Source organism: Bacillus sp. MD-5 (assembly GCF_002201875.1).
In the GTDB taxonomy this organism is placed as follows: Bacteria; Bacillota; Bacilli; order Bacillales; family Bacillaceae; genus Bacillus; species Bacillus stercoris.
The window spans coordinates 1,494,044-1,551,714 of sequence record NZ_CP021911.1; the positions used below are offsets into that span (position 1 = coordinate 1,494,044).

Below are 57,671 nucleotides of genomic sequence, written 5' to 3' on the forward strand. Positions count from 1 at the left end.
GAAAACTGCTTGATGATATGTACGACACCATGCTTGAAATGGATGGAGTCGGACTGGCAGCGCCGCAAATCGGCATCTTAAAAAGAGTGGCTGTCGTAGATATCGGGGATGACAGAGGCAGAATTGATCTCGTTAATCCTGAAATTTTAGAGAAAAGCGGTGAGCAAACCGGAATTGAAGGATGCCTGAGCTTTCCTGGCGTCTATGGTGATGTCACACGTGCTGATTATGTCAAAGTGCGTGCGTTTAACCGTCAGGGAAAACCGTTCATTCTGGAAGCGCGAGGCTTTTTGGCGAGAGCTGTGCAGCACGAGATGGACCACTTAGACGGTGTGCTGTTTACATCTAAAATCAGTAAATACTATACAGAAGATGAACTAGCGGATATGGAAGGATGATTTGATGACGAGAATCGTATTTATGGGGACGCCGGATTTTTCAGTTCCTGTTTTAAAAACCTTGATTGAGGACGGATATGAAGTAGTGGGGGTCGTCACACAGCCGGACCGTCCGAAAGGCAGAAAAAAAGTGATGACACCTCCTCCGGTCAAGGAAGAGGCATTGCGTCACGGCATCCCGGTTCTTCAGCCGGAAAAAGTCAGATTGAAAGAAGAAATTGAAAAAGTGCTGGCATTAAAGCCTGACCTTATTGTAACGGCGGCATTCGGACAAATTTTGCCTAAGGAGCTTCTCGACAGTCCGAAATACGGCTGCATTAACGTTCACGCGTCTCTTTTGCCGGAACTGCGCGGCGGGGCTCCGATCCATTACTCTATTTTGCAGGGAAAGAAGAAAACCGGGGTTACCATTATGTATATGGTAGAAAAATTGGATGCCGGAGACATGATCTCAAAAGTGGAAGTGGACATTGAAGAAACCGATAATGTCGGAACGCTGCACGATAAATTAAGCGTTGCTGGCGCGAAGCTATTGTCTGAAACGGTTCCAAACGTCATTGCCGGCAGCATATCACCCGAAAAGCAGGATGAAGAGCAAGCGACGTACGCGCCTAATATCAAAAGAGAGCAAGAACTGCTCGACTGGTCCAGAACGGGCGAAGAGCTTTACAACCAGATCCGCGGATTAAATCCATGGCCTGTTGCTTATACAACTCTAAACGGACAAAACTTGAAAGTGTGGGCGTCGAAAAAAACACCAGCACCAACAACAGCTGAGCCCGGCACAGTCGTTGCAGTTGAAAAGGAAGGGATTATCGTTTCCACAGGTAATGATACGGCCCTGTTATTAACTGAACTTCAGCCGGCCGGCAAAAAACGCATGAAAGGCGAGGACTTTGTGCGGGGCGCTCATGTTGAAGCCGGAGATGTGTTAGGAGTAAATAATGAAAAAAACTAGTGTTCGTGACATCGCCCTTGAAGCGCTGATCAAATTAGAACAAAACCAGGCATACAGCAACCTGCTGCTGAAATCGGTCATTAAATCAAATGAACTGAGTGATCAGGACAGAGGGCTTTTGACTGAACTTGTCTATGGTACATTACAAAACAAAATCGCGCTTGATTATATGCTTAAACCGTTTATCAATAAGCCTCAAAAAGTAAAGCCGTGGGTGATTCAGCTTCTTCGCCTATCCTTATATCAAATGGAATATTTGGAGAAGATTCCAGATAGGGCAGCCATCCATGAAGCGGTTGAGATTGCTAAAATCCGCGGACACAAAGGCATTGCTTCTTTTGTCAATGGCGTGCTTCGTTCTATCCAGCGCGAAGGTGTTCCATCCTTTGACGCCATCGAAGATCCTGTACGCCGGCTGGCGATAGAAACAAGCCATCCGGAATGGCTTGTGAAAGAGTGGGCGGATGCGTATGGGTTTGACGCGGCCGAAAAGATTTGCCGTATCCACCTCATACCGCCGAAGCAAACGCTGCGTGTCAATCAAATGAAAGCAGACAGAGCTGAACTGCTTGATCAAATGGCTGCTGAGGGAATCGAAGTTGAAAAAGGCGATCTCGCTGAGGATGCTGTGAAGCTCTTAAAGGGATCAATTGCCGGAACTCATTTCTTCCAAAACGGCGAAGTATCCATCCAGGATGAGAGCTCCATGCTCGTCGCCCGCGCCCTTGATCCTAAGCCTGATGAAACAGTGCTTGACGCGTGTGCGGCGCCTGGCGGCAAATCGGCTCATATCGCAGAATTAATGAAAAACAAGGGGAGCGTTACGTCGCTTGATCTTCACAAACATAAAGTGAAGCTGATCAAAGAAGCGGCAGACCGTCTTGGCCTGACAATCATTCATGCGGAGACAATGGATGCAAGAAAAGCAGGGGAAACGTTTGAAAACGAAAAGTTTGACCGGATATTGGTTGATGCCCCGTGCTCTGGTTTCGGCGTTATCAGAAGAAAGCCGGACATGAAATACACAAAAAAGCCTGATGACAGCGCGCGTCTAGCTGAAATCCAGCTGTCGATCCTGAGGGAAATCGCACCATTAGTAAAAAAAGGTGGCACTCTTGTCTACAGTACGTGTACAATGGACCGGACAGAAAATGATGAAGTAATACATGCGTTTATACAAGAACATCCTGATTTTGAACCCGATTTGTCTCTTGAAAAGCGGCTGCCCGAAAAGGCGAGACCCTTTGTTCGGGATGGAAGGCTGCAAATCCTTCCTCATTATTTCGGAACAGATGGTTTCTTTATTTGCAGCATGAGAAAGAAGGGATAAGCAATGGCAGAACTTAATAAAACAAAAGTAAGAAAAGAGTTGCGGACAGAGCGTCCGTCTATTTATTCTTTTGAATTAGATGAAATCAAACAATGGCTGACAGACAACGGAGAGAAACCGTTCCGGGCGGCCCAGATCTTTGAATGGCTATATGAAAAACGCGTATCTTCTTTTGAAGAAATGACAAACCTGTCAAAGGATCTGCGTGAGAAATTAAACACTCATTTTGTGTTAACAACGCTGAAAACGGCTGTTAAACAAACCTCTCAAGACGGTACGATGAAGTTTTTGTTTGAGCTTCATGACGGTTATACCATCGAAACCGTTTTAATGAGACACGAGTATGGCAATTCTGTATGTGTAACGACACAAGTCGGCTGCCGTATTGGCTGCACATTCTGCGCGTCAACGCTTGGAGGCTTAAAACGAAACCTTGAAGCAGGTGAAATTGTCGCTCAAGTAGTTAAAGTGCAAAAAGCTCTTGATGAAACGGATGAACGCGTCAGCTCTGTCGTGATCATGGGAATCGGTGAACCTTTTGATAACTTTAACGAAATGCTCGCTTTCTTGAAAATCATTAACCATGACAAGGGCCTGAATATCGGTGCTCGCCATATTACGGTCTCTACGAGCGGAATCATCCCGAAAATTTACGAATTTGCTGATCAGAAAATGCAGATTAACTTTGCAATTTCCCTGCACGCGCCGAACACAGAAATCAGAAGCCGTTTGATGCCGATTAACAGAGCCTATAAACTGCCTGATCTCATGGAAGCCGTTAAATATTATATTAATAAAACGGGACGGCGCATCAGCTTTGAATACGGTCTGTTTGGAGGCGTAAACGACCAGGTGGAACACGCCGAAGAGCTTGCCGACTTGCTGGAAGGAGTCAAATGCCACGTGAACTTGATTCCGGTAAACTACGTGCCTGAACGGGATTATGTGCGCACACCGCGTGATCAGATTTTCGCTTTTGAAAAAACATTGAAATCCCGTGGAGTAAATGTCACAATCCGAAGAGAGCAAGGACATGATATTGACGCAGCCTGCGGTCAGCTTCGCGCGAAGGAGCGTCAAGACGAGACGAGGTGATGAGGGTTGTTAACAGCCTTAAAAACAGATACAGGAAAAATCCGCCAACATAATGAAGATGATGCGGGGATATTCAAGGGGAAAGATGAATTTGTATTAGCGGTTGTCGCTGATGGCATGGGCGGCCATCTTGCTGGAGATGTTGCGAGCAAGATGGCTGTGAAAGCCATGGGGGAGAAATGGAATAAAGCAGAGACAATTCCACAAGCGCCCTCGGAATGTGAAAAATGGCTCATTGAACAGATTCTTTCAGTAAACAGCAAAATATACGATCACGCTCAAGCCCACGAAGAATGCCAAGGCATGGGGACGACGATTGTATGTGCGCTATTTACGGGGAAAACGGTTTCTGTTGCCCATATCGGTGACAGCAGATGCTATTTGCTTCAGGACGAGGATTTCATTCAAGTGACAGAAGACCATTCGCTTGTAAATGAACTGGTTCGTACTGGAGAGATTTCCAGAGAAGACGCTGAACATCATCCGCGAAAAAATGTGTTGACGAAGGCGCTTGGAACAGACCAGTCAGTCAGCATCGACACACGTTCCTTTGACATCGAACCCGGAGACAAACTGCTTTTGTGTTCTGACGGACTGACGAATAAAGTGGAAGGCACTGAGTTAAAAGACATCCTGCAAAGCGATTCAGCTCCTCAGGAAAAAGTAAACCTGCTTGTGGACAAAGCCAATCAGAATGGCGGAGAAGACAACATTACAGCAGTTTTGCTTGAGCTTGCTTTACATGTTGAAGAGGGTGAAGATCAGTGCTAATCGGCAAGCGGATCAGCGGACGTTACCAAATTCTCCGCGTCATAGGCGGCGGGGGAATGGCCAACGTGTATTTAGCTGAGGATATTATTCTAGACCGTGAAGTCGCGATCAAAATCCTGCGGTTTGACTATGCAAATGACAATGAATTTATCAGGCGCTTCCGCAGAGAAGCCCAATCCGCATCGAGCCTCGATCACCCAAATATTGTCAGTATTTACGACTTGGGCGAGGAAGATGATATTTATTATATTGTCATGGAATACGTCGAAGGCATGACGCTTAAAGAATACATAACATCAAATGGGCCGCTTCACCCTAAAGAAGCGCTGAACATTATGGAGCAAATTGTCTCAGCCATCGCTCATGCCCATCAAAACCAGATTGTTCACAGAGATATCAAGCCGCATAACATTTTGATTGACCACATGGGGAATATCAAAGTAACGGATTTTGGAATTGCGACGGCATTAAGTTCGACCACAATCACCCATACCAATTCTGTCCTGGGCTCAGTCCACTACTTATCACCTGAACAGGCCCGGGGCGGCTTAGCGACAAAAAAATCGGATATTTATGCCCTTGGAATCGTTCTATTTGAGCTTTTAACGGGCCGTATTCCGTTTGACGGAGAGTCAGCAGTCAGCATCGCCTTGAAGCATCTTCAAGCGGAAACTCCTTCGACTAGAAGGTGGAACCCGTCAGTCCCCCAAAGCGTTGAAAACATCATACTAAAGGCAACGGCCAAAGACCCTTTTCATCGCTACGAAACGGCTGAAGACATGGAAGCTGACATAAAAACCGCTTTTGATGCTGACAGACTCAATGAAAAGAGATTTACGATTCAAGAAGATGAAGAGATGACAAAAGCGATACCGATCATTAAAGATGAAGAACTCGCTAAAGCTGCTGGCGAAAAAGAAGCTGATTTGACAACCGCACAAGAAAACAAAACAAAGAAAAACGGCAAAAGAAAAAAGTGGCCGTGGGTTTTGCTCACGATATGCCTCGTTTTTATCACGGCTGGAATTCTTGCTGTCACTGTTTTTCCGTCGCTTTTTATGCCTAAGGATGTCAAAATACCTGATGTCTCCGGAATGGAATACGAAAAAGCCGCAGGCCTCTTGGAAAAAGAAGGTTTACAAGTTGATTCCGAGGTGTTGGAAATCTCAGATGAAAAAATTGAAGAGGGCCTGATGGTAAAAACGGATCCCAAAGCGGAAACCACAGTCAAAGAAGGCGCCACGGTCACCCTTTATAAGAGCACCGGAAAAGCAAAAACGGAGATCGGTGATGTGACAGGCCAAACGGTCGACCAGGCAAAAAAAGCGCTGAAGGACCAAGGGTTTAAACATGTAACGGTAAATGAAGTGAATGATGAGAAAAACGCGGGCACTGTCATTGACCAAAATCCTTCAGCAGGGACTGAGCTTGTCCCGAGTGAAGATCAAGTCAAACTCACAGTCAGTATCGGACCCGAAGACATTACGCTTAGAGATTTGAAAACCTACAGTAAAGAAGCGGCGTCTGGATATCTGGAAGACAACGGCTTGAAGCTTGTAGAAAAAGAAGCATACTCAGATGATGTTCCAGAAGGACAGGTTGTCAAACAAAAACCAGCAGCAGGTACGGCAGTAAAGCCGGGAAATGAAGTGGAAGTGACATTCTCTCTAGGACCCGAGAAAAAACCTGCGAAAACAGTGAAAGAAAAGGTCGAGATCCCTTATGAACCAGAAAATGAAGGGGACGAACTTCAAGTGCAAATCGCGGTTGACGATGCGGATCACAGCATCTCTGACACTTACGAAGAATTTAAGATAAAAGAGCCGACTGAACGAACGATCGAACTAAAGATTGAACCCGGCCAAAAAGGGTACTATCAAGTAATGGTAAACAATAAAGTTGTCAGCTACAAAACCATTGAGTATCCAAAAGATGAATAACAAGGAGGGAAAATATGCCTGAGGGCAAAATTATTAAGGCGCTAAGCGGCTTTTACTATGTACTGGATGAATCAGAGGATTCAGATAAAGTAATACAATGCAGAGGGAGAGGCATTTTCAGAAAGAACAAAATTACTCCTCTCGTCGGTGATTACGTTGTGTATCAGGCTGAAAATGACAAAGAAGGATATTTGATGGAAATCAAAGAAAGAACCAATGAGCTTATCAGGCCGCCAATTTGCAATGTTGATCAAGCGGTCCTTGTTTTCTCAGCGGTTCAGCCTTCTTTCAGCACGGCGTTGCTCGACCGCTTCCTGGTTCTCGTCGAAGCCAATGATATTCAGCCGATCATATGCATTACTAAAATGGATCTGATTGATGATCAAGATACAGAAGATACGATACAAGCCTACGCAGAAGATTATCGGAATATTGGTTATAACGTGTATCTTACCTCCTCTAAGGACCAAGACAGTTTAGCGGACATCATCCCGCATTTTCAGGATAAAACAACGGTATTTGCCGGTCAATCCGGTGTGGGAAAATCCTCGCTTCTCAACGCGATCAGTCCCGAGCTCGGATTAAGAACAAACGAGATTTCCGAGCATTTGGGCCGCGGGAAACACACAACCCGCCACGTGGAGCTGATACACACGTCCGGAGGCTTGGTTGCGGATACGCCAGGATTCAGCTCGCTTGAATTTACAGACATTGAGGAAGAAGAACTGGGCTATACCTTCCCAGATATAAGAGAAAAAAGCTCTTCCTGCAAATTTAGAGGCTGTTTACATCTAAAAGAGCCGAAATGTGCGGTGAAACAAGCTGTTGAAGACGGGGAAATAAAGCAGTACCGCTATGACCATTATGTTGAATTTATGACGGAGATTAAAGACAGAAAGCCGAGGTATTAGCATAATGATAAAGGTTGCACCATCTATTCTTTCCGCTGATTTTGCTTCTTTAGGCAATGAGATTAAAGATGTAGAAAAAGGCGGAGCTGATTATATTCATATTGATGTTATGGACGGCCATTTTGTCCCGAATATCACAATCGGTCCGCTGATTGTAGAAGCAGTCCGGCCGGTAACGGATCTGCCGCTCGATGTTCATTTAATGATAGAAGCGCCCGATCGCTATATCCCGGCTTTTGCGAAAGCCGGCGCAGATATCCTGTCTGTGCATGCTGAGGCATGTCCGCACCTGCACCGTACCATCCAGCTTATTAAAGAGCAAGGAGTGAAGGCCGGTGTTGTTCTAAACCCGCATACTCCTGTACAAGTCATCGAGCATGTTTTCGATGATCTCGACCTTGTTCTATTAATGACGGTGAACCCAGGGTTCGGCGGACAGAAATTTATTCATTCAGTCCTTCCTAAAATAAAAGAGGTTAAGCGAATGGCGGATGAAAAAGGAAAAAAAGATCTCTTAATTGAAGTAGACGGCGGCGTCAACAAAGAAACCGCTCCGCTAGTCATTGAAGCGGGCGCGAATTTACTCGTAGCCGGTTCAGCTGTTTATGGCCAGTCTGATCGCAAAAAAGCAATTTCTGAAATCAGAGGAAAATAAATAAACAGCTTTAGAAAAGAGCTGGGCATACAATAGCCTAAGCTCTTTTTCCTGTATGCAGAGAAAGGAATCAGAGATGAAAACAATTAATATCGTTGCGGGAGGCCCGAATAATCTCATTCCCGATCTAACCGGCTACTCGGATGAACACGCGCTTTGGATCGGTGTTGACAAAGGCACCGTCACTCTTCTAGATGCCGGGATCATTCCTGTTGAAGCCTTCGGAGATTTTGACAGCATAACAGAGCAAGAACGCCGGCGGATAGAACAAGCCGCTCCCGCCCTTCATGTGTATCAAGCAGAAAAAGATCAAACAGATTTAGACCTCGCCCTTGATTGGGCGCTGGAAAAGCATCCGGATATCATTCAGATTTTCGGCATTACAGGCGGCAGAGCTGATCATTTTTTAGGAAACATTCAGCTTCTGTTTAGAGGTGTAAAAACGAACATAAAAATTAGGCTGATAGACAAACAAAATCATATTCAAATGTTCCCTCCTGGTGAATATGATATTGAGAAGGATGAAAATAAGCGATATATCTCCTTCATACCGTTTTCCGAAGAAATACATGAGCTGACTCTGACTGGTTTTAAATATCCTCTAAATAATTGTCATATTACGCTCGGTTCAACACTATGTATTAGTAACGAACTCATTCATTCACGAGGTACTTTTTCGTTTACAAAAGGCATATTAATAATGATAAGAAGCACGGATTAAGCATGTGCTTTCATTCATTTGCTGAAAACAATGAACAAGGTGGTTACGGGACGTTATAGGAGGGGACAAAAAATGAAATTTTACACCATTAAATTGCCGAAGTTTTTAGGAGGAATTGTCCGGGCGATGCTGGGCTCATTTAGAAAAGATTAATGCCCAGGGGTTCAAAGCCCTCTTTCACCACATAAAAACGCCTGCCACATATTGAGGCAGGCGTTCATTTTTGTTATACACGCTCAACTTTACCGGATTTCAAAGCTCGAGCAGATACATATACTTTTTTAGGTTTTCCGTTCACAAGGATACGAACCTTTTGAAGATTCGCGCCCCAAGTGCGCTTAGAAGCGTTCATTGCGTGAGAACGGTTATTCCCAGCTGTTGTTTTTTTACCTGTGATAACGCATTTACGTGCCATTTGTTTCCCTCCTCACTTGCACAAAACATCTACTTTTTAACATTCATATGATCTTAGATGCTTTCGATATGGATACTTTAAATAATTTACCACAGCTAAAAAACGTTTGCAACTATTGTTTCATCATCTTTCAAGAAAATTCACTTGACATCTTGCGGAAACAGCAGCGCTATAGTATATGTAGAGGTACGGCCAGCAATTATTGCCTGGTCTTTTCATAATGGAAACCATATAGTAGAATAGCTGTAACTCTATGCATTCGAAGGAGGAAATAGTGTGTCCATTGAATTAAGAACGAAGTACGGGCAGATTGATATATCTAATGAAGTCATCGCAATGGTTGCAGGAGGCGCGGCTGTTGATTGCTACGGCATTGTCGGCATGGCTTCTAAAAACCAGATTAAAGACGGACTGACTGAAATCCTTCGGAAAGAGAATTTCAGCAGGGGTGTCCAAGTTCGCCAAGTAGGAGAACAGATACATATCGACATGTATATCATAGTCAGCTACGGCACGAAAATTTCTGAAGTGGCACATAATGTCCAAACAAAAGTAAAGTACACAGTAAATCAAACCATCGGACTCGCAGTGGACTCGGTCAATATTTATGTCCAAGGCGTACGAGTGACGAACCCGTAGTTAGGAGGAGTAGGATTGTCTATTAGAACATTAGACGGCAGAACCTTTGCCGAGATGATTCTTGCGGGAGCGCAGAATCTGTCTCAAAACGCCAGTGCAGTTGATGCGCTGAACGTGTTCCCTGTGCCGGACGGTGATACGGGAACAAATATGAACCTGTCGATGACTTCCGGAGCAAGAGAAGTTGAACAAATGGATACGGATGATATCGGGAAGGTGGGCTCCGCGTTATCTAAAGGACTGCTCATGGGAGCGCGTGGAAATTCAGGAGTCATCCTGTCCCAATTGTTCCGCGGATTCAGCAAAAGCATTGAATCGAAAAAAGAAATTAATTCGCTGGAATTTGCAGCTGCACTGCAAGCAGGTGTAGACATGGCGTATAAAGCTGTCATGAAACCTGTAGAGGGCACCATTTTAACAGTTGCAAAAGACGCTGCGAAAAAAGCGATGGCCTTAGCAGAAAAAGAAACCGATATCACTGCGCTGATGACTGCAGTGACAGAAGAAGCGGAGGCGTCTTTAAACCGCACCCCTGAATTGCTTCCTGTTCTAAAGGAAGTAGGAGTTGTCGACAGCGGGGGCAAAGGCCTGCTTTGTGTGTATGAAGGTTTCCTTGCTTCATTAAAAGGTGAAGCTGTACCTCAGAAAGCAGTTCTTCCGTCACTTGACGACATGGTCAACGCGGAGCATCACAAGAGCGCCCAAAGCATGATGAATACCGAAGATATTGAATTTGGATTCTGTACCGAAGTGATGGTGAGGCTTGATCAGGCAAAAAGAGAATTCGACGAAGGTACGTTCAGGCAAGACCTCAGCCAGTTCGGTGATTCACTGCTCGTGATTGCGGATGAATCGCTGGCGAAGGTTCATATTCATGCTGAAGAGCCTGGGAACGTGTTAAACTACGCCCAGCATTACGGTGAATTGATCAAAATAAAAATAGAAAATATGAGAGAACAGCATACCTCTATCATCAGTCAAGAAAGCAAGCCCGCTGGCAACGAAAAAACGCCGGCAAAACAGCCGTATGGCATTGTAACTGTGGCGATGGGGGAAGGAATTTCAGACCTATTCAAAAGCATCGGCGCTTCTGTTGTGATTGAAGGCGGTCAGACGATGAACCCGAGTACTGAGGATATCGTCGAAGCCGTGAAGTCTGTAAATGCAGAAACGGTGTTTATCCTGCCGAACAACTCTAACATTATTATGGCTGCTAACCAAGCGGCCAGCGTAATGAATGAACAGGTTTTAGTCATTCCGGCCAAAACGGTTCCACAAGGGATGTCAGCACTGCTGGCCTTTAACCCGGATCAAGAAGCTGAAGCGAACGAGACCAATATGCTCAGCGCCATTCAGCAAGTAAAAAGCGGACAGGTGACGTATTCAGTCAGAGATACTCATATTGACGGTAAAGATATTAAAAAAGGCGACTTTATGGGCATTCTGAATGGAACGATTATCGGCACTTCTGAAAATCAACTGTCAGCCGCGAAAATGCTGCTGTCAGAAATGATCGGAGAAGACGATGAAATCGTGACCATTCTATATGGTGAGGATGCGTCTCGGGAAGAAGCCGAGCAGCTTGAAGCATTTCTCAGTGATAAGTACGAGGAGATTGAGGTTGAGATCCACAATGGGAAACAGCCGCTGTATTCGTATATCGTTTCTGCAGAATAGAAGGGCAATTTGCCCTTCTATTCTTATGTCTGCTTTTAAATGCGGCAGCGCTGTAACGCGTCCGCTTGCCATTTTATATCTGATCAATTAGTCTAGAAGCAAAGCGCTAATAAGCTCTGGTTCATAAGGAGGAATAGCATGAAATACAGAAGCGTTTTTGATATTATCGGTCCGGTTATGATCGGTCCGTCCAGCTCTCATACAGCGGGAGCTGCCAGAATCGGGAGAGTGGCCAGAAGTTTATTTGGCAGAGAGCCTGAGCGCATCATCGTATCTTTTTACGGGTCTTTTGCGGAAACGTATAAGGGCCACGGCACAGATGTCGCGATTATCGGCGGATTGCTTGATTTTGATACATTCGACGAACGGATTAAAACCGCTATACAAATTGCAGAAGATAAAGGAATTCATATAGAGTTTCGGGTTGAAGACGCAGTTCCGGTCCATCCGAACACAGCCAAAATCACCATTTCTGATGAAAAGGGAGAGCTTGAGCTGACGGGTATTTCGATTGGCGGAGGAAAGATCGAAATCACAGAATTGAATGGTTTTGAACTCCGGCTGTCAGGAAATCATCCGGCCATATTAGTTGTTCATAATGACAAATTTGGCACCATCGCCGGTGTTGCCAATGTTCTTGCGAAATTTTCAATCAACGTAGGACATATGGAAGTAGCCCGGAAAGATATCGGCCAGCTTGCGCTGATGACAATAGAGGTCGATCAAAATATTGACGACCATATTCTCGACGAGCTGTCAAAGCTGCCGAATATTATTCAAGTGACAAAGATTGCTGACTAGCGAAAGGGTCAGGAGGAGCCAGTTATGTTTCGTAATGTAAAGGAATTAATTGAGATTACTAAAGAAAAACAAATATTGATCTCTGATGTGATGATCGCTCAAGAGATGGAAGTAACAGAAAAAACAAAAGAGGACATTTTTCAGCAGATGGATCATAACCTGTCTGTTATGGAAGCGGCAGTTCAGAAAGGACTCGAGGGAGTGACGAGCCAAACGGGTTTAACGGGCGGAGACGCTGTTAAATTACAGGCTTATATTCGATCAGGAAAAAGCCTGTCTGGCCCGTTGATTTTAGATGCTGTATCGAAAGCCGTTGCAACAAATGAAGTAAATGCAGCTATGGGAACCATCTGTGCGACACCGACTGCAGGTTCTGCCGGTGTGGTGCCCGGCACGTTATTTGCTGTAAAAGAAAAGCTGAATCCAACGAGAGAACAAATGATTCGCTTTTTGTTTACGGCCGGAGCCTTCGGATTTGTCGTCGCCAATAACGCAAGTATTTCCGGTGCTGCCGGAGGATGTCAGGCAGAGGTTGGATCAGCTTCAGGCATGGCGGCTGCGGCCATTGTTGAAATGGCAGGAGGAACACCTGAACAAAGCGCGGAGGCCATGGCCATTACATTAAAAAATATGCTAGGCCTCGTGTGCGACCCTGTAGCGGGGCTTGTTGAGGTGCCCTGCGTGAAACGGAATGCGATGGGCGCGTCAAATGCGATGATCGCCGCTGATATGGCATTGGCGGGCATTACTAGCCGTATTCCATGTGATGAGGTTATCGATGCCATGTATAAAATAGGCCAAACGATGCCAACTGCACTTAGGGAAACAGGCCAGGGCGGTTTAGCGGCCACACCGACTGGAAGAGAGTTAGAGAAAAAAATTTTCGGAGGAGCGCTAGGTTCACGTGAAACAACATCAGCAAACTAGTATAGCTAACATTAAGGGTATTGGGCCGGAAACAGAAAAAACATTACACGAACTCGGAATTTATGACATTTCTGATCTTCTGAATTATTTCCCTCATCGCTATGATGACTATGAGCTGAGGGATTTAGAAGAAGTAGCGCATGATGAAAGAGTGACAGTCGAAGGGAAGGTTCATTCAGAGCCTTCTCTTACCTATTACGGAAAAAAACGAAACAGGCTGACATTTCGGGTTCTTGTCGGCAACTATTTAATCACAGCCGTATGTTTTAACAGGCCTTATTTGAAGAAAAAGCTTTCGCTGGGCTCTGTCGTGACGGTCTCAGGTAAATGGGACAAGCACCGCCAAACGATCTCTGTACAGGAGTTGAAAAACGGGCCGCATCAAGAGGATAAAAGCATTGAACCAGTGTATTCTGTGAAAGAAAATGTTACCGTCAAAATGATGAGGCGCTTTATTCAGCAGGCGCTGACCCAATATGCAGAATCACTTCCTGATCCTCTTCCGGAAAAGCTAAGAAAAAGCTATAAACTGCCTGACTATTATCAGGCGTTAAAAGCAATGCACCAGCCGGAAACAAGGGAAGCATTAAAGCTTGCCAGACGACGGTTTGTTTACGAAGAATTTTTGCTGTTTCAGTTGAAAATGCAGGCGTTCCGAAAGGCGGAAAGAGAGCAGACACAAGGGATACGGCAGGTTTTTTCAAACGAAGAACTCATGAGATTTATCAAAAGCCTCCCGTTTCTCCTCACAAATGCCCAGTCACGCGTTCTTCGCGAAATAACAGCAGACATGTCTTCTCCATACAGAATGAACCGTCTTCTTCAAGGGGACGTTGGATCAGGAAAAACAGCAGTCGCTGCGATTGCGCTGTATGCCGCGATCTTATCCGGATACCAAGGAGCGCTCATGGTGCCGACAGAAATTCTGGCCGAACAGCATGCTGATTCGCTTGTTTCACTATTTGAAAAATGGGATGTCAGCGTGGCTCTTTTGACAAGCTCCGTTAAAGGGAAGCGGCGAAAAGAATTGCTTGAGCGTCTTGCGGCGGGAGAGATTGATATTCTTGTAGGAACCCACGCTTTAATCCAAGATGAGGTGGAGTTTAAGGCGCTGAGTCTTGTTATTACAGATGAACAGCATCGTTTTGGGGTTGAGCAGCGCAAAAAGCTTCGGAACAAAGGGCAGGATCCCGATGTTCTCTTTATGACAGCCACTCCGATTCCAAGAACGTTAGCGATCACAGTGTTCGGTGAAATGGACGTATCAGTTATTGATGAGATGCCGGCTGGACGAAAGCAAATCGAAACCTATTGGGTAAAACATGACATGCTGGATCGCATTTTGGCATTTGTCGAAAAAGAATTAAAGCAAGGCAGACAGGCTTATATCATCTGTCCGCTGATTGAAGAATCAGACAAGCTCGATGTGCAAAACGTCATTGACGTGTACAATATGCTTTCTGATATTTTTAGGGGGAAATGGAACGTCGGCCTTATGCACGGAAAGCTGCATTCAGATGAAAAAGACCAGGTCATGAGAGAATTCAGCGCCAATCATTGTCAAATTCTCGTATCCACCACTGTCGTTGAGGTCGGCGTGAATGTTCCGAATGCAACGATTATGGTGATTTATGACGCCGACCGTTTCGGTCTGTCACAGCTTCACCAGCTGCGCGGCCGAGTCGGACGGGGGAAACATCAATCTTTCTGTATTCTGATGGCTGATCCAAAATCAGAAACAGGGAAAGAACGGATGAGGATCATGTCGGAGACCAATGACGGGTTCGAGCTGTCTGAAAAGGATCTGGAACTGAGGGGTCCCGGTGATTTCTTTGGGAAAAAACAAAGCGGAATGCCGGAATTCAAGGTGGCGGACATGGTTCATGATTACAGAGCGCTTGAAACGGCAAGGCAGGATGCTGCGAATCTTGTGGCTTCCGACGCGTTCTGGAAGGAGCCGGAATACGCTGTGTTAAGAGAGCATTTGCTGAAGAGCGGAGTAATGGACGGGGAAAAATTAAGCTGAGCATCAGAAGTTTTTGGTGTTCAGCCAGAAACAATCGTTGCATTCCAATCTATGAAATTATATACTACTATTAGTACCTAGTCTTAATTGTCCGGATGGTGTTTAGATATGAGAAGAAATAAGAGAGAACGCCAGGAATTACTTCAGCAGACGATTCAAGCAACCCCTTTTATTACAGATGAAGAATTAGCTGGTAAATTCGGGGTGAGCATCCAGACGATACGTTTGGACCGCTTAGAGCTTTCCATACCGGAGCTGAGAGAAAGAATTAAGAACGTGGCAGAGAAAACACTTGAGGACGAAGTAAAGTCCCTGTCACTTGATGAAGTTATCGGAGAAATTATTGACCTTGAGCTGGATGATCAGGCGATATCCATTTTAGAAATAAAACAGGAGCATGTGTTCAGCCGGAATCAGATTGCGAGAGGACACCATTTATTTGCACAGGCGAATTCTTTGGCCGTTGCAGTCATTGATGACGAGCTGGCGCTGACTGCAAGTGCAGACATCCGCTTTACAAGACAGGTAAAGCAGGGAGAACGCGTCGTAGCGAAAGCGAAAGTAACGGCTGTCGAAAAAGAAAAAGGAAGAACGGTTGTCGAAGTGAACAGCTACGTTGGCGAAGAAATTGTTTTTTCTGGACGCTTTGACATGTATCGTTCAAAACATTCATAAAGGTGGAGCATGCATGAGAATAGCTGTAGATGCAATGGGAGGAGACCACGCTCCCAAAGCTGTTATTGACGGAGTTATAAAAGGTATAGAGGCATTTGATGATCTCCATATCACACTTGTCGGTGACAAAGCAACGATAGAATCACATTTAACAACAACATCAGATCGCATCACGGTGCTGCACGCAGATGAAGTGATTGAGCCTACGGATGAACCGGTCCGCGCCGTGCGAAGAAAAAAGAACTCATCAATGGTTCTTATGGCGCTGGAGGTTGCGGAAAACAGAGCTGACGCCTGCATTTCAGCAGGGAATACCGGTGCGTTAATGACAGCCGGTCTCTTTATCGTCGGAAGAATTAAAGGAATTGACCGTCCGGCGCTTGCCCCGACACTTCCGACCGTTTCGGGAGGCGGATTTCTTCTGCTTGATGTCGGCGCCAATGTCGATGCCAAACCGGAGCACCTCGTTCAATACGCCATCATGGGCTCTGTTTATTCTCAGCAAGTGCGCGGTGTCTCTTCACCGAGAGTCGGGCTTTTAAATATCGGAACAGAAGATAAAAAAGGAAACGAACTGACGAAACAAACGTTTCAAATGTTAAAAGAAACAGAGAACATCAATTTTATCGGAAACGTGGAAGCGCGAGACCTATTAGATGATGTGGCGGATGTTGTAGTAACAGACGGCTTTACCGGGAATGTTACACTCAAAACGCTGGAAGGCTCTGCATTGTCTATTTTTAAAATGATGAGAGAAGTAATGACTTCTACTTTCACATCCAAGCTTGCAGCAGCTGTGCTGAAGCCAAAGTTGAAAGAAATGAAAATGAAAATGGAGTACTCGAATTATGGTGGAGCAAGCCTTTTTGGCTTAAAAGCCCCTGTGATCAAGGCGCACGGCTCATCAGATTCTCATGCAGTATTTCATGCGATTCGGCAAGCAAGAGAGATGGTCAGCCAAAATGTGGCTGAACTCATTCAGGAAGAAGTAAAAGAAGAAAAAACAGATGAGTAGTCTGGAGGTTTTTACATCATGAGTAAGATTGCATTTTTATTCCCGGGTCAGGGTTCACAATTTATCGGCATGGGAAAAGAGCTTTATGAGCAGGTGCCTGCTGCAAAGCGTCTGTTTGATGAAGCCGATGAAACATTAGAAACAAAACTCAGCTCGCTTATTTTTGAGGGTGCTGCTGAAGAATTAACACTTACATACAATGCGCAGCCTGCTTTGCTTACGACAAGCATTGCTGTTCTTGAGAAATTTAAAGAATCTGGCATTACACCTGATTTCACAGCAGGGCACAGCCTTGGTGAATATTCTGCACTGGTTGCGGCTGGCGCCCTGTCCTTCAAAGATGCTGTTTACACCGTCAGAAAACGCGGAGAGTTTATGAATGAAGCGGTACCGGCTGGCGAAGGAGCAATGGCTGCGATTCTCGGCATGGATGCTGAAGCGTTAAAGCAAGTAACTGATAAAGTCACGAAGGAAGGCAACCTTGTGCAGCTTGCGAATCTCAACTGTCCTGGACAAATCGTTATTTCCGGAACAGCTAAAGGGGTTGAGCTTGCATCTGAACTGGCAAAAGAGAATGGTGCAAAACGCGCGATTCCGCTTGAAGTAAGCGGTCCGTTCCATTCCGAACTGATGAAACCGGCAGCTGAAAAGCTGAAAGAGGTATTGGATGCCTGTGACATAAAAGACGCTGACGTTCCGGTCATCTCAAATGTTTCTGCTGACCTGATGACTGAAAAAGCTGAAATCAAACAAAAACTCATTGAGCAGCTTTACTCTCCTGTTCGTTTTGAGGAGAGCATTAACAAGCTGATTGCAGAGGGCGTTACGACTTTTGTTGAAATCGGTCCCGGAAAAGTGCTTTCAGGCCTAGTGAAAAAAGTAAACAGACGATTAAAAACAATTGCTGTATCAGATCCGGAAACGATCGAGCTGGCAATTCAAACGCTTAAGGAGGAGAATGATAATGCTTAATGATAAAACGGCTATTGTCACTGGCGCATCCCGCGGAATTGGCCGCTCAATCGCCCTTGACCTGGCAAAAAGCGGCGCGAATGTTGTCGTGAACTACTCCGGCAATGAAGCGAAAGCAAATGAAGTGGTTGATGAAATCAAATCAATGGGCAGAAAAGCAATTGCTGTCAAAGCGGATGTATCAAATCCCGAAGATGTACAAAACATGATAAAAGAAACGCTTTCTGTTTTTTCTACGATTGATATTCTGGTTAATAATGCGGGAATTACAAGAGACAATCTCATCATGAGAATGAAGGAAGACGAATGGGATGATGTCATTAACATTAACCTGAAGGGTGTTTTCAACTGCACAAAAGCTGTGACAAGACAAATGATGAAACAGCGTTCAGGACGTATTATTAACGTATCGTCTATCGTAGGCGTCAGCGGAAACCCTGGACAAGCCAACTACGTGGCTGCAAAAGCCGGCGTCATCGGTTTAACCAAATCTTCCGCTAAAGAGCTGGCCAGCCGAAATATTACGGTAAATGCGATAGCGCCAGGATTTATCTCAACCGATATGACAGATAAACTTGCAAAAGACGTTCAAGATGAAATGCTGAAACAAATTCCGCTCGCGCGCTTTGGCGAACCCGGCGATGTCAGCAGTGTTGTCACGTTCCTTGCTTCAGAGGGAGCACGTTACATGACAGGCCAAACACTTCATATTGACGGCGGAATGGTGATGTAAGTTTTTTCTCGAAAATTTCATCATAGTTTCTCTAGTTTTTTAAAAACGAATCCACTATAATACTTGAGGGGAGGTGAATTGCTATGGCAGATACATTAGAGCGTGTAACGAAAATCATCGTAGATCGCCTTGGCGTTGATGAAGCAGACGTCAAACTTGAAGCTTCTTTCAAGGAAGACTTAGGTGCTGATTCCCTAGATGTAGTTGAGCTTGTTATGGAACTTGAAGACGAGTTTGATATGGAAATTTCTGACGAAGATGCTGAAAAGATTGCAACAGTCGGCGACGCTGTGAACTACATACAAAACCAGCAATAAGCTGATGCTAAAAGTCCCGCCGAAACGCGGGGCTTTAGCCCTTTATTCGTGCAGTTATTACAGCATGCCGCTTTTACGCGCGCTGTATCCGGTTTAGTCAGGGAAGCGCGGTGAACCTGATGTGCCTATGGAGGTTACTATGTCAAAACACTCACATTATAAAGATAAAAAAAAGTTCTATAAAAAAGTAGAACAATTTAAAGAGTTTCAAGAACGGATTTCGGTTCACTTTCAAAATGAAAAGCTTTTGTATCAAGCATTTACACATTCATCTTATGTGAATGAGCATCGGAAAAAGCCGTATGAAGATAATGAAAGGCTTGAATTTTTAGGTGACGCTGTTTTGGAACTGACGATCTCCAGATTCTTATTTGCCAAATACCCGGCTATGAGTGAAGGAGATTTGACGAAATTGAGAGCCGCAATTGTTTGCGAACCGTCTCTCGTTTCATTGGCTCACGAACTGTCATTCGGCGACCTTGTCCTGTTGGGAAAAGGTGAGGAAATGACAGGCGGAAGAAAGCGTCCTGCTCTATTGGCAGATGTTTTTGAGGCATTTATCGGAGCCTTGTATCTTGACCAAGGATTAGAGCCGGTCGAAAGTTTCTTAAAAGTTTATGTGTTCCCTAAAATTAACGATGGTGCTTTTTCTCATGTGATGGATTTCAAAAGCCAGCTGCAGGAATACGTGCAGCGGGACGGCAAAGGCTCTCTGGAGTATAAAATCTCCAACGAAAAAGGACCTGCGCACAACCGTGAATTTGAAGCCATCGTATCTCTAAAAGGTGAACCACTCGGAGTCGGAAACGGCCGTTCAAAGAAAGAAGCCGAACAGCACGCTGCTCAGGAAGCTTTAGCTAAATTGCAAAAACACCATACGAAACAATAAAATCCCCCTTATAATTCAGGGGGATTTCAGTATGTATGCCGTCTTATTTCACCAATGTTTATGATAGAATTGAAATACTTATTACATAAGGAGGATCGCTATGTTCCTCAAACGTTTAGACGTTATAGGATTTAAATCATTTGCAGAACGGATTTCCGTAGACTTCGTGAAAGGCGTGACAGCGGTTGTCGGCCCGAACGGAAGCGGAAAAAGCAACATCACGGATGCCATTCGCTGGGTTCTCGGCGAACAATCGGCACGCTCTCTTCGCGGCGGAAAAATGGAAGACATTATTTTTGCCGGCAGTGATTCAAGAAAGCGATTAAATCTAGCTGAAGTTACGCTTACTCTTGATAATGACGATCATTTCTTGCCAATTGACTTCCACGAGGTTAGTGTCACAAGACGTGTGTACAGATCAGGCGAAAGTGAGTTTCTGATTAACAATCAGCCATGCCGCTTAAAAGATATTATTGATTTATTTATGGACTCCGGCCTTGGTAAAGAAGCATTTTCTATTATCAGCCAAGGGAAAGTGGAAGAGATTTTAAGCAGCAAAGCAGAGGATCGCCGCAGTATCTTTGAAGAAGCGGCCGGGGTGCTTAAATATAAAACGAGAAAGAAAAAAGCAGAAAATAAACTGTTTGAAACACAGGACAACCTAAATCGGGTAGAAGATATCTTACATGAGCTTGAAGGACAGGTTGAACCTCTTAAAATTCAAGCTTCCATCGCGAAAGATTACCTTGAGAAAAAGAAAGAGCTGGAGCATGTTGAAATTGCGCTGACTGCCTATGATATCGAAGAGCTGCATGGCAAATGGTCAACGCTTAAAGAGAAAGTGCAGCTCGCAAAGGAAGAAGAGCTCGCTGAATCGTCTGCGATTTCTGCGAAAGAAGCGAAAATCGAAGATGCGCGAGATAAAATTCAAGCGCTTGATGAATCAGTAGATGAGCTCCAGCAAGTTTTACTGGTAACAAGTGAAGAGCTGGAAAAGCTTGAAGGCCGTAAAGAAGTCCTGAAAGAACGAAAGAAAAACGCTGTGCAAAACCAAGAACAGCTTGAAGAAGCCATCGTTCAGTTCCAGCAAAAAGAAACGGTGCTGAAAGAAGAGCTTGCGAAGCAGGAAGCTGTCTTCGAAACACTTCAAGCAGAGGTGAAACTTCTAAGGGCTCAAGTAAAAGAAAAACAGCAGGCTCTAAGTCTTCACAACGAAAATGTCGAAGAGAAAATCGAGCAGCTGAAAAGTGATTACTTTGAGCTGTTAAACAGCCAGGCTTCGATTCGCAACGAGCTCCAGCTCCTAGATGATCAGATGTCCCAATCTGCTGTCACATTGCAGAGACTCGCGGACAACAATGAAAAGCATATACAGGAACGGCGTGATATTTCTGCGCGAAAAGCAGCATGTGAAACGGAGTTTGCCCAAATTGAGCAGGAGATTCACAGCCAAGTTGGTGCATATCGTGATATGCAGACAAAATATGAGCAGAAAAAGCGCCAATACGAAAAAAATGAATCCGCTCTGTATCAGGCATACCAATATGTTCAGCAAGCGAGAGCAAAAAAGGACATGCTTGAGACGATGCAGGGGGATTTCTCCGGCTTTTATCAAGGTGTTAAAGAAGTGCTGAAAGCGAAAGAGCGCCTTGGCGGAATTCGCGGAGCGGTCCTTGAGCTGATCTCGACAGAACGGAAGTATGAAACGGCCATTGAAATAGCGCTCGGCGCTTCTGCTCAACACGTCGTGACCGACGATGAACAGTCTGCCCGCAAAGCGATTCAATATTTAAAGCAGAATTCCTTCGGCCGGGCGACGTTTTTGCCTCTTTCTGTTATTAGAGACCGCCAGTTGCAAAGCCGTGACGCGGAAACAGCCGCTCGGCACTCATCATTTCTCGGGGTTGCCAGTGAACTTGTCACATTTGATCCTGCATATCGAAGCGTCATCCAAAACCTTCTTGGGACCGTGCTGATCACAGAGGATTTAAAGGGTGCAAACGAGCTTGCGAAGCTTCTCGGGCACCGGTACCGCATCGTAACCCTTGAGGGAGATGTTGTGAACCCTGGTGGCTCAATGACGGGCGGCGCGGTTAAAAAGAAAAATAACTCCCTTCTCGGAAGAAGCCGGGAGCTAGAAGATGTGACGAAACGGCTCGCTGAAATGGAAGAGAAAACTGCTCTGCTTGAACAAGAGGTCAAAACCCTTAAGCACTCCATTCAGGATATGGAGAAAAAACTGGCTGACTTAAGAGAAACCGGAGAAAGCTTAAGGTTAAAGCAGCAGGATGTGAAGGGCCAGCTGTACGAACTTCAAGTTGCCGAGAAAAATATCAATACCCATTTAGAGCTCTATGATCAAGAAAAATCTGCTCTGTCAGAAAGCGATGAAGAGAAAAAAGCGCGCAAACGCAAGCTTGAAGAAGAGCTCTCAGCCGTATCTGAAAAGATGAAGCTTCTTGAAGAGGACATAGACAGACTGACAAAACAAAAACAATCGCAATCCTCAACGAAAGAGTCTCTCTCCAACGAGCTGACTGAGCTGAAGATCACAGCGGCCAAAAAAGAGCAGGCATGCAAGGGGGAAGAGGACAACCTTGCCAGATTGAAGAAAGAGCTCACAGAAACTGAGTTTGCGTTAAAAGAAGCAAGAGAAGACTTGAGCTTCTTAACGTCAGAGATGTCATCAAGCACCAGCGGTGAAGAAAAGCTGGAAGAAGCCGCAAAACACAAATTGAATGACAAAACGAAAACGATCGAACTGATTGCGTTAAGGCGCGATCAGCGCATCAAGCTTCAGCATGGGCTTGATACGTATGAGCGTGAGCTAAAAGAAATGAAACGCCTGTATAAACAAAAAACAACACTCTTAAAAGACGAGGAAGTCAAACTTGGGCGAATGGAAGTAGAGCTCGATAATTTACTCCAGTACTTGCGGGAGGAATACAGCTTGTCCTTTGAGGGGGCAAAAGAGAAATATCAGCTTGAAACTGATCCAGAGGAAGCCAGAAAGCGCGTGAAGCTGATTAAACTCGCAATTGAAGAGCTTGGTACCGTGAACCTCGGAAGCATAGATGAGTTTGAGAGGGTCAACGAACGGTACAAGTTTCTGTCGGAACAAAAAGAAGATTTAACAGAAGCGAAAAATACCCTGTTCCAAGTGATTGAAGAAATGGATGAAGAAATGACGAAACGCTTTAACGACACATTCGTCCAAATCCGCTCACACTTTGATCAAGTCTTCCGCTCCTTATTCGGAGGGGGGCGAGCTGAATTGAGGCTCACCGATCCTAACGATCTGCTTCACTCAGGAGTTGAGATTATCGCACAGCCGCCGGGGAAAAAGCTGCAAAACTTAAACCTCCTGTCAGGCGGAGAGCGTGCGCTTACGGCTATAGCGCTCTTATTCTCAATTTTAAAGGTACGTCCAGTGCCGTTTTGCGTCCTTGACGAAGTAGAGGCTGCGCTTGACGAAGCGAATGTGTTCCGGTTTGCGCAGTATTTAAAAAGATACAGCAGAGATACCCAGTTTATTGTGATTACCCACAGAAAAGGGACGATGGAGGAAGCGGATGTCCTATACGGCGTAACAATGCAGGAGTCCGGTGTGTCCAAGGTAATCTCAGTTAAGCTGGAAGAAACAAAAGAATTCGTTCAGTAACGAGGAAAGAGGTTAAAAGATGAGCTTTTTTAAAAAATTAAAAGAGAAAATCACAAAACAGACAGATTCCGTATCTGAAAAGTTTAAGGATGGCCTTGAAAAAACAAGAAACTCCTTTCAAAACAAAGTGAATGATCTTGTATCCCGTTACCGTAAAGTGGATGAGGATTTCTTCGAAGAGCTTGAAGAGGTTCTTATCAGCGCGGATGTCGGTTTTACAACCGTTATGGAATTGATAGATGAACTAAAAAAAGAAGTCAAACGCAGAAATATCCAAGATCCGAAGGAAGTCCAGTCAGTCATTTCTGAGAAACTGGTCGAGATTTATAACAGCGGAGATGAGCAAATTTCAGAGCTGAATATCCAGGATGGGCGTTTAAACGTAATCCTTCTGGTAGGTGTAAACGGCGTTGGGAAAACGACAACGATCGGAAAGCTTGCTCATAAAATGAAACAAGAAGGAAAATCTGTCGTGCTTGCTGCCGGAGACACTTTTAGAGCGGGAGCCATTGAACAGCTGGAAGTATGGGGAGAGCGTACAGGAGTGCCTGTCATTAAGCAGACGGCCGGAAGCGATCCGGCGGCTGTCATCTACGATGCTGTTCATGCTGCAAAAGCAAGAAATGCCGATGTATTAATTTGTGATACGGCAGGTCGTCTCCAAAACAAAGTCAATCTCATGAAAGAGCTTGAAAAAGTGAAACGTGTTATCGAAAGAGAGGTTCCTGAAGCGCCGCATGAGGTGCTGCTTGCCCTTGATGCCACAACTGGCCAAAATGCAATGGCCCAGGCAAAAGAGTTCTCTAAAGCGACAAATGTTACCGGCATTGCTTTAACGAAGCTTGATGGTACGGCAAAAGGCGGTATCGTCCTTGCGATTCGCAACGAGCTTCACATCCCGGTTAAACTAGTCGGGTTAGGTGAAAAAGTTGATGACCTCCAGGAATTTGATCCAGAATCGTATGTGTACGGGCTCTTTTCAGATTTAGTGGAAAAAGCCGAGGATTAATGAATAAAAAGCGAGTATAAAATGGACAGTTTTATACTCGTTTTTTTATACGCATTGATATATCGGAATGGAGGGTGCAGATTGTTGGACAAATGGCTGAAAGCTGAATTGGAAAAAAAGATCGGCGCAATAAAACACATGTCGCTGTTGGATGAACAGGGAGGCACTTCAACCGTTCGAAAAATAGTGACAAGCCAAGGCGCATATCTGTTGAAAAGTTCTTCTCACTTGAGGTATCGGGAATGGTTAAGGAGAGAAGCCCTTGTTTTACAAAAGCTTACCGAAACTCATCGTCTGCCTGTCCCTGTTTATTATGGGTTTATCCAGCAACAGCATTCCAGCCATATCGTCATGTCGTTTGAAGATGGAATTACACTGACTTCTGCTTTAAGAAAAGCAAAGGGAGATACTGAAAAGAAAAAGCTGATCAAAAGCTTCGGCCAGTTTCTCAATCGTCTGCATGAAACCGAACTTGTCCCTGATTTACAGCCGGAAATAGATTGGCTCGATTTGCAAATCAAACGAGCCGGTGAATATGTCGAAAAAGGACAAGCTGAAGGCAACGCATGGCTTTTGAAGGAATTGGACCAGCACAGGCCTGTTCCTGTTCAGCAGACAATGATTCATGGTGACTGCACAACTGATAATGTGCTGGTGAAAGACGGAGAGGTTTGTCTGTTTATTGATGCTGCGGGAATATCAGCGGGAGATCCGCGATATGATGAAGCATTAGCGATCAGAAATTTTGCCACAAATGAAGCATTTCTCAATGCTTTTTACGAAGGCTATTGCCGCTATCGAGTATCTAAACAAGAATTCGAGTATTTTAACGGCGGTCTATATGAATTTTTCTGAATGAATTTATTATGCAAAAAGAGCAGCATGCTTTGACAAGATAAAAACTTGACAGTGTCAATAAAACCGTGTAAACTAAGTTATCGTAAAGGGATTTGACTTAACAAAGGGGAGAGCTCAAATGTCACTCGAAAAGACAACGAGAATGAATTATCTGTTTGATTTTTATCAGTCGTTGTTGACGTCAAAACAGAAGAGCTATATGTCGCTTTATTATTTGGACGATTTCTCCCTAGGCGAAATAGCCGAAGAATATGAGGTTTCAAGACAAGCTGTTTATGATAACATCAAACGAACAGAAGCGATGCTTGAACAATATGAAGAAAAGCTGCTCCTTTTGAAAAAGTTTCAGGAGCGTAAAGAGATGTTTAATAAGCTGAAGGAGCTTGCTTCCGGTTCAAAAGAAGAGGAAGAAATTACAGCTCTGATTGAAGCGCTTGAGAAATTAGATTAGGAGGCGGCAAACTATGGCATTTGAAGGATTAGCCGACCGACTGCAGCAGACGATTTCTAAAATCCGCGGAAAAGGGAAAGTCAGCGAACAAGATGTTAAAGATATGATGCGTGAGGTTCGTCTTGCGCTGCTTGAGGCTGACGTTAACTTTAAAGTAGTCAAGGATTTTGTCAAAAAAGTAAGTGAACGCGCTGTAGGCCAAGACGTCATGAAAAGTCTGACGCCCGGCCAGCAGGTCATTAAAGTTGTTCAAGAGGAACTGACTGAGCTGATGGGCGGCGAAGAGAGCAAAATCGCCGTCGCAAAAAGGCCGCCGACTGTTATTATGATGGTCGGTCTCCAAGGTGCCGGTAAAACGACAACAAGCGGTAAGCTTGCGAATCTGCTGCGCAAAAAGCATAATCGCAAACCGATGCTGGTTGCTGCCGATATTTACCGCCCAGCCGCAATTAAGCAGCTGGAAACGCTCGGCAAACAGCTAGATATGCCTGTTTTCTCTCTTGGTGATCAGGTCAGTCCTGTAGAAATAGCGAAACAAGCAATTGAGAAAGCCAAGGAAGAACATTATGACTATGTCATTTTGGATACGGCAGGCCGCCTGCATATCGACCATGAACTGATGGATGAACTGACCAACGTCAAAGAAATCGCCAATCCGGAAGAAATCTTCCTTGTTGTCGATTCAATGACCGGTCAGGACGCTGTGAATGTTGCCAAAAGCTTTAATGAACAGCTCGGTTTAACCGGTGTTGTGTTAACGAAGCTGGATGGAGACACACGCGGCGGGGCTGCGCTTTCTATTCGCGCGGTCACAAACACGCCGATTAAATTCGCGGGTATGGGCGAAAAGCTTGATGCGTTAGAGCCGTTCCATCCTGAACGCATGGCATCAAGGATTCTCGGCATGGGCGACGTGCTGACATTGATTGAAAAAGCACAGGCCAGCGTTGATGAAGACAAAGCCAAAGAGCTCGAACAAAAAATGAGGACGATGAGCTTCACATTGGACGATTTTCTGGAGCAGCTCGGGCAAGTCAGAAACATGGGACCGCTTGATGAACTTCTGCAAATGATGCCGGGTGCAGGTAAAATGAAAGGCCTGAAAAACATCCAAGTTGATGACAAACAGCTGAATCATGTGGAAGCCATCATCAAATCAATGACTGTTCTTGAAAAAGAACAGCCGGATATCATCAATGCCAGCCGGCGAAAGCGGATTGCAAAAGGAAGCGGGACATCCGTACAGGAAGTCAACCGTCTGCTTAAGCAGTTTGACGAAATGAAAAAAATGATGAAGCAGATGACAAATATGTCAAAAGGCAAGAAAAAAGGGTTTAAGCTACCTTTTATGTAATCGGTTATACATGATAAAACCATTGTTAAGAAAAAACACTTTACAAACACTTTTATCATTGTTAATATACTATCTTGTTGAAATATTTTCGGAGGTGCTAGTAAAATGGCAGTAAAAATTCGTTTAAAACGTATGGGAGCAAAAAAATCTCCTTTCTATCGTATTGTTGTAGCAGATTCTCGTTCACCACGTGACGGCCGTTTCATTGAAACAGTCGGAACTTACAACCCGGTTGCAAAACCAGCGGAAGTAAAAATTGACGAAGAGCTTGCTCTTAAATGGCTTCAAACTGGAGCGAAACCATCTGATACAGTTCGCAACTTGTTCTCTAGCCAAGGAATCATGGAAAAATTCCACAACGCTAAACAAGGCAAGTAATGACTGATCAACACTTGGAAGATTTGATTGTCCGAATTGTGACCCCGCTTGTTGATCATCCAGATGACATTCGCGTCACAAGAGAAGAAACCGATCAAAAGATTGCGCTGCGCTTATCTGTCCATAAGTCAGATACCGGTAAAGTTATCGGAAAGCAAGGCCGGACTGCAAAAGCGATTCGAACAGCTGTATTTGCAGCTGGCGCACAGTCTTCTAAGAAAGTTCAATTTGAGATATTTGACTAAAAGGGAGAGGGCCGGCACCTCCCCTTTTTTTACACGCAAAAAAAGGGTAAACTGATAGAAGCTTAGGCAAAATAGAAAAGCCTGAGCGAGAAAAAGTTTTAAAAGCGGGGAGCTTGGTGCGATGCAAATTATTCACCGTGTAGCCGTTATGCAAGTCTTAACCGAGCGCAGCAAAGAACAGCTTTTAGCTTCTTTTGCCGAAAAGAAACAAATGCTTGAACGAGAATGCAGCCAGCTCTATTTTCAGCTTAGAAAACACGAGAAAGAACAACAAAACCCTGATATGATTGAACAATTTAAAAAGGCAATAGAAAAGCGAAAAGATGATATAAAGATCATCGATTTTCAAATTGCTCAAGTACATACATTGCCGCTTGGCAGTGAGTTGAGAGAAAAGGAAGTCGATGCCCTGCTGACGATTGAAGCCGGGGATGACTGGCATGAAAAAACAGCAGCGAACACCATCGTCATAAAAGACGGAAAAGTAATTGAAATTCGCCAGAGGTGATCATATGACAAAGCGATGGTTTAATGTAGGCAAAATCGTGAATACCCACGGAATCAAAGGCGAAGTGCGTGTGATTTCGAAAACGGATTTTGCCGAAGAACGATACAAGCCGGGAAACACGCTGTATTTGTTTATGGACGGCCGTAACGAACCAGTGGAAGTAACGGTAAACACGCATAGACTGCATAAACAATTTCATCTGCTGCAGTTTAAAGAAAGACAAAGCTTAAATGAAGTAGAAGAGCTGAAAAACGCAATCATTAAAGTGCCTGAAGAAGATTTAGGAGAGCTGAATGAGGGTGAATTTTATTTTCACGAAATCATTGGGTGTGAAGTATTTACTGAGGAAGGCGAACTCATTGGAAAGGTCAAAGAAATTTTGACGCCTGGTGCTAATGACGTTTGGGTCATCGAACGAAAAGGAAAAAAAGACGCACTCATTCCTTACATTGAATCAGTGGTCAAACATATTGATGTCAGCGAAAAGAAAATTGAGATTGATCTCATGGAAGGGTTAATAGACGAATGAAAATCGACTTTTTGACGCTGTTTCCAGAAATGTTTGAAGGTGTGCTCGGCTCATCGATTCTTCAAAAAGCCCAGGAAAAAGATGCGGTGCAGTTTCAAGTCGTCAATTTCCGGGAGTACTCTGATAACAAGCACAATACTGTTGATGATTATCCTTATGGCGGCGGTGCAGGTATGGTTCTCAAGCCTCAGCCTGTTTTTGACGCGGTCGAGGACCTGACATCAAAGGCAGCAGCTGCTCCGCGTATTATCCTCGTATGCCCGCAAGGTGAGCGTTTTACCCAAAAAAAAGCCGAACAATTAGCAAAGGAAGAGCATTTGCTATTCATTTGCGGCCACTATGAAGGCTATGATGAACGCATCCGCGAGCATCTGGTAACGGATGAAATATCAATTGGCGACTTTGTACTGACGGGCGGTGAGCTCCCTGCAATGATGATCGCAGACAGCGTGGTCAGACTGCTTCCAGGTGTACTGGGTAAAGAGGCTTCCCATATTGAGGATTCATTCAGCACTGGACTCTTAGAGCACCCGCATTATACAAGACCGGCAGATTACAAAGGTTTAAAAGTGCCTGAAACACTCTTGTCAGGAAACCATGCAAAAATTGAAGAATGGCGGAATAAAGAATCGATCAGAAGGACCTACCTAAGACGTCCGGATCTGTTGAAAGACTACCCGCTTACAGAGCAGCAAAGAAAGTGGATTTCTGAATGGGAAAAAGAATAGATTTTATTGCATAGGATATGAAATTGTGATAAGATACTACTTGTGGCTTAAGCGGGCTTATCCGCTTCAAGCTTGAAAACGATGTTCCGCTGTGCCGTGTTTTGTGGCCAAGAGCATCTGTTGGAAGGAGTTGAAAACGATGCAAAAACTAATTGAAGATATCACAAAAGAACAACTTCGTACTGATCTTCCTGCGTTCCGTCCTGGTGACACTTTACGTGTACACGTTAAAGTTGTTGAGGGTAACCGTGAGCGTATCCAGATCTTTGAAGGTGTTGTGATTAAGCGTCGTGGTGGTGGAATCAGCGAAACGTTCACAGTTCGTAAGATTTCTTACGGTGTTGGCGTTGAACGTACTTTCCCTGTACACACACCAAAAATCGCGAAAATCGAAGTTGTACGTTACGGTAAAGTACGCCGTGCTAAACTTTACTACCTGCGTGAACTTCGCGGAAAAGCGGCTCGTATTAAAGAGATCAGACGATAATGATAACGAACGAAAAGAGCTTGTTACCTGTAACAAGCTCTTTTTTTATACAGAATTTGAAAATGCCGGACAGGCATCGTAAAATACATAAAGAACAACAATGAATCATGCATACTGAAGAGATAAAGGCGGTGTTCGTGTCACATGACAATTCAATGGTTCCCGGGCCATATGGCAAAGGCAAGAAGGGAAGTAACCGAAAAATTAAAATTAATCGATATCGTATATGAATTGGTAGATGCCAGAATTCCAATGTCATCAAGAAACCCAATGATTGAAGATATTCTAAAAAATAAGCCGCGAATTATGCTGTTAAACAAGGCTGACAAAGCAGATGCGGCGGTTACACAGCAATGGAAAGAGCACTTTGAGAACCAGGGGATCCGCTCTCTGTCCATTAATTCTGTAAATGGACAAGGGTTAAATCAAATTGTGCCTGCATCAAAAGAGATCCTCCAAGAAAAATTTGACCGAATGCGGGCGAAAGGTGTGAAGCCGAGAGCGATTCGCGCTTTGATTATCGGTATTCCAAATGTCGGGAAATCGACGCTCATTAACCGCCTTGCAAAGAAAAACATAGCAAAAACGGGAGACAGACCTGGTATTACAACATCTCAACAGTGGGTCAAAGTTGGGAAAGAATTAGAGTTATTAGATACACCGGGGATTTTGTGGCCTAAATTTGAGGACGAGCTTGTCGGCTTGAGACTGGCAGTCACCGGCGCTATTAAGGACTCGATAATCAATTTGCAGGATGTAGCGGTGTTCGGTCTTCGTTTTCTTGAAGAACATTATCCAGAACGACTTAAAGAGCGCTACGGCCTTGATGAGATCCCGGAGGACATTGCCGAGCTGTTTGACGCAATAGGTGAAAAACGCGGCTGTCTCATGAGCGGTGGGCTTATTAACTACGATAAGACGACTGAAGTCATCATTCGCGATATCCGCACTGAAAAGTTCGGCAGGCTGTCATTTGAACAGCCGACGATGTAAAGGCGCGCAGAAATGCGGGTCTTTATTTTTTCTTGGCCGAACCGATACATACAGTAAGGGAGAAGAGAAAGTGAATACATTAACCGTAAAGGACATTAAAGACCGTTTGCAGGAAGTGAAGGATGCACAAGACCCATTTATTGCCCAGTGCGAAAACGACCCGAGAAAAAGCGTTCAAACGCTTGTAGAGCAATGGCTTAAAAAGCAAGCGAAAGAAAAAGCGCTGAAAGAACAATGGGTGAATATGACTTCCTATGAAAGGCTGGCAAGAAACAAAGGATTCCGTTTGATTGCAGGTGTTGACGAGGTCGGACGGGGGCCATTGGCAGGGCCGGTTGTCGCCAGTGCAGTCATCCTGCCAGAGGAATGTGAAATACTTGGGCTGACAGACTCCAAAAAGCTTTCAGAGAAAAAACGCGAGGAATTTTACGAGCTTATTATGAAAGAAGCACTGGCGGTCGGGATAGGAATTGTAGAAGCTGCAGTCATTGACGAAATCAATATATATGAAGCTTCTAAAATGGCAATGGTGAAAGCGATACAGGATTTGTCGGATACACCTGATTATTTGCTTGTTGACGCAATGACACTGCCGCTCGACATGGCTCAGTCGTCAATTATAAAAGGAGATGCCAAAAGTGTGTCTATTGCGGCAGGTGCGTGTATGGCAAAAGTGACGAGAGACCGAATGATGAGCGCTTATGCCGACACGTACCCTATGTACGGGTTTGAAAAAAATAAAGGCTATGGAACAAAAGAACATTTGGAAGCTCTCGCTGCATACGGCCCAACTGAATTGCACCGCAAAACTTTCGCTCCTGTTCAATCTTTCAGCTAAATCAATGGACAAGGAGGCACTTTTTTAAAATGAACATACGAAATGATGTGCAAAAGGCGCTGCAGCACCTTTTTGGGCGTACAGCAGTCCCGCAGGAAACATCAAATGTAAACGAAGCGCTAAACGGGGAGAAACGTCTCCTCTTGGGAAAAGTGCTTCGTTTACTAGGAGATCAGCATGCCCTGATCCAAGTCGGCAATCAAACTGTTCAGGGGAAACTAGAAACCCAGCTTCGTCCTCAGGCATACTATTGGTTTTCCTACGAAAAAACGGCAGAACAGACAGGACGTCTTCAGGTCGTTCAAAGCTTTGAGCAAAATCCTAAAACCATTCAGGATGCAGCTGGCAAGCTTTTAAATGCCATTTCAGTGAAGCCGTCAAACGCAGCTCTCATGATGACAGGAGCGATGCTGAAGAGCAAAACACCCGTGACAGAAAATGATATTAAAACAGCTGTCCGCTGGATGGACACGCTGCCGTCGCAAGACGCCAAAAAAGCGATTGAAACGGTTCTTTTCGCTTTAAAGCGCGATCTTCCCATTCACTCCGAGGTTTTGAATGGTGTTCATGCTGTGAAATCGCCTGTTCCGTTGCATCAGCATATATCCCAGCTGGTTCAGGCAATCGAACAAAACCCTCAGCAGAGCCAAATGATGTCAAAGCTAAAGGAGGCAGTTACAGCGCTTTTAAATAGTGAAATTGATGTCCATGCAGAACGGCTGATCGATAAGCTTATTTCTTTAACGGAGACTGCGAAAACACCCTCTTCTGCCAATACAGCTGGAAACAGGGAACTTAGCACACCAGCAGGCTCCCCCAAAAAGGCCAGCCTGCCGGTTGCAAACCATCTAAAAGAACAGAGAAACATACAAGGAGAGCCTGTTAAAACAGCCTCAGACATTCCAATCAAAGAAGCCCGCCAGCTGCTGGCAAAGCTGACGGAATCTGCTGAAAAAAACAGTCTCCAAATTGTGAAAGAAGCAGCAAATTGGATTAAAGTGGCTGGTTCAACGGGTGATAGTAAGTCACTTGCAGCTTCAGCTCATTTACAGGCGGCACAAATCACTGACCAGGAAGCCGAAGTTTTTTTAAAGGCTGTTCAGCAGACAGCACCTCATTTAGCGGATAAGGCAGATGTTCTTTCCTTCTTATCCAAAGTGAAAACGGCAATTGGCGCAAGGGACGAGCTTGCGTTCATTAAAGCGTTTGAACAAGGAAGCGCAGACACATCTGACGAAATGCAGTCCATCAAGCTGGCTCTTCATGCCATAAGAGCATCGCATGAGGTAGCCGAACCAATCAAGCAAGAAGCCGATCAGCTTTTTCATAAATTAAATGGCCAGCTTTTCATGCAGCAGGACCATCCGTCATACAGCCAAATTGTACTGTCATTTCCGATGTTTTCGAAGTCAGGAATTCAGGACATGACCGTTCTGTTTAAAGGAAAGAAAGAAGCGGATGGCAAGCTTGATCCTTCCCATTGCCGCCTTTTATTTTTGCTGCAGCTTGATACATTAAAAGAAACCGTCGTTGATTGCTTGATACAGCAAAAAGTCATGACCATTACAATAGAGACTGATTTCGAGCTGCAGGCTGCGATAGATCCGATGGTTCCCGCGCTTAAACAGGGGTTAAAAGAAATGGGATACAGCCTTTCAGGGGTAAACGCGAAAAAAAGGGTTCACACCGAAGAAAAGGCTTCAATCGATCAATATATAACAAGTATCAGTGATCAAGAAGTGGATGTGAAAATATGAAAGAGCAGACACCGATCAGAAAAGCTGTGGCTCTTCATTATGACGAACAAAAAGACAAGGCGCCGAGAGTGCTTGCCACAGGAAAGGGCCATTTAGCCGACAACATTATTAAAGAAGCGAAAAAGGCAGGGGTCCCGATTCAAGAAGATCGGACCCTTGTCGAATTAATGCGCCATTTGACGGTAGATGATCAAATCCCTGAGGCTCTTTATGAAACGGTAGCCGAGATTTTTTCATTCATTTACAGATTGGACGAAAGCGTAAAAAACAAAAAATAGCTAAAATATTCCCCATCCTCTGTTTGAAAATTTATGTTTTTAATAAAGTAAAAGTTTGAATGTTTAGAAGGATTAAAAGATTTTGCACCGAAGTGTAGACAATTCTTCCAGTATTATTATAGAATGAAAGCGCAGTCTATTTTAGTTTTGTTACATAAGTTAGGAGGATGGGAAATGAATATCCATGAGTACCAGGGAAAAGAAGTCCTCAGAAAATATGGGGTATCTGTTCCTGAAGGTAAAGTGGCTTTTACAGCAGAAGAAGCAGTTGAGAGTGCAAAGAGCTTATCCAGCTCGGTTTATGTCGTAAAGGCTCAAATTCATGCTGGCGGTCGAGGCAAAGCTGGTGGGGTAAAAATAGCAAAATCATTAGATGAAGTAAAAGCGTATGCCGAAGAACTATTAGGGAAGACCCTAGTTACACATCAGACGGGTCCGGACGGCCAAGTAATAAAACGCTTACTTATTGAAGAAGGCTGCGATATTAAAAAAGAATATTACGTGGGTCTTGTGCTTGACCGCGCTACTTCCAGAATCGTTCTGATGGCTTCTGAAGAAGGCGGAACGGAAATTGAAGAAGTTGCGGAGAAAACACCGGAAAAAATCAAAAAAGCTGTCATTGATCCGGCTGTCGGCCTTCAAGGCTATCAAGCCAGAGAAATTGCATTCGCTATTAATATTCCAAAAGAGCTTGTGGGGAAAGCTGCTAAATTTATGCTTGGACTATATAAAGCGTTTGTTGAAAAAGACTGCTCAATCGCCGAAATCAACCCGCTTGTTGTTACCGGGGACGGAAATGTGATGGCGCTTGATGCAAAATTGAATTTTGACAGCAATGCGTTGTACAGACAAAAGGACATTATGGAATACAGAGATTTGGATGAAGAAGATCCGAAAGAAATCGAAGCGTCCAAATATGACCTAAGCTACATTTCCCTTGATGGAAATATCGGCTGTATGGTAAACGGCGCGGGACTTGCAATGTCCACAATGGATATTATCAAGCATTACGGTGGAGAACCGGCCAACTTCCTTGATGTGGGCGGCGGTGCAACCGCGGAAAAAGTCACGGAAGCATTTAAAATCATTCTTTCTGATCAAAACGTTAAAGGGATTTTTGTCAACATTTTCGGGGGCATTATGAAATGTGATGTCATCGCAGAAGGGGTTGTTGAAGCGACTAGACAAGTTGGTTTGACATTGCCGCTTGTTGTCCGTCTTGAAGGCACAAACGTGGATCTAGGGAAGAAAATCCTTAGTGAATCAGGATTAAACATTACATCTGCGGAATCAATGGCTGACGGCGCGCAGAAAATCGTATCCTTAGTTTAAGAAAGAATGAAAGGCAGGGGACCATATAATGAGTGTTTTTATTAATAAAGATACAAGAGTTATTGTACAAGGGATTACAGGTTCTACCGCTTTATTTCATACGAAGCAGATGCTCGAATACGGCACAAATATCGTAGGCGGTGTAACACCTGGAAAAGGCGGAACTGAAGCGGAAGGTGTTCCTGTATTTAATACAGTGGCTGAAGCAGTTCAAACGACCGGCGCTAACGCGTCTGTTATATATGTGCCTGCACCGTTTGCAGCTGATGCGATTATGGAAGCGGTAGATGCGGAGCTTGATCTCGTGATTTGTATCACAGAACACATTCCGGTTTTGGATATGGTGAAGGTCAAACGTTTCATGGAAGGCAAGAAAACGAGACTGATAGGGCCGAACTGCCCTGGTGTCATTACGCCTGAAGAATGTAAAATCGGCATTATGCCCGGATACATCCATAAAAAGGGTCATGTAGGCGTTGTATCACGTTCAGGAACATTAACATACGAAGCGGTGCACCAGCTCTCAGAAGCGGGCGTAGGACAGTCTACAGCTGTTGGAATCGGCGGAGACCCTGTAAATGGAACAAACTTTATTGACGTTTTAAAAGCGTTTAACGAAGATCCTGACACACACGCTGTCATCATGATTGGCGAAATCGGCGGTACTGCCGAAGAGGAAGCGGCAGAGTGGGTAAAAGCCAACATGACAAAACCGGTAGTCGGTTTTATCGGCGGTAAGACAGCACCTCCTGGGAAGCGCATGGGGCATGCAGGCGCCATTATTTCCGGCGGAAAAGGGACAGCTGATGAAAAAATCAAAACCCTTAATGCATGCGGAATTGAAGTTGCAGAGACACCTTCTGTTATGGGTGAAACCTTAATTAAGGTGCTGAAAGAGAAGAACCTGTTCGAAACTTGTAAAACGCATTAATAAAAAGGGACAGCCGTTAAGGCTGTTCCTGCTTTTTCTGTCAAAAGGAGGTCAATCTATTGGATCAGGCCGCTGCCTGCTTAACGACTTGCAGAATCAATCAATTATTATCCCCATCCCTTCTATTAAAATGGTGGAAAGCCGATCCGTCTATGTCGCTGACATCATCGGTGTTACAAACGGTTACTCGTGATAAAATGAAAGCAGCTGCATTAAAAAAGAAAATAGAAGAATTTTACCCAAAGCTCCAACGCGTACTTGCTGCTTATCGTGAGCAAGGCATTAACACCATTCCTATCTCTTCAAAGCAATATCCTTTCTGGCTTAAAACCATTTATGATCCCCCCGCCGTTCTGTTTGCAAAGGGTGATATGACTCTTCTTTCGAAAGGAAGAAAAATTGGAATTGTAGGGACAAGAAATCCAACAGCTTACGGGAAACAAGTTGTCAATCATCTTACAGAAGAGTTCTGCCGTAAAGATTGGGTGATTGTCAGCGGACTGGCGTCTGGGATAGACGGAATGTCCCATGCTGCAAGTATTAAGGCGAAGGGGCGGACAATTGGCGTCATTGCAGGCGGATTTCAACACATTTATCCCCGGGAAAACCTTCAATTAGCAGATTACATGGCTAAACACCATATCCTTCTGTCAGAGCACCCACCTGAAACTAAACCCCAAAAATGGCATTTCCCTATGAGAAACCGTATCATCAGCGGACTGAGTGAAGGTGTTATTGTCGTACAGGGCAAGGAAAAAAGCGGTTCGCTGATAACTGCCTATCAAGCATTGGAGCAAGGTAGAGAAGTGTTTGCCGTACCCGGTTCATTATTTGACCCTTACGCCGGAGGTCCTATAAAACTGATCCAGCAGGGGGCTAAAGCCATAAGGTCAGCAGAGGATATTTTCGAGGAGCTTCCCGAGAGAAACGTTCAATATACGGAACCCTTTTGAATTATCGTTTGACAAACGGCATTGTAATATTTAATAATAGTGAGGATTTAAAGTTGCATATTGTTTTCTATTTAATGAATGACGTTCATGATAAAGAATGAAATGTTGAAAGCCAAATAAAGACAGCTGCAAAAATAAAATTGAAATATCTTGAAAAGAGAGAGAACACCTCTTGAGGGGGATGAAAATGTCTGATTATCTAGTCATCGTGGAATCGCCCGCTAAGGCGAAAACGATTGAACGTTACTTAGGTAAAAAATATAAAGTAAAAGCATCAATGGGACATGTCCGGGATCTTCCAAAAAGTCAAATGGGAGTTGACATAGAACAGAATTTCGAACCGAAATATATTACCATTCGAGGTAAAGGTCCGGTATTAAAAGAACTGAAAACGGCTGCCAAAAAAGCCAAAAAAGTGTATCTCGCGGCCGACCCCGACAGAGAAGGGGAAGCGATTGCATGGCACTTGGCACACAGCCTTGATTTAGATCTCAATTCAGACTGCCGTGTAGTGTTTAACGAAATTACAAAAGACGCTATTAAGGAATCGTTTAAGCATCCACGCATGATTAATATGGATTTAGTGGATGCACAGCAAGCGAGACGTATTTTAGACAGGCTTGTCGGATATAAAATCAGTCCGATCTTATGGAAAAAAGTCAAAAAAGGGCTTAGCGCAGGACGCGTGCAATCCGTTGCCCTCCGTTTGATTATTGACCGTGAAAAAGAGATTAACGACTTTAAGCCTGAGGAATATTGGACAATTGACGGTACGTTCTTAAAAGGCCAGGAAACCTTTGAAGCAAGCTTTTTCGGAAAAAACGGCAAAAAACTTCCTTTAAATAGTGAAGCTGATGTAAAAGAGATTCTTTCTCAGCTCAAAGGGAATAAATATACAGTCGAAAAAGTAACCAAAAAAGAACGCAAACGTAATCCTGCTTTGCCTTTTACCACCTCAACCCTGCAGCAGGAAGCGGCTCGCAAGCTCAATTTCAGAGCGAAGAAAACGATGATGATTGCACAGCAATTATATGAAGGAATTGATCTAGGAAGAGAAGGAACTGTTGGTCTGATCACGTATATGAGAACGGATTCAACCCGTATTTCAAATACGGCTGTTGATGAAGCTGCTGCTTTTATCGATCAGACATATGGAAAAGAGTTCCTAGGCGGAAAACGGAAGCCTGCGAAAAAGAATGAAAATGCTCAGGATGCCCACGAAGCAATTCGGCCGACATCAGTTCTCAGAAAACCAAGTGAATTAAAAGCAGTTCTCGGCAGAGACCAAATGAGACTGTATAAATTAATTTGGGAGCGTTTTGTTGCCAGCCAAATGGCGCCGGCTGTTCTAGATACAATGAGTGTCGACCTGACAAACAATGGTTTGACATTTCGTGCAAATGGAAGTAAAGTCAAGTTTTCCGGGTTTATGAAGGTGTATGTTGAAGGAAAAGACGACCAAATGGAAGAAAAAGACCGGATGCTGCCTGACTTAAAAGAAGGCGATACGGTATTATCAAAAGATATAGAACCGGAGCAGCATTTTACCCAGCCGCCTCCGAGGTATACTGAGGCACGGCTTGTGAAAACGCTTGAAGAACTCGGCATAGGCCGTCCATCCACATATGCTCCGACGCTTGATACTATTCAACGGCGCGGCTACGTGGGTTTGGATAATAAACGCTTTGTTCCGACTGAATTAGGTCAGATCGTTCTTGACTTGATCATGGAGTTTTTCCCGGAGATCATTAACGTTGAGTTTACAGCTAAAATGGAGAGAGATCTTGATCATGTTGAAGAAGGAAATACCGAATGGGTCAAGATTATTGATAATTTCTACACCGATTTTGAAAAACGCGTCAAAAAAGCCGAATCAGAAATGAAGGAAGTTGAAATCGAACCAGAATATGCTGGAGAGGATTGTGAATTGTGCAGTTCGCCGATGGTATATAAAATGGGACGGTACGGTAAATTCTTAGCTTGCTCCAACTTCCCTGACTGCCGGAACACGAAACCGATTGTGAAACAAATCGGCGTGAAGTGTCCGAGCTGCGGAGAAGGAAACATTGTTGAGCGAAAATCGAAAAAGAAACGGGTGTTTTACGGCTGTGACCGTTATCCGGACTGTGAATTCGTATCCTGGGACAAACCAATTGAACGAAAATGCCCGAAATGCGGAAAAATGCTCGTCGAGAAAAAACTCAAAAAAGGCATACAAGTCCAATGCGTGGAATGCGATTATAAGGAAGAACCACAGAAGTAGCGGTGAGCAGGGTCTTGCTCACCTTCTTTGTGTGTTAAAAGAAGGCCTTGAATAATAAACTAGGAGATGTGAAAGATGAACCAACAAACAGTGAATGTAATCGGAGCCGGACTCGCAGGAAGTGAAGCAGCATGGCAGCTTGCCAAACGCGGGATTCAAGTTAAATTGTATGAAATGCGGCCTGTGAAACAAACGCCTGCGCACCATACTGATAAATTTGCCGAGCTAGTCTGCAGCAACTCTCTTCGCTCTAATACACTTGCTAACGCGGTCGGTGTATTAAAGGAAGAGATGCGTGCGCTTGATTCAGCCATCATCGCGGCTGCTGACGAATGTTCGGTGCCTGCCGGAGGGGCTCTTGCAGTAGACCGTCATGAATTTGCCGCAAGTGTGACAAATCGGGTAAAAAATCATCCAAACGTAACCGTTATTAATGAAGAAGTGACTGAGATTCCTGAAGGTCCTACCATTATCGCAACGGGACCGTTAACATCTGAATCGCTGTCTGCCCAGCTGAAGGAGCTGACTGGAGAGGACTATTTATATTTTTATGACGCAGCGGCGCCAATTGTAGAAAAAGACAGCCTTGATATGGATAAGGTGTACTTGAAATCCCGCTATGATAAAGGTGAAGCAGCATATTTGAACTGCCCTATGACAGAAGAAGAATTTGACCGTTTCCATGAAGCTTTAACATCAGCAGAAACAGTCCCGTTAAAAGAATTTGAAAAAGAGATTTTCTTTGAAGGCTGCATGCCGATTGAAGTCATGGCAAAACGCGGTAAGAAAACAATGCTTTTCGGTCCGATGAAACCGGTTGGGCTAGAGCATCCTGTTACAGGAAAACGTCCTTATGCCGTCGTTCAGCTCAGACAGGATGATGCTGCGGGCACACTTTATAATATTGTAGGATTCCAGACACATTTAAAATGGGGAGATCAAAAGGAAGTCCTCAAATTGATTCCAGGGCTTGAAAATGTAGAAATCGTCAGATATGGCGTGATGCACAGAAATACATTTATTAACTCTCCTAGCTTGTTAAAGCCGACTTATCAATTTCAAAACCGAAGTGACCTGTTCTTTGCAGGCCAAATGACGGGAGTAGAAGGATATGTGGAATCAGCCGCCTCAGGACTGGTAGCAGGCATTAATGCGGCGAAGCTTGTATTGGGAGAAGAGCTTGTTATTTTCCCGCAGGAAACGGCAATTGGCAGTATGGCTCATTATATTACAACAACAAACCAGAAGAACTTCCAGCCGATGAATGCAAACTTTGGGCTTTTAAAAGAACTGCCTGTTAAAATTAAAAATAAAAAAGAACGAAATGAACAATACGCGAATCGTGCAATTGAAACAATTCAAACAATTTCGAAAACAATATAGGTATTGATTGCAACCTGAACGCGATTTGTGATACCATTTAAAAGCCCTTCCTGGGGAGGTATTAGGCATGGAGAATGTTAAGAATTTCGTAAAGTTATTCGTTGAATATTTACAAATTGAAAAAAATTATTCACAATATACTATTGTGAATTATGTGGATTCAATTGAAGAATTCGAGACTTTCCTGCGCGTTCAAGGTATAAATGGATTTGAAGAAGCTGCATATCAAGATACTAGGATTTTTTTGACAGAAGCCTATGAAAAAGGTTTATCGAGAAGAACAATAAGCAAAAAGATATCTGCATTAAGAAGCTTTTATAAGTTTCTGATGCGGGAAAAGCTTGTTGAAGAAAATCCGTTTCAGCTTGTTCATCTGCCGAAACAAGAGAAACGGATACCGAAGTTTCTATATCAAAAAGAGCTTGAGGAGCTGTTTGAAGTTTCAGATATAAGCCAGCCGGCCGGAATGAGGGATCAAGCGCTGTTAGAGCTGCTCTATGCCACCGGAATGAGGGTCAGTGAATGCTGTTCCATAACTGTTAATGATGTTGATTTATTTATGGACACTGTGCTTGTTCACGGTAAAGGCAAGAAGCAGCGTTATATCCCCTTTGGGTCTTATGCCCGCGAAGCGTTGAAGGTATACATGAATAGCGGAAGACAGTGCTTGCTGATGAAGGCAAAAGAACCTCATGATCTATTATTCGTAAATCAAAGAGGCGGACCGCTTACAGCCCGTGGCGTCAGACATATTTTAAGCGGGCTTGTTCAAAAAGCGTCCGGCACTTTACATATCCATCCGCATATGCTTCGACACACGTTCGCCACCCATCTGTTAAATGAAGGAGCGGATTTGAGAAGCGTTCAAGAACTGCTCGGGCATTCCAATCTGTCTTCGACACAGATATACACGCACGTTTCGAAGGAAATGTTGAGAAACACATATATGTCCCACCACCCAAGAGCATTTAAGAAAAATTAAAGGAGGCCCTTTATGTCATCTTTTCATGCGACCACAATATTTGCCGTACAGCATAAAGGACGAAGCGCTATGTCTGGAGACGGCCAAGTAACGTTTGGTCAGGCTGTTGTCATGAAACACACGGCACGAAAAGTGAGAAAACTGTTTAACGGCAAGGTTCTTGCTGGCTTTGCGGGATCTGTTGCAGACGCTTTCACTTTATTCGAAAAGTTTGAAGCCAAGCTTGAAGAATATAACGGCAACTTAAAACGGGCGGCTGTTGAGCTTGCGAAGGAATGGCGCAGCGATAAAGTGCTTAGAAAGCTTGAAGCCATGCTGATTGTGATGAATCAGGATACTTTGCTTCTCGTATCGGGAACAGGCGAGGTGATCGAACCAGATGACGGCATTCTCGCAATTGGATCAGGAGGCAATTACGCTTTGGCAGCCGGAAGAGCCTTGAAAAAGCATGCCGGTGAAAGTATGACCGCAAGTGAGATTGCAAGAGCCGCATTAGAAACAGCAGGCGAAATTTGTGTTTACACGAACGATCAAATCATACTGGAAGAGCTTGAATAGAAAGGACTTGAGGCGCATGGAAAAAAAACCGTTAACTCCTAGACAGATTGTAGATCGGTTAGACCAATATATTGTCGGTCAGCAAAACGCGAAAAAAGCTGTCGCCGTGGCATTAAGAAACCGCTATAGAAGAAGTCTTCTGGATGAAAAGCTGAAGGACGAGGTCGTTCCGAAAAACATTTTAATGATGGGGCCTACCGGCGTTGGGAAAACTGAAATTGCCAGACGAATCGCTAAGCTTTCAGGTGCGCCATTTATCAAAATTGAAGCAACTAAATTTACTGAAGTCGGCTATGTAGGCAGAGATGTCGAATCAATGGTCAGAGATCTTGTGGAGACTTCTGTTCGGCTTATAAAAGAAGAGAAAATGAACGAAGTAAAGGAACAGGCAGAAGAAAATGCAAATAAACGCATTGTTCGTCTGTTAGTTCCTGGGAAGAAAAAACAATCAGGCGTTAAAAATCCGTTTGAAATGTTTTTTGGCGGCAGCCAGCCGAATGGTGAAGATGAGGCGGAGAGCCAGGAAGAAGCAAATATTGAAGAAAAAAGAAAACGAATGGCGCATCAGCTGGCCTTAGGAGAGCTCGAAGACTACTATGTAACAGTAGAAGTCGAAGAACAACAGCCTTCTATGTTTGACATGCTGCAGGGCTCGGGTATGGAGCAGATGGGCATGAACATGCAGGATGCGCTGAGCGGATTAATGCCAAAGAAAAAGAAACGACGCAAAATGACAGTCAGAGAAGCCAGAAAAGTCCTGACGAATGAAGAAGCTAGCAAACTCATCGATATGGATGAAGTCAGCCAGGAAGCTGTTCAGAGAGCAGAAGAGAGCGGGATTATCTTTATCGATGAGATTGATAAAATCGCAAAAAACGGCGGTGCATCTTCTTCTGCCGATGTTTCAAGAGAAGGCGTTCAGCGGGATATCCTGCCGATTGTTGAGGGTTCTACCGTTGTCACAAAATATGGTTCTGTAAAAACAGATCATGTATTATTTATTGCAGCAGGAGCGTTTCATATGGCCAAACCATCTGATTTGATTCCTGAACTGCAGGGGCGTTTCCCGATTCGTGTAGAACTGAACAAACTCACGGTGGATGACTTCGTGAGAATTTTGGTTGAGCCGGATAATGCGCTCTTGAAACAATATCAAGCATTATTGCAGACTGAAGGTATATCTCTTGAATTTTCTGACGAAGCTATTCATAAGATTGCTGAAGTTGCTTATCATGTGAACCAGGACACAGATAATATCGGTGCGAGACGCCTTCATACAATACTTGAACGCCTATTAGAAGATTTGTCGTTCGAAGCTCCTGATGTAACGATGGAGAAAATAACGATTACACCACAGTATGTCGAAGAAAAACTCGGAACGATAGCCAAAAACAAAGATTTAAGTCAATTTATATTGTGAAAAATTTAATATGAGGAATGTTTAGGAGGATTATTTATCATGGCTTTATTACAAAAAACAAGAATTATTAACTCCATGCTGCAAGCTGCGGCAGGGAAACCGGTAAACTTCAAGGAAATGGCGGAGACGCTGCGGGATGTCATTGATTCCAATATTTTCGTTGTAAGCCGCAGAGGGAAACTCCTTGGGTATTCTATTAACCAGCAAATTGAAAATGATCGTATGAAAAAAATGCTTGAGGATCGTCAATTCCCTGAAGAATATACGAAAAATCTGTTTAATGTCCCTGAAACATCTTCTAACTTGGATATTAATAGTGAATACACTGCTTTCCCTGTTGAGAACAGAGACTTATTCCAAGCTGGTTTAACTACAATTGTGCCGATCATCGGAGGAGGGGAAAGATTAGGAACACTCATTCTTTCACGTTTACAGGATCAATTCAATGATGATGACTTAATTCTAGCTGAATACGGCGCAACAGTTGTCGGAATGGAAATCCTAAGAGAAAAAGCAGAAGAAATTGAAGAGGAAGCAAGAAGTAAAGCTGTTGTACAAATGGCTATCAGCTCGCTTTCTTACAGTGAGCTTGAAGCAATTGAGCACATTTTTGAAGAGCTTGACGGAAACGAAGGCCTTCTCGTTGCTAGTAAAATCGCTGACCGCGTCGGCATTACACGTTCGGTTATTGTGAACGCACTGAGAAAGCTGGAGAGTGCCGGCGTCATTGAGTCAAGATCATTAGGAATGAAAGGTACTTATATCAAAGTGCTAAACAACAAATTCTTAATCGAATTAGAAAATCTAAAATCTCATTAATCAAAAAAAGAACACCCTTTAAGGGGTTCTTTTTTTATTTCAAATAAAGGAAATCAATAAGCTTTATTTCCTGGGTTGAAAGTCTTTCTGTGTAATGATTTTAATAAATCTTGCATATTTCTTCAAAAAGTTTCAAAAATGACGAAAAGAAAGGAGAAAAAACAGAAATTCTGCTATTTTCAGGCTTATATCAAGGCAGGAAATGTAGTTCTAACAATCTAGGACTTTATGCCTAGTTGTAAAATAGATAATTGTGAGGACATTTTTTTACACGAACTTCATAGACTTTATGCCTGTTATTTCTTACAATAAGCATATAGTTTTACAATTCTCGACAAGGATATTGAGGGTGAAAAAAACTGAAATGGAGGTAAGTGGATTTGAGCTTATTTTCTGGAACGATACAAAATCTTGAAAATGCCTTGAGCAGAGCGGATATTAAGCAAAAAGTCATAACTAATAATATCGCCAATATAGATACACCGAACTATAAGGCAAAAAAAGTCTCTTTCCAAAATTTATTAGATCAAGAATCCTCACGTCTTGATGCGATAAAAACAGACTATCGTCATGTTGATTTTTCTGATACTGATTCGAATTATTCAATTGTTGCGAGCGGAGATACATCGTATCAGCAAAATGGAAACAATGTCGATGTTGACAAAGAGATGACAGAATTGGCGCAAAATCAAATCAACTATCAAGCTTTAGTTGAAAGAATGAACGGTAAATTTAATTCACTGAAGACCGTATTAACAGGAGGAAAATGATGACAGCTTTTCAGAGCTTAAATGTTTCAGCATCTGCTTTAACAGCTCAGCGGGTCAGAATGGATGTTGTATCATCTAACTTAGCAAATATGGATACGACAAGAGCTAAGCAGGTGAATGGAGAGTGGGTGCCTTACAGAAGAAAAATGGTCTCCCTTCAGTCAAAAGGTGAATCGTTCTCTTCCATTCTTAATTCTCAAATGAGCGGAAGCGGTCATGCTGGAAACGGTGTGAAGGTTTCAAAAATTACGGAGGATAAATCGGATTTTAATCTTGTCTATGATCCGACAGATCCTGATGCAAACGCTGAAGGATATGTACAAAAACCTAATGTAGATCCATTAAAGGAAATGGTTGACCTTGTCAGCAGCACCAGATCATATGAGGCGAATGTCACTGCGATGAATGCCACAAAGGGAATGCTGATGAAGGCATTAGAAATCGGAAAGTAGGTGAATGAATGTGATTAATGCAATTTCTCCTTTTCAGGTTCAAAATACTCAAAACACTCAAAATGCAACAAATCAAGTAAACAATAGCCAAAAAACAGATTCTTCAAATCAAACAAGCTTTTCGGAGCTTTTAAAAAACTCTATTAGTTCGTTAAATGAGTCCCAAGTAGCTTCTGACAACATGACTAATGCCTTGGCTGCAGGAAAAGATGTAAATCTTGATGAGGTCATGATCGCCGCTCAAAAAGCTAGCATCTCTCTAACTGCAGCAACAGAGTTCCGCAATAAAGCTGTGGAAGCTTATCAGGAGATTATGAGAATGCAAATGTAGGGGGTCTGACGATTTAGAGAAAGAGTGGAATGACCGGGGGTTAACATGAATCGTACTCTAATGCAAATGAAAAACAAAACGAGTGAGTTTTGGAAAAATAGATCTAAATTACAAAAGATTTTAATGGTTAGTGTGTTAGCGGCAATTATTATTATTGGAATTATTATTAGTGTTTTTGCTTCCAGTACAAAGATGGCTCCGCTTTACAAAGATTTATCTGCCGAAGAAGCAGGAAAAATCAAAGAAGAATTGGATGCGAAAAAAGTACCAAACGAACTTTCGAGTGGCGGTACAGTGATTAGCGTTCCGGAGGATCAGGTTGATTCTTTGAAAGTGCAGCTGGCTGCAGAAGGACTTCCTAAAACAGGATCAATTGATTACTCGTTTTTTGGGCAGAATGCCGGCTTTGGTTTGACAGACAATGAGTTTGATATGGTAAAAGTGAAAGCGACACAGACAGAACTGTCAAACTTGATCAATGAAATGGACGGTATTAAAAACTCAAAAGTAATGATTAATCTCCCGAAAGACGCTGTGTTTGTCGGTGAAGAGCAATCTGCAGCTTCTGCTTCAATCGTTCTGCAGATTCAACCGGGTTACACACTTGACCAAAGCCAGATCAACGGACTGTATCATCTGGTATCTAAAAGCGTGCCGAACCTAAAAGAAGATAATATCGTCATCATGGACCAAAATTCTACATACTACGACAAATCAGACAGCAATGCAGGGTCCTACGCGGATAGTTATTCTTCTCAGCAAGGAATTAAGTCTCAAGTTGAAAAAGACATTCAAAAACATGTTCAGTCACTGCTAGGTACGATGATGGGCCAAGATAAAGTCGTTGTCTCCGTTACAGCAGACATCGATTTCACAAAAGAAAATCGTACAGAAGACATTGTCGAACCTGTGGATAAAGAAAACATGGAAGGCATTGCAGTCAGCGCGGAAAAGGTATCTGAAACATACCAGGGCGACGGTGCAGCCAACGGCGGAACTGCCGGAACCGGCGAGGATGATGTCACAAATTATAAGGCTGATGGTGAAAATGCCGAAAGCGGGAACTACGAAAAAAACAGCAACAAAATCAATTACGAGGTTAACCGAATCCATAAAGAAATCGCTGAAAGTCCTTATAAGGTCAGAGATTTAGGGATTCAAGTCATGGTAGAGCCGCCTGATGCCAAAAACACAGCGTCACTATCAACTGAAAGACAGGATGATATACAAAAAATCCTTTCAACTGTAGTCAGAACATCTTTAGATAAAGATGAAACGCAAAACCAGAATTTATCTGATGCTGATATCAATAATAAAATTGTTGTCTCCGTTCAGCCATTTGACGGAAAAGTCAATTTGGATACAAACACGGAGAAATCCTCAGGTATCCCGCTGTGGGCATATATTACAGGCGGTGTTTTAATCGCCGCGATTATTGTTCTGATCATTATGCTTATCAGAAAGAAACGGGCGCAAGAGGATGAATTCGAGGAGTATGAGTATGAGGTTCCTCAAGAACCAATCAATTTACCTGATATCAACGAAGAGGAAAATGAAACAGCGGAAACAGTCAGACGAAAACAGCTTGAAAAGATGGCGAAAGACAAGCCGGAAGATTTTGCAAAACTGCTGAGAAGCTGGCTGGCCGAGGATTAGGAGGAATAAGAAATGGCGAGACGTGATCAAGATAAGCTTACAGGAAAACAAAAAGCAGCCATTCTCATGATTTCCTTGGGGTTAGATGTGTCAGCTTCTGTTTATAAGCACTTAACCGATGAAGAAATTGAAAGGCTTACGCTGGAAATATCAGGTGTTCGAAGCGTCGATCATCAAAAAAAGGATGAAATCATAGAAGAATTTCACAATATAGCCATTGCACAAGATTACATTTCTCAAGGCGGTTTAAGTTATGCAAGACAAGTTCTAGAAAAGGCGCTTGGAGAGGATAAAGCGGAAAACATTCTAAACAGGCTGACGTCTTCTTTGCAGGTGAAACCATTTGATTTCGCCAGAAAAGCGGAGCCTGAACAAATTTTGAATTTTATCCAGCAAGAGCATCCTCAGACAATGGCTTTAATCTTGTCTTATTTAGATCCTGTGCAGGCCGGGCAAATTTTATCGGAGCTGAATCCTGAAGTTCAGGCTGAGGTTGCGAGAAGAATTGCGGTCATGGATAGAACGTCACCAGAAATTATTAATGAGGTAGAACGGATTCTGGAACAAAAATTATCTTCTGCATTTACTCAGGATTATACACAAACAGGCGGAATTGAAGCTGTTGTGGAAGTGTTAAACGGAGTAGACAGAGGGACAGAGAAGACGATATTGGATTCATTGGAAATTCAGGATCCCGATCTTGCTGAAGAGATTAAAAAGCGGATGTTTGTCTTCGAAGATATTGTCACACTTGATAACCGTGCTATTCAGAGAGTCATTCGCGATGTTGAGAACGACGATTTGCTCCTTTCATTAAAGGTTGCAAGCGAGGAAGTCAAAGAAATTGTATTCAGCAATATGTCACAGCGTATGGTTGAAACCTTCAAAGAAGAAATGGAATTTATGGGCCCTGTACGCTTGAAAGACGTAGAAGAAGCTCAATCGAGAATTGTAAGCATCGTCAGAAAGCTTGAAGAAGCCGGTGAAATTGTGATAGCAAGAGGCGGAGGGGATGATATTATTGTCTAATATCATTAAACAAGAATCATCTTTTTCTCCACAAAAGGAAAAAAGAAAACTTTCTATACAAGAGGTGCGTATTGATCATTCCCACCTTTTGCAGGCTGAAGAGAACCCGGAGGCTCTTATGGCCCGAGTGAAAGAGGAAGCTGACCGGATTTCTGAGCAGGCGAACAGTCATATAGAAAATACTCGCCGTCAAATTGAGCAGGAGAAAAATGATTGGGCGGCTGAAAAACAGAAGCTAATTGAGGAAGCAAAAGCCGAGGGCTTTGAACAAGGAGTAGCATTGGGCAAAGCTGAGGCAATGCAACAGTATGCCGAACTGATCGGCCAAGCGAACAGAATTACTGAAATGTCCAGAAAAGCTGTTGAGGACAAGCTTGAAGACGCTAATGAAGAAATCGTTGAGCTTGCCGTTGCATTGGCAAAAAAAGTATGGCAGCAAAAATCTGATGATAAAGAAGCTTTCCACCTGCTTGTACAACAGGTTGTAAACGAAGTGAAGGAATATGACGATATATCAATTTATGTTGATCCTTATTACTATGAGACAATCTTTCAGCAAAAAGATGAAATCCAGCAGCTTCTTTATAAAGAATGCCGTCTTGGTATATATGCTGATGAAAAAGCTCAAAAAGGAACCTGTTATATTGAAACTCCTTTTGGCAGGGTAGATGCGAGTGTTGACACACAATTGATGCAATTGAAAGATAAACTTCTGACAGCGCTGGAAGCGGGTGCAGCTGAATGAAGACACAGAGTCTGATAGATTGTATAGAAATGACAGACTCGTATAAACGGTACGGAAAAGTCAAGCGGGTCATCGGCCTGATGATTGAATCAAAAGGCCCTGCAAGCTCAATTGGCGACGTATGCCTGATTTATGCAAAAGGACAATCTGGGAAAGTCATTAAAGCCGAGGTAGTCGGCTTCCAAGAAGAAAATATTTTGCTTATGCCTTATTTAGAGGCTGCGAGTATTGCACCAGGCAGCATTGTAGAAGCTACTGGGGAATCTCTTCGGATTAAAGTTGGATCTGGACTGATCGGGCAAGTCATCGATGCTTTTGGAGAACCGCTTGACGGAAAACTTCTGCCCAAAGGGCTTTCGCCTGTATCGACGGAGCAATCACCACCCAACCCGATGAAACGGCCGCCTATCCGTGAAAAAATGGGTGTTGGCGTCAGATCCATTGACAGCTTGCTGACAGTCGGTAAAGGCCAGCGGATTGGAATATTTGCCGGAAGCGGTGTCGGAAAAAGCACATTAATGGGGATGATTGCTAAGCAGACAGAAGCTGACTTAAACGTCATTGCACTTGTCGGAGAACGTGGACGAGAGGTCCGGGAGTTTATTGAAAAAGATCTTGGGAAAGAGGGGCTGAAACGATCGATTGTAGTTGTTGCCACCTCAGACCAGCCAGCATTAATGAGATTGAAAGCGGCATATACAGCGACTGCAATTGCCGAGTATTTTCGAGATAAAGGCCAAAATGTCATGTTTATGATGGATTCTGTTACAAGGGTGGCGATGGCGCAGCGTGAGATTGGTTTAGCTGCTGGAGAACCACCGACGACAAAAGGCTATACACCCTCTGTGTTCGCTATTTTACCTCGTTTATTAGAGCGAACAGGTGCAAACGAGCACGGAACCATTACGGCGTTTTATACAGTGCTGGTAGACGGCGATGACATGAATGAGCCGATTGCCGATACCGTACGCGGAATTTTAGACGGACATATTGTGTTGGACAGGGCGCTTGCCAATAAAGGCCAGTTTCCGGCAGTTAATGTCCTAAAAAGCATCAGCAGGGTGATGTCAAACATATCGACAAGACAGCACCTGGATGCGGCAAATAAATTCCGCGAACTTTTATCGACATATCAAAATTCGGAAGATCTCATTAATATCGGAGCTTACAAAAGAGGCTCATCAAGAGAAATTGATGAAGCGATACAATTTTATCCGCAGCTTATTCAATTTTTAAAGCAGGGAACAGATGAACCGGCATCATTGGAAGAAAGCATTGCTGCATTAACTAGTTTGACAGGAAATGAGGAATAAAACGTGGCTTATCAATTTAGATTCCAAAAGCTGCTGGAACTAAAAGAAAATGAGAAAGACCAATCCTTATCCGATTATCAGCAATCAGTTTCTGAATTTGAAAACGTTGCTGAAAAATTATATGAGAGTATGAGCAAAAAAGAATTACTAGAACAAAATAAAGAAAAGAAATTAAAAAGCGGCATGAGTGTACAAGAAATGAGGCACTACCAACAATTTGTCTCAAATCTTGATAATACGATTTATCACTATCAAAAGCTTGTCATTATGAAAAGAAATCAAATGAATCAAAAACAAGAAATTTTGACAGAGAAAAATATTGAAGTGAAAAAGTTTGAAAAAATGCGTGAAAAACAGTTTAAAATGTTTGCTCTTGAAGACAAAGCTGCAGAAATGAAAGAAATGGACGATATTTCGATTAAGCAGTTTATGATTCAAGGCCATTAGGAGCGAATGTAATGTCCGGCAAAAAGAAAGAATCAGGTAAGTTCCGTTCGGTTTTGCTTATCATTATCCTCCCGCTGATGTTTCTTCTAATCGCAGGGGGGATTGTTCTATGGGCTGCTGGTGTCAATGTGTTAAAGCCGATCCAGGATGCTGCGGCAAAAACGCCGGTTCTTAAGGAATTGGTTCCTGAAACCGAAAATAAAAAAGGCACAGCATCAAGTAAGGATAGCAGTAATACGGCAGCTCTGGAAAAGACCATTAAGGATCAAAAAAGTGAAATCAGTATATTGAATAAAGATTTAGAAACAAGCAAATCGGAAATCGATAGGCTCAATCAAAAGATTCGTTCACTTGAAAAGACGGCGGAGGACCAAAAAAAGTCATCTGAAGATCATACTGAGGGAACATCAGACTCTAAAGCTTCATCTAAAAATGACAAAGTGATCAGTGTGTACAAAAGCATGGACAGCGGAAAGGCTGCGAAAATTATTGCCCAATTAAAGGAGCAAGAAGCACTGAAAATATTGAATGGCCTAAGCAAAAAGCAGCTTGCTGACATATTGGCAAAAATGACTCCTGAGCAAGCAGCAACCTATACAGAAAAAATTGCTGCCAGCCAAGAATAGGGGGAATTAAAGGTGAAGCTGCTTGAATTATCGGGACCTTTGCTGCAAACCACAACGGGTTCTGCCGCTAAAAGCATGAAAAGTAGCCCGGGTGTTTTTCAAAACTGGCTTATATCTGAGGCAGGTTTAAAGGAACTCTCAGAACAAGAAAAGGGTACTCCGAATTCCGGAGGTCAGCTTTTAGAAGATGCGCTTAAAAAGATCGGTGAATGGCTAAAAGCAAGTCCTGAAGATCAAGACAAACAAAATGCGGGTCTTCTGCAAACATTAAGCAAACTGACAGGGAAGCAATTGGATGCGAATGCTCTGCAAATGTTGCAAAATCTTTTGCAAGCAGTTGAATCAAGATTGTCAGGCGGGATGGATCAATTGCTCACAGAAACGGAGAAAATCTTTTCAGAAGCTAAAACGGCTCTGAGTGCCAATGATTCTGCTCCTGACATTAATGGACAGCTGAAGACCGATACAGAGCAATCAAATCAGGAAAATGAAGTATCCGAGGCTGCTAAAGAACTAATCTATATCCAGATGTTCATTAGCCAACTTGTAGAAGGGAATAAGCTGACTGATCGAGGGAAGGGCAATGAAGCTCATGCTATTTACCAAAGTGGGGATCAATTTCTTTCTGCATTAGAAAAAAAAGGTGTATCTCAACAGCTAATTCAGGATCTTAAACAGCAAATGTTCACCAAAGATGAGTCGAGTTCAAAACTTTATTCGATGACAGCGTCAGAGCTGAAAAGTTTTCAAAGCTTAATGGATCAAATGTCTATGCTCCCTCAAAAAGGGACCAAAGAATGGAGTTTAGCTGAAAGCCAGCTGAAAGCTTTCTTGTTATCGAAATCATCCGAATCATCACAAGACTTTGGGAAGCGTGTTTTCGCACCGCTTTCGCAGAGTTCATCCAGCAAAAATGCATCGGATGTTTCTGGAAGTATTCAGCCTATAGATAGTAAATCAGGACTCCAAATGATGTTTTCAGGGTATCGGGGCATAGGAGGAGTTCAAACACTTGATCTGCAGCAGATGTCATCTGATATACCAAATGCTGAAACAAAAACGGTGGCTGATCAAGTGATCAATGCGTGGAAGCAGATGAAATATACGCCTTTCGGCAGATCAACGGGAAGCTTCACCATTCGGTTGAACCCTGAACATTTAGGATTTGTCACAATCAAGCTGACAAATGAAAATGGAATGTTTCAGAGTAAAATCATTGCATCTAGCCAATCAGCAAAAGAATTGCTTGAACAGCATCTTCCGCAGCTGAAGCAATCATTGCCGAATATGGCCGTCCAAATAGACCGTTTTACTCTTCCGGTCCAAAGCGGGGATCAGCCGATATACGGCCAGCTTGCTGATGAACAGAAACAGCAGCAAGAGGGGCAGAGACAGCAAAGACAGAAAAAGCAATCAAATGATTTTGGCGATCTGCTCGATGAAGTGTCGATGGTTGAAATGGAGGAGGAAGAATGACTTCTATAAGTTCAGAATATAAACTGCCTGAAAAAACGAATACCGTGTCGACGAACAACAGCAGCTTGGGGAAAGATGAGTTTTTAAAAATTTTAATGACTCAAGTTCAAAACCAAGATCCGCTCAACCCGGTTGACGATAAAGAATTTATCAGCCAGATGGCGACTTTTTCAAGCTTGGAACAGATAATGAATCTGAATACAACGATGACTAAATTCGTCGAAAACCAAGATCCGTTTACAACGTATGTTGATTGGATGGGAAAAGAAGTATCTTGGACTGATGGTAAAAGTGCAACAGATAAAACAGGCACAGTAAGCTCTGTTAAACATTCTAAAGGAAATTATTATCTCGTTCTTGATGATGGGACCGAGATCAGTCCTGCGAATGTCATGTCTGTGGGACAATCATCTAAATAAAAAAATCTGGGGGAATACATTATGTTACGTTCACTTTATTCTGGAATCAGCGGTATGAAAAACTTTCAAACAAAGCTTGACGTAATCGGTAACAACATTGCAAACGTGAATACAGTAGGATTCAAAAAGAGCCGTGTGACTTTTAAAGATATGGTAAGCCAAACAATTGCCGGCGGTTCTGCGGCCGGTGCAACTATCGGCGGTACGAACTCTAAGCAAATCGGTTTAGGTTCATCATCTGGCACAATTGATACAATTCATTCAACAAGCGCCACACAAAGCACAGGAAGAGCACTTGATTTAGCAATTGACGGTGACGGTTACTTCCGGATTGATACAGGTGATGGAACAGCTTATACAAGAGCAGGGAACTTCTATTTAGATAATACCGGAACATTGGTTACAGGTGATGGCTACCATGTGTTAAATATGAATGGAGGAACAATTAAAATTCCTACTGATGCTCAAAGCTTTAGCATTGGTCCTGATGGAAAGGTGTCAATTGTTGATGCCGGCGGTCAACCACAAGACGGCGGACAAATCGGGATTGTGACTTTTGCCAACAGTGACGGCTTAGATAAAATCGGGAGCAACTTATACCGTGAATCTTTAAACTCTGGTACGGCCAGTGCAGCGAACCAGCCCGGTGATGGCGGAACAGGTTCTCTTAAATCAGGATTTCTCGAAATGTCTAACGTTGATTTAACTGACGAATTTACTGAAATGATCGTAGCCCAGCGCGGATTCCAATCAAACTCAAAAATTATTACAACATCTGATGAAATCCTTCAAGAACTGGTTAACCTTAAACGTTAAGGAGGGAGGGGAGGCGAGTAATCGCTTCTCCGCTGTTTTATGATAAAAGTAACCCGTTTGAACGGGCAGCCCTTTACACTGAATGCGCTATTTATTGAACAGATTGAATGCTTTCCGGATACTACAATCACTCTGTCAAACGGTAAGAAGTTTGTAGTAAAAGAAGATGAAGAAGCTGTTCTGGAAAAGATCGCATCTTTCTACCGAAACATACAAATATTTTCAATGGATCAAGGAATAGAGGAACCGGAATGAAGAAAAAGTTAATGATCATCTTACTAATTATTCTTATCGTAATTGGTGCTCTCGGGGCAACGGCTTATTTTGTGTTAGGCGGAAAGTCCGAAAAAAGTGAAGCGAAAAAAAGTATTGATGAAATTGTTTCATCTTCTGTTGATGTAGAAGAGATCACAACAAATTTAAAGTCTGATAACATTATCCGTCTTGCTATTAAACTTGAAACTGATTCTGATAAATCAAAAGAAGAACTTGAGAAACGTGATTTTCAAGTGAAAGACGCTGTTATATCACTGCTGGCTGATACGAATGCTGATCAGATTGAGGGAGACAAGGGAAAAGAAACCTTTAAGAAGGAACTAAAAGATAAAATAAATAGCTACCTCCAAGAAGGAAAAGTAGAAAAAGTGTATATTACCTCCTTTAATCTGCAATAAAGCATAATTTGACAGAATACGGAGGTGAGGAAAATGTCAGGAGAAGTTCTCTCCCAAAATGAAATAGATGCACTGCTTTCTGCAATATCAACTGGTGAAATGGACGCTGAAGAGCTGAAAAAAGAAGAAAAAGAGAAGAAAGTCAAGGTTTATGATTTCAAACGTGCGCTGCGGTTTTCTAAGGATCAGATCCGCAGTTTAACGAGAATTCATGACAATTTTGCAAGACTTCTTACCACTCATTTTTCGGCTCAGCTCAGAACCTATATTCATATATCTGTCAGTTCTGTTGACCAGGTCCCGTATGAGGAATTTATCAGATCGATCCCGAACATGACGATTCTGAATCTATTTGATGTCCATCCGATGGAAGGCAGAATTATGATGGAGGTTAACCCCACGATAGCTTATACGATGATGGACCGAGTCATGGGTGGGATTGGAATCAGTCATAACAAGGTTGACAGCTTGACAGAAATTGAAACAAAAATCATTTCTAATTTATTTGAAAATGCACTGGGTAATTATAAAGAAGCTTGGCAGTCAATTGCTGATATTGAACCGGAAATGACTGAGTTTGAAGTGAATCCGCAATTCGTTCAGATGGTGTCTCCTAATGAAACAGTCGTGGTGATCTCACTTAATACTCAAATCGGTGAAATCAGCGGTGTCATTAATCTCTGTATCCCGCATATCGTCCTCGAGCCGCTCATACCGAAGCTTTCAGTCCACTATTGGATGCAATCAGACCGAAATGAGCCAAAGCCTGAGGAAACAAAGTCGCTTGAAAAACGTATCATGACAGCACAAATACCTGTCGTGGCCGAGCTCGGCACATCTGAACTGACAATAGAAGAGTTTTTAAGTTTAGAAGTCGGAGACTGCATAACTTTGGACAAATCAGTCACGGATCCTCTTACTGTATTGGTCGGAGATAAGCCGAAATTTTTAGGACAAGCCGGCCGGGTGAATCGAAAACAGGCAGTGCAAATTTTAGATCACGACATAAGAGGTGAACAAGATGGAGAATAATAGATTATCTCAAGATGAGATTGACGCGCTTCTTAACGGTACTGGCAGCACGCTTGATGAGCCAGAGGTTCCGGAAGTAGATGACTTATCGGAAATGGAGCGTGATGCGATCGGTGAAATCGGTAATATTTCATTCGGCAGTTCTGCGACAGCACTGTCAACACTTTTAAATCAAAAGGTCGATATTACGACTCCGAGCGTAACGGTTATCCCAAAAAGTAAAATCAGCGATGCGTTTCCTGAACCGTATGTAGCGATTGAAGTAAATTATACGGAGGGCTTCAGCGGCAGCAACCTGTTAGTCGTGGAACAAAGTGACGCGGCGATCATTGCTGATTTAATGATCGGGGGAGACGGAAAAGGTGCGGATCCTTCACTGGGGGAAATCCATTTAAGTGCGGTTCAAGAAGCAATGAACCAAATGATGGGATCGGCAGCCACATCAATGTCTACTGTATTCAGTAAAAAAATTGATATTTCACCGCCTCGGGTTGAATTGCTCGATGTAACTGAAGAAAAGGGCACAGACCGTATTCCTGATGATGAAATGCTGGTGAAAGTTTCTTTCAACTTAAAGGTGGGAGAATTAATAGACTCCAGTATTATGCAGCTTTACCCATTAACATTTGCGAAAGATTTAATTTCAAGCCTTATGAATTCAGGAAATGCAGAGGAAGCAACAACGGCGCAGCCTGATGCTACATACGAGCAGCCGAAAGAGCCTGTGACGCCAGAGCCTCGTATTGAACCGAAGCAACAGCAGCCGCAGCCGCCAAAAAGGCAGGGAACAGCAAAAAAATCAGCGCCAGTTCAGGTTTCACCGGTGGAATTTTCTGCGTTTGATCAAAATGAGGCGACACAAGCCCCTATTAATAATCTGGATATGCTTTTAGATATCCCGCTTTCAATTACTGTTGAGCTCGGCAGAACAAAGAGAAGTGTAAAAGAAATTTTAGAGCTTTCTGCAGGTAGTATTATTGAGCTTGATAAATTAGCTGGTGAGCCGGTAGATATTTTAGTTAATCAGCGTATCGTTGCCAAAGGTGAGGTTGTTGTCATTGAAGAAAACTTCGGCGTAAGAGTCACTGACATTTTAAGCCAGGCAGAGCGCATTAATAATTTAAAATAACGAAACACAAGGAGAGAGATAAATTATGGCACATAGAATTTTAATTGTAGATGACGCAGCATTTATGCGAATGATGATTAAAGATATTTTGGTTAAAAACGGTTTTGAAGTAGTAGCGGAAGCTGAAAATGGAGCACAAGCAGTAGAGAAATATAAAGAGCATTCTCCTGACCTTG

Annotated in this window: 63 protein-coding genes (2 of these 63 running past the window's edge); 62 read left to right on the forward strand and 1 reads right to left on the reverse strand. The window is 43.4% G+C overall.

Features of this window, described 5'->3' with window-relative positions; all coding sequences use genetic code 11:
- From def to spoVM, 10 genes are all read left to right on the forward strand, one after another.
- Window positions 1–398: the 3' portion of a peptide deformylase gene (def, locus tag CDO84_RS07500; protein ID WP_040083192.1), read on the forward strand. Its footprint begins 85 nt before the window's first position; the window shows 398 of its 483 coding nt (coding positions 86–483); its start codon lies off the left edge, out of view; its stop codon occupies window positions 396–398.
- Window positions 399–402: 4 nt separating this feature from the next.
- Entirely contained in the window at window positions 403–1,356 is a 954-nt protein-coding gene (gene fmt / locus CDO84_RS07505; RefSeq protein ID WP_040083191.1) for a methionyl-tRNA formyltransferase, read from the forward strand.
- Window positions 1,343–2,686 carry a 16S rRNA (cytosine(967)-C(5))-methyltransferase RsmB gene (rsmB, locus tag CDO84_RS07510; protein ID WP_040083190.1) on the forward strand — a complete coding sequence of 448 codons (1,344 nt, stop codon included), beginning with the start codon at window positions 1,343–1,345 and terminating at the stop codon, window positions 2,684–2,686. The genes fmt and rsmB overlap by 14 nt, the downstream gene beginning before the upstream one ends.
- A 3-nt stretch (window positions 2,687–2,689) precedes the next feature.
- A complete protein-coding gene (gene rlmN / locus CDO84_RS07515) occupies window positions 2,690–3,781 on the forward strand; it encodes a dual-specificity RNA methyltransferase RlmN (RefSeq protein ID WP_014663932.1) in 1,092 nt (363 codons plus the stop codon).
- Between the two features lie 6 nt (window positions 3,782–3,787).
- The gene (gene prpC / locus CDO84_RS07520) at window positions 3,788–4,552 is read left to right on the forward strand and encodes a protein-serine/threonine phosphatase PrpC (protein ID WP_040083189.1); all 765 of its coding nucleotides are present in this window, start codon (window positions 3,788–3,790) and stop codon (window positions 4,550–4,552) included.
- Complete coding sequence (gene prkC / locus CDO84_RS07525; protein ID WP_040083188.1) at window positions 4,546–6,492, forward strand: serine/threonine protein kinase PrkC; 1,947 nt, start codon at window positions 4,546–4,548, stop codon at window positions 6,490–6,492. Before prpC ends, prkC begins: the two co-directional genes overlap by 7 nt.
- Window positions 6,493–6,506: 14 nt before the next feature.
- Window positions 6,507–7,403 (forward strand): ribosome small subunit-dependent GTPase A, encoded by an 897-nt coding sequence (rsgA, locus tag CDO84_RS07530; RefSeq protein ID WP_014663935.1) that lies wholly within the window; start codon window positions 6,507–6,509, stop codon window positions 7,401–7,403.
- A gap of 4 nt (window positions 7,404–7,407) precedes the next feature.
- On the forward strand, window positions 7,408–8,058 hold the full coding sequence (gene rpe / locus CDO84_RS07535; protein WP_014663936.1) for a ribulose-phosphate 3-epimerase: 651 nt from the start codon (window positions 7,408–7,410) through the stop codon (window positions 8,056–8,058).
- Between the two features lie 76 nt (window positions 8,059–8,134).
- A complete protein-coding gene (locus tag CDO84_RS07540) occupies window positions 8,135–8,779 on the forward strand; it encodes a thiamine diphosphokinase (protein ID WP_040083187.1) in 645 nt (214 codons plus the stop codon).
- A 72-nt stretch (window positions 8,780–8,851) separates the two neighbouring features.
- Window positions 8,852–8,932, forward strand: a complete 81-nt coding sequence (gene spoVM, locus CDO84_RS07545) for a stage V sporulation protein SpoVM (protein ID WP_003221545.1) — start codon at window positions 8,852–8,854, stop codon at window positions 8,930–8,932.
- A gap of 73 nt (window positions 8,933–9,005) precedes the next feature.
- Here spoVM and rpmB read toward each other — a convergent pair whose 3' ends face one another.
- Entirely contained in the window at window positions 9,006–9,194 is a 189-nt protein-coding gene (gene rpmB / locus CDO84_RS07550; protein WP_003221548.1) for a 50S ribosomal protein L28, read from the reverse strand.
- Between the two features lie 276 nt (window positions 9,195–9,470).
- On the opposite strand from rpmB, the gene CDO84_RS07555 reads away from it, so the two are divergent.
- The 52 genes from CDO84_RS07555 to cheY form a co-directional block, all read left to right on the forward strand.
- The gene (locus tag CDO84_RS07555) at window positions 9,471–9,833 is read left to right on the forward strand and encodes an Asp23/Gls24 family envelope stress response protein (RefSeq protein WP_014663939.1); all 363 of its coding nucleotides are present in this window, start codon (window positions 9,471–9,473) and stop codon (window positions 9,831–9,833) included.
- Between the two features lie 15 nt (window positions 9,834–9,848).
- Window positions 9,849–11,510: a DAK2 domain-containing protein gene (locus CDO84_RS07560; protein ID WP_014663940.1), complete on the forward strand. Its 1,662-nt coding sequence runs from the start codon at window positions 9,849–9,851 to the stop codon at window positions 11,508–11,510.
- A 138-nt stretch (window positions 11,511–11,648) separates the two neighbouring features.
- A complete protein-coding gene (gene sdaAB, locus CDO84_RS07565) occupies window positions 11,649–12,311 on the forward strand; it encodes an L-serine ammonia-lyase, iron-sulfur-dependent subunit beta (protein ID WP_014663941.1) in 663 nt (220 codons plus the stop codon).
- Window positions 12,312–12,335: 24 nt separating this feature from the next.
- On the forward strand, window positions 12,336–13,238 hold the full coding sequence (gene sdaAA, locus CDO84_RS07570) for an L-serine ammonia-lyase, iron-sulfur-dependent, subunit alpha (RefSeq protein ID WP_003232049.1): 903 nt from the start codon (window positions 12,336–12,338) through the stop codon (window positions 13,236–13,238).
- The gene (recG, locus tag CDO84_RS07575; RefSeq protein ID WP_040083186.1) at window positions 13,216–15,264 is read left to right on the forward strand and encodes an ATP-dependent DNA helicase RecG; all 2,049 of its coding nucleotides are present in this window, start codon (window positions 13,216–13,218) and stop codon (window positions 15,262–15,264) included. The genes sdaAA and recG overlap by 23 nt, the downstream gene beginning before the upstream one ends.
- A gap of 108 nt (window positions 15,265–15,372) precedes the next feature.
- Window positions 15,373–15,939: a transcription factor FapR gene (gene fapR, locus CDO84_RS07580; RefSeq protein ID WP_003232044.1), complete on the forward strand. Its 567-nt coding sequence runs from the start codon at window positions 15,373–15,375 to the stop codon at window positions 15,937–15,939.
- A gap of 13 nt (window positions 15,940–15,952) precedes the next feature.
- On the forward strand, window positions 15,953–16,954 hold the full coding sequence (plsX, locus tag CDO84_RS07585) for a phosphate acyltransferase PlsX (protein ID WP_040083185.1): 1,002 nt from the start codon (window positions 15,953–15,955) through the stop codon (window positions 16,952–16,954).
- 18 nt (window positions 16,955–16,972) lie between these two features.
- Entirely contained in the window at window positions 16,973–17,926 is a 954-nt protein-coding gene (gene fabD, locus CDO84_RS07590; RefSeq protein WP_014663944.1) for an ACP S-malonyltransferase, read from the forward strand.
- Window positions 17,919–18,659, forward strand: a complete 741-nt coding sequence (fabG, locus tag CDO84_RS07595; RefSeq protein WP_014113766.1) for a 3-oxoacyl-[acyl-carrier-protein] reductase — start codon at window positions 17,919–17,921, stop codon at window positions 18,657–18,659. The genes fabD and fabG overlap by 8 nt, the downstream gene beginning before the upstream one ends.
- Before the next feature lie 83 nt (window positions 18,660–18,742).
- Window positions 18,743–18,976 carry an acyl carrier protein gene (gene acpP, locus CDO84_RS07600; protein ID WP_003154310.1) on the forward strand — a complete coding sequence of 78 codons (234 nt, stop codon included), beginning with the start codon at window positions 18,743–18,745 and terminating at the stop codon, window positions 18,974–18,976.
- A gap of 139 nt (window positions 18,977–19,115) precedes the next feature.
- Window positions 19,116–19,865 carry a ribonuclease III gene (gene rncS / locus CDO84_RS07605; protein ID WP_003232030.1) on the forward strand — a complete coding sequence of 250 codons (750 nt, stop codon included), beginning with the start codon at window positions 19,116–19,118 and terminating at the stop codon, window positions 19,863–19,865.
- A 100-nt stretch (window positions 19,866–19,965) separates the two neighbouring features.
- Window positions 19,966–23,526, forward strand: coding sequence for a chromosome segregation protein SMC (gene smc, locus CDO84_RS07610; protein WP_040083184.1), 3,561 nt, complete (start codon window positions 19,966–19,968; stop codon window positions 23,524–23,526).
- 19 nt (window positions 23,527–23,545) lie between these two features.
- Window positions 23,546–24,535, forward strand: coding sequence for a signal recognition particle-docking protein FtsY (gene ftsY, locus CDO84_RS07615; RefSeq protein ID WP_014663946.1), 990 nt, complete (start codon window positions 23,546–23,548; stop codon window positions 24,533–24,535).
- An 84-nt stretch (window positions 24,536–24,619) separates the two neighbouring features.
- Window positions 24,620–25,390: an aminoglycoside phosphotransferase APH(3') gene (locus CDO84_RS07620; protein ID WP_040083796.1), complete on the forward strand. Its 771-nt coding sequence runs from the start codon at window positions 24,620–24,622 to the stop codon at window positions 25,388–25,390.
- A gap of 121 nt (window positions 25,391–25,511) precedes the next feature.
- Complete coding sequence (locus CDO84_RS07625) at window positions 25,512–25,844, forward strand: putative DNA-binding protein (protein ID WP_003238590.1); 333 nt, start codon at window positions 25,512–25,514, stop codon at window positions 25,842–25,844.
- Between the two features lie 13 nt (window positions 25,845–25,857).
- Complete coding sequence (gene ffh, locus CDO84_RS07630) at window positions 25,858–27,198, forward strand: signal recognition particle protein (protein WP_040083183.1); 1,341 nt, start codon at window positions 25,858–25,860, stop codon at window positions 27,196–27,198.
- Window positions 27,199–27,303: 105 nt separating this feature from the next.
- On the forward strand, window positions 27,304–27,576 hold the full coding sequence (gene rpsP / locus CDO84_RS07635; protein ID WP_003220815.1) for a 30S ribosomal protein S16: 273 nt from the start codon (window positions 27,304–27,306) through the stop codon (window positions 27,574–27,576).
- Entirely contained in the window at window positions 27,576–27,821 is a 246-nt protein-coding gene (locus CDO84_RS07640; RefSeq protein WP_014663949.1) for a KH domain-containing protein, read from the forward strand. Before rpsP ends, CDO84_RS07640 begins: the two co-directional genes overlap by 1 nt.
- Window positions 27,822–27,942: 121 nt before the next feature.
- Entirely contained in the window at window positions 27,943–28,329 is a 387-nt protein-coding gene (locus CDO84_RS07645; protein WP_014663950.1) for a YlqD family protein, read from the forward strand.
- Window positions 28,330–28,333: 4 nt separating this feature from the next.
- On the forward strand, window positions 28,334–28,858 hold the full coding sequence (gene rimM / locus CDO84_RS07650) for a ribosome maturation factor RimM (protein WP_014663951.1): 525 nt from the start codon (window positions 28,334–28,336) through the stop codon (window positions 28,856–28,858).
- Complete coding sequence (trmD, locus tag CDO84_RS07655; protein ID WP_003232011.1) at window positions 28,855–29,586, forward strand: tRNA (guanosine(37)-N1)-methyltransferase TrmD; 732 nt, start codon at window positions 28,855–28,857, stop codon at window positions 29,584–29,586. Before rimM ends, trmD begins: the two co-directional genes overlap by 4 nt.
- A gap of 139 nt (window positions 29,587–29,725) precedes the next feature.
- On the forward strand, window positions 29,726–30,073 hold the full coding sequence (rplS, locus tag CDO84_RS07660; RefSeq protein WP_003220825.1) for a 50S ribosomal protein L19: 348 nt from the start codon (window positions 29,726–29,728) through the stop codon (window positions 30,071–30,073).
- Between the two features lie 144 nt (window positions 30,074–30,217).
- Window positions 30,218–31,066 (forward strand): ribosome biogenesis GTPase YlqF, encoded by an 849-nt coding sequence (gene ylqF / locus CDO84_RS07665; RefSeq protein ID WP_009967235.1) that lies wholly within the window; start codon window positions 30,218–30,220, stop codon window positions 31,064–31,066.
- Between the two features lie 70 nt (window positions 31,067–31,136).
- A complete protein-coding gene (gene rnhB, locus CDO84_RS07670) occupies window positions 31,137–31,904 on the forward strand; it encodes a ribonuclease HII (protein ID WP_040083182.1) in 768 nt (255 codons plus the stop codon).
- A gap of 29 nt (window positions 31,905–31,933) precedes the next feature.
- A complete protein-coding gene (locus tag CDO84_RS07675) occupies window positions 31,934–33,661 on the forward strand; it encodes a hypothetical protein (RefSeq protein ID WP_040083181.1) in 1,728 nt (575 codons plus the stop codon).
- Complete coding sequence (locus tag CDO84_RS07680) at window positions 33,658–33,939, forward strand: FlhB-like flagellar biosynthesis protein (RefSeq protein ID WP_040083180.1); 282 nt, start codon at window positions 33,658–33,660, stop codon at window positions 33,937–33,939. The genes CDO84_RS07675 and CDO84_RS07680 overlap by 4 nt, the downstream gene beginning before the upstream one ends.
- Window positions 33,940–34,113: 174 nt before the next feature.
- A complete protein-coding gene (gene sucC, locus CDO84_RS07685) occupies window positions 34,114–35,271 on the forward strand; it encodes an ADP-forming succinate--CoA ligase subunit beta (protein ID WP_014663957.1) in 1,158 nt (385 codons plus the stop codon).
- A 28-nt stretch (window positions 35,272–35,299) separates the two neighbouring features.
- A complete protein-coding gene (gene sucD, locus CDO84_RS07690; protein WP_003238566.1) occupies window positions 35,300–36,202 on the forward strand; it encodes a succinate--CoA ligase subunit alpha in 903 nt (300 codons plus the stop codon).
- A gap of 59 nt (window positions 36,203–36,261) precedes the next feature.
- Window positions 36,262–37,155 (forward strand): DNA-processing protein DprA, encoded by an 894-nt coding sequence (gene dprA, locus CDO84_RS07695; protein WP_040083179.1) that lies wholly within the window; start codon window positions 36,262–36,264, stop codon window positions 37,153–37,155.
- A 187-nt stretch (window positions 37,156–37,342) separates the two neighbouring features.
- Window positions 37,343–39,418 (forward strand): type I DNA topoisomerase, encoded by a 2,076-nt coding sequence (gene topA, locus CDO84_RS07700; protein WP_014663959.1) that lies wholly within the window; start codon window positions 37,343–37,345, stop codon window positions 39,416–39,418.
- Between the two features lie 75 nt (window positions 39,419–39,493).
- Complete coding sequence (gene trmFO / locus CDO84_RS07705; RefSeq protein WP_014663960.1) at window positions 39,494–40,801, forward strand: FADH(2)-oxidizing methylenetetrahydrofolate--tRNA-(uracil(54)-C(5))-methyltransferase TrmFO; 1,308 nt, start codon at window positions 39,494–39,496, stop codon at window positions 40,799–40,801.
- A gap of 67 nt (window positions 40,802–40,868) precedes the next feature.
- Window positions 40,869–41,783: a tyrosine recombinase XerC gene (xerC, locus tag CDO84_RS07710; protein WP_040083178.1), complete on the forward strand. Its 915-nt coding sequence runs from the start codon at window positions 40,869–40,871 to the stop codon at window positions 41,781–41,783.
- Window positions 41,784–41,795: 12 nt separating this feature from the next.
- A complete protein-coding gene (gene clpQ, locus CDO84_RS07715; protein WP_014663962.1) occupies window positions 41,796–42,341 on the forward strand; it encodes an ATP-dependent protease subunit ClpQ in 546 nt (181 codons plus the stop codon).
- 16 nt (window positions 42,342–42,357) lie between these two features.
- A complete protein-coding gene (gene hslU, locus CDO84_RS07720) occupies window positions 42,358–43,761 on the forward strand; it encodes an ATP-dependent protease ATPase subunit HslU (RefSeq protein WP_014476801.1) in 1,404 nt (467 codons plus the stop codon).
- 39 nt (window positions 43,762–43,800) lie between these two features.
- Entirely contained in the window at window positions 43,801–44,580 is a 780-nt protein-coding gene (gene codY, locus CDO84_RS07725) for a GTP-sensing pleiotropic transcriptional regulator CodY (protein WP_003220850.1), read from the forward strand.
- A gap of 380 nt (window positions 44,581–44,960) precedes the next feature.
- Window positions 44,961–45,350 carry a flagellar basal body rod protein FlgB gene (gene flgB, locus CDO84_RS07730; RefSeq protein ID WP_014663964.1) on the forward strand — a complete coding sequence of 130 codons (390 nt, stop codon included), beginning with the start codon at window positions 44,961–44,963 and terminating at the stop codon, window positions 45,348–45,350.
- The gene (flgC, locus tag CDO84_RS07735) at window positions 45,350–45,802 is read left to right on the forward strand and encodes a flagellar basal body rod protein FlgC (RefSeq protein WP_014663965.1); all 453 of its coding nucleotides are present in this window, start codon (window positions 45,350–45,352) and stop codon (window positions 45,800–45,802) included. The genes flgB and flgC overlap by 1 nt, the downstream gene beginning before the upstream one ends.
- A gap of 10 nt (window positions 45,803–45,812) precedes the next feature.
- Complete coding sequence (gene fliE, locus CDO84_RS07740) at window positions 45,813–46,133, forward strand: flagellar hook-basal body complex protein FliE (protein ID WP_003238544.1); 321 nt, start codon at window positions 45,813–45,815, stop codon at window positions 46,131–46,133.
- A gap of 45 nt (window positions 46,134–46,178) precedes the next feature.
- Complete coding sequence (fliF, locus tag CDO84_RS07745) at window positions 46,179–47,789, forward strand: flagellar basal-body MS-ring/collar protein FliF (RefSeq protein WP_040083177.1); 1,611 nt, start codon at window positions 46,179–46,181, stop codon at window positions 47,787–47,789.
- A gap of 12 nt (window positions 47,790–47,801) precedes the next feature.
- On the forward strand, window positions 47,802–48,818 hold the full coding sequence (gene fliG / locus CDO84_RS07750) for a flagellar motor switch protein FliG (RefSeq protein WP_014663967.1): 1,017 nt from the start codon (window positions 47,802–47,804) through the stop codon (window positions 48,816–48,818).
- Window positions 48,811–49,563: a flagellar assembly protein FliH gene (fliH, locus tag CDO84_RS07755; RefSeq protein ID WP_040083794.1), complete on the forward strand. Its 753-nt coding sequence runs from the start codon at window positions 48,811–48,813 to the stop codon at window positions 49,561–49,563. The genes fliG and fliH overlap by 8 nt, the downstream gene beginning before the upstream one ends.
- The gene (fliI, locus tag CDO84_RS07760; protein WP_040083176.1) at window positions 49,560–50,876 is read left to right on the forward strand and encodes a flagellar protein export ATPase FliI; all 1,317 of its coding nucleotides are present in this window, start codon (window positions 49,560–49,562) and stop codon (window positions 50,874–50,876) included. The genes fliH and fliI overlap by 4 nt, the downstream gene beginning before the upstream one ends.
- Before the next feature lie 3 nt (window positions 50,877–50,879).
- Entirely contained in the window at window positions 50,880–51,323 is a 444-nt protein-coding gene (fliJ, locus tag CDO84_RS07765) for a flagellar export protein FliJ (protein WP_014663970.1), read from the forward strand.
- Window positions 51,324–51,334: 11 nt separating this feature from the next.
- Complete coding sequence (locus tag CDO84_RS07770) at window positions 51,335–51,949, forward strand: MotE family protein (protein WP_040083175.1); 615 nt, start codon at window positions 51,335–51,337, stop codon at window positions 51,947–51,949.
- 12 nt (window positions 51,950–51,961) lie between these two features.
- Window positions 51,962–53,425, forward strand: a complete 1,464-nt coding sequence (locus tag CDO84_RS07775; RefSeq protein ID WP_040083174.1) for a flagellar hook-length control protein FliK — start codon at window positions 51,962–51,964, stop codon at window positions 53,423–53,425.
- Complete coding sequence (gene flgD / locus CDO84_RS07780; RefSeq protein WP_014663973.1) at window positions 53,422–53,844, forward strand: flagellar hook assembly protein FlgD; 423 nt, start codon at window positions 53,422–53,424, stop codon at window positions 53,842–53,844. Before CDO84_RS07775 ends, flgD begins: the two co-directional genes overlap by 4 nt.
- A 21-nt stretch (window positions 53,845–53,865) precedes the next feature.
- Window positions 53,866–54,660 carry a flagellar basal body rod protein FlgG gene (flgG, locus tag CDO84_RS07785; RefSeq protein ID WP_040083173.1) on the forward strand — a complete coding sequence of 265 codons (795 nt, stop codon included), beginning with the start codon at window positions 53,866–53,868 and terminating at the stop codon, window positions 54,658–54,660.
- A 39-nt stretch (window positions 54,661–54,699) separates the two neighbouring features.
- Window positions 54,700–54,915, forward strand: coding sequence for a swarming motility protein SwrD (gene swrD, locus CDO84_RS07790; protein WP_040083172.1), 216 nt, complete (start codon window positions 54,700–54,702; stop codon window positions 54,913–54,915).
- Window positions 54,912–55,334, forward strand: coding sequence for a flagellar basal body-associated protein FliL (fliL, locus tag CDO84_RS07795; RefSeq protein ID WP_014663976.1), 423 nt, complete (start codon window positions 54,912–54,914; stop codon window positions 55,332–55,334). Before swrD ends, fliL begins: the two co-directional genes overlap by 4 nt.
- A gap of 33 nt (window positions 55,335–55,367) precedes the next feature.
- Window positions 55,368–56,366 (forward strand): flagellar motor switch protein FliM, encoded by a 999-nt coding sequence (fliM, locus tag CDO84_RS07800; RefSeq protein WP_003220879.1) that lies wholly within the window; start codon window positions 55,368–55,370, stop codon window positions 56,364–56,366.
- Window positions 56,356–57,495, forward strand: a complete 1,140-nt coding sequence (fliY, locus tag CDO84_RS07805) for a flagellar motor switch phosphatase FliY (RefSeq protein ID WP_040083171.1) — start codon at window positions 56,356–56,358, stop codon at window positions 57,493–57,495. Before fliM ends, fliY begins: the two co-directional genes overlap by 11 nt.
- A 25-nt stretch (window positions 57,496–57,520) precedes the next feature.
- Window positions 57,521–57,671 carry the beginning of a chemotaxis protein CheY gene (gene cheY, locus CDO84_RS07810; RefSeq protein WP_014476812.1) on the forward strand. The gene runs 212 nt beyond the window's last position, so only the first 151 of its 363 coding nucleotides appear in the window; the start codon lies at window positions 57,521–57,523; its stop codon lies beyond the right edge, outside the window.

Excerpts from the sequence above, each read along its gene's own strand:
- ffh (WP_040083183.1), top strand. The coding sequence starts at position 25,858 with ATGGCATTTGAAGGATTAGCCGACCGACTGCAGCAGACGATTTCTAAA.
- rimM (WP_014663951.1), top strand. The coding sequence starts at position 28,334 with ATGACAAAGCGATGGTTTAATGTAGGCAAAATCGTGAATACCCACGGA.
- fliL (WP_014663976.1), top strand. The coding sequence starts at position 54,912 with ATGAAGAAAAAGTTAATGATCATCTTACTAATTATTCTTATCGTAATT.
- sucC (WP_014663957.1), top strand. The coding sequence starts at position 34,114 with ATGAATATCCATGAGTACCAGGGAAAAGAAGTCCTCAGAAAATATGGG.
- fabG (WP_014113766.1), top strand. The coding sequence starts at position 17,919 with ATGCTTAATGATAAAACGGCTATTGTCACTGGCGCATCCCGCGGAATT.
- CDO84_RS07680 (WP_040083180.1), top strand. The coding sequence starts at position 33,658 with ATGAAAGAGCAGACACCGATCAGAAAAGCTGTGGCTCTTCATTATGAC.
- clpQ (WP_014663962.1), top strand. The coding sequence starts at position 41,796 with ATGTCATCTTTTCATGCGACCACAATATTTGCCGTACAGCATAAAGGA.
- flgD (WP_014663973.1), top strand. The coding sequence starts at position 53,422 with ATGACTTCTATAAGTTCAGAATATAAACTGCCTGAAAAAACGAATACC.
- rplS (WP_003220825.1), top strand. The coding sequence starts at position 29,726 with ATGCAAAAACTAATTGAAGATATCACAAAAGAACAACTTCGTACTGAT.
- ylqF (WP_009967235.1), top strand. The coding sequence starts at position 30,218 with ATGACAATTCAATGGTTCCCGGGCCATATGGCAAAGGCAAGAAGGGAA.
- sucD (WP_003238566.1), top strand. The coding sequence starts at position 35,300 with ATGAGTGTTTTTATTAATAAAGATACAAGAGTTATTGTACAAGGGATT.
- xerC (WP_040083178.1), top strand. The coding sequence starts at position 40,869 with ATGGAGAATGTTAAGAATTTCGTAAAGTTATTCGTTGAATATTTACAA.
- smc (WP_040083184.1), top strand. The coding sequence starts at position 19,966 with ATGTTCCTCAAACGTTTAGACGTTATAGGATTTAAATCATTTGCAGAA.
- CDO84_RS07540 (WP_040083187.1), top strand. The coding sequence starts at position 8,135 with ATGAAAACAATTAATATCGTTGCGGGAGGCCCGAATAATCTCATTCCC.
- CDO84_RS07770 (WP_040083175.1), top strand. The coding sequence starts at position 51,335 with ATGTCCGGCAAAAAGAAAGAATCAGGTAAGTTCCGTTCGGTTTTGCTT.
- topA (WP_014663959.1), top strand. The coding sequence starts at position 37,343 with ATGTCTGATTATCTAGTCATCGTGGAATCGCCCGCTAAGGCGAAAACG.
- fliY (WP_040083171.1), top strand. The coding sequence starts at position 56,356 with ATGGAGAATAATAGATTATCTCAAGATGAGATTGACGCGCTTCTTAAC.
- rlmN (WP_014663932.1), top strand. The coding sequence starts at position 2,690 with ATGGCAGAACTTAATAAAACAAAAGTAAGAAAAGAGTTGCGGACAGAG.
- fapR (WP_003232044.1), top strand. The coding sequence starts at position 15,373 with ATGAGAAGAAATAAGAGAGAACGCCAGGAATTACTTCAGCAGACGATT.
- rpmB (WP_003221548.1), bottom strand. The coding sequence starts at position 9,194 with ATGGCACGTAAATGCGTTATCACAGGTAAAAAAACAACAGCTGGGAAT.
- fliM (WP_003220879.1), top strand. The coding sequence starts at position 55,368 with ATGTCAGGAGAAGTTCTCTCCCAAAATGAAATAGATGCACTGCTTTCT.
- fabD (WP_014663944.1), top strand. The coding sequence starts at position 16,973 with ATGAGTAAGATTGCATTTTTATTCCCGGGTCAGGGTTCACAATTTATC.
- spoVM (WP_003221545.1), top strand. The coding sequence starts at position 8,852 with ATGAAATTTTACACCATTAAATTGCCGAAGTTTTTAGGAGGAATTGTC.
- rpe (WP_014663936.1), top strand. The coding sequence starts at position 7,408 with ATGATAAAGGTTGCACCATCTATTCTTTCCGCTGATTTTGCTTCTTTA.
- swrD (WP_040083172.1), top strand. The coding sequence starts at position 54,700 with ATGATAAAAGTAACCCGTTTGAACGGGCAGCCCTTTACACTGAATGCG.
- flgG (WP_040083173.1), top strand. The coding sequence starts at position 53,866 with ATGTTACGTTCACTTTATTCTGGAATCAGCGGTATGAAAAACTTTCAA.
- hslU (WP_014476801.1), top strand. The coding sequence starts at position 42,358 with ATGGAAAAAAAACCGTTAACTCCTAGACAGATTGTAGATCGGTTAGAC.
- rncS (WP_003232030.1), top strand. The coding sequence starts at position 19,116 with ATGTCAAAACACTCACATTATAAAGATAAAAAAAAGTTCTATAAAAAA.
- ftsY (WP_014663946.1), top strand. The coding sequence starts at position 23,546 with ATGAGCTTTTTTAAAAAATTAAAAGAGAAAATCACAAAACAGACAGAT.
- CDO84_RS07625 (WP_003238590.1), top strand. The coding sequence starts at position 25,512 with ATGTCACTCGAAAAGACAACGAGAATGAATTATCTGTTTGATTTTTAT.
- rsgA (WP_014663935.1), top strand. The coding sequence starts at position 6,507 with ATGCCTGAGGGCAAAATTATTAAGGCGCTAAGCGGCTTTTACTATGTA.
- CDO84_RS07640 (WP_014663949.1), top strand. The coding sequence starts at position 27,576 with ATGACTGATCAACACTTGGAAGATTTGATTGTCCGAATTGTGACCCCG.
- CDO84_RS07645 (WP_014663950.1), top strand. The coding sequence starts at position 27,943 with ATGCAAATTATTCACCGTGTAGCCGTTATGCAAGTCTTAACCGAGCGC.
- rsmB (WP_040083190.1), top strand. The coding sequence starts at position 1,343 with ATGAAAAAAACTAGTGTTCGTGACATCGCCCTTGAAGCGCTGATCAAA.
- flgC (WP_014663965.1), top strand. The coding sequence starts at position 45,350 with ATGACAGCTTTTCAGAGCTTAAATGTTTCAGCATCTGCTTTAACAGCT.
- CDO84_RS07675 (WP_040083181.1), top strand. The coding sequence starts at position 31,934 with ATGAACATACGAAATGATGTGCAAAAGGCGCTGCAGCACCTTTTTGGG.
- fmt (WP_040083191.1), top strand. The coding sequence starts at position 403 with ATGACGAGAATCGTATTTATGGGGACGCCGGATTTTTCAGTTCCTGTT.
- fliG (WP_014663967.1), top strand. The coding sequence starts at position 47,802 with ATGGCGAGACGTGATCAAGATAAGCTTACAGGAAAACAAAAAGCAGCC.
- fliI (WP_040083176.1), top strand. The coding sequence starts at position 49,560 with ATGAAGACACAGAGTCTGATAGATTGTATAGAAATGACAGACTCGTAT.
- codY (WP_003220850.1), top strand. The coding sequence starts at position 43,801 with ATGGCTTTATTACAAAAAACAAGAATTATTAACTCCATGCTGCAAGCT.
- plsX (WP_040083185.1), top strand. The coding sequence starts at position 15,953 with ATGAGAATAGCTGTAGATGCAATGGGAGGAGACCACGCTCCCAAAGCT.
- fliF (WP_040083177.1), top strand. The coding sequence starts at position 46,179 with ATGAATCGTACTCTAATGCAAATGAAAAACAAAACGAGTGAGTTTTGG.
- rpsP (WP_003220815.1), top strand. The coding sequence starts at position 27,304 with ATGGCAGTAAAAATTCGTTTAAAACGTATGGGAGCAAAAAAATCTCCT.
- acpP (WP_003154310.1), top strand. The coding sequence starts at position 18,743 with ATGGCAGATACATTAGAGCGTGTAACGAAAATCATCGTAGATCGCCTT.
- trmFO (WP_014663960.1), top strand. The coding sequence starts at position 39,494 with ATGAACCAACAAACAGTGAATGTAATCGGAGCCGGACTCGCAGGAAGT.
- sdaAB (WP_014663941.1), top strand. The coding sequence starts at position 11,649 with ATGAAATACAGAAGCGTTTTTGATATTATCGGTCCGGTTATGATCGGT.
- sdaAA (WP_003232049.1), top strand. The coding sequence starts at position 12,336 with ATGTTTCGTAATGTAAAGGAATTAATTGAGATTACTAAAGAAAAACAA.
- trmD (WP_003232011.1), top strand. The coding sequence starts at position 28,855 with ATGAAAATCGACTTTTTGACGCTGTTTCCAGAAATGTTTGAAGGTGTG.